Annotated in this window: 54 protein-coding genes and 3 pseudogenes; 28 read left to right on the top strand and 29 right to left on the bottom strand. The window is 54.6% G+C overall.

The genetic code is table 11. The features are described from left to right. Nucleotides 1–359: 359 nt before the first annotated feature. From GJ630_RS20005 to GJ630_RS08560, 10 genes and pseudogenes are all read right to left on the bottom strand, one after another. Nucleotides 360–724: pseudogene (locus GJ630_RS20005) on the bottom strand (hypothetical protein). Nucleotides 725–1,820: 1,096 nt separating this feature from the next. Continuing rightward, nucleotides 1,821–4,026: pseudogene (locus GJ630_RS20520) on the bottom strand (type IV secretion system DNA-binding domain-containing protein). Continuing rightward, complete coding sequence (locus GJ630_RS08595; RefSeq protein ID WP_191449725.1) at nt 4,023–4,778, bottom strand: relaxase/mobilization nuclease domain-containing protein; 756 nt, start codon at nt 4,776–4,778, stop codon at nt 4,023–4,025. The pseudogene GJ630_RS20520 and the gene GJ630_RS08595 overlap by 4 nt, the downstream one beginning before the upstream one ends. Then, nucleotides 4,775–5,254 carry a hypothetical protein gene (locus GJ630_RS08590; protein WP_121578348.1) on the bottom strand — a complete coding sequence of 160 codons (480 nt, stop codon included), beginning with the start codon at nt 5,252–5,254 and terminating at the stop codon, nt 4,775–4,777. Before GJ630_RS08590 ends, GJ630_RS08595 begins: the two co-directional genes overlap by 4 nt. Further along, on the bottom strand, nt 5,254–5,625 hold the full coding sequence (locus tag GJ630_RS08585) for a hypothetical protein (protein ID WP_050007953.1): 372 nt from the start codon (nt 5,623–5,625) through the stop codon (nt 5,254–5,256). Before GJ630_RS08585 ends, GJ630_RS08590 begins: the two co-directional genes overlap by 1 nt. A gap of 5 nt (nt 5,626–5,630) precedes the next feature. Next, a complete protein-coding gene (locus GJ630_RS08580; RefSeq protein ID WP_191449724.1) occupies nt 5,631–8,885 on the bottom strand; it encodes a VirB4 family type IV secretion system protein in 3,255 nt (1,084 codons plus the stop codon). Continuing rightward, complete coding sequence (locus tag GJ630_RS08575; protein ID WP_191449723.1) at nt 8,885–10,558, bottom strand: hypothetical protein; 1,674 nt, start codon at nt 10,556–10,558, stop codon at nt 8,885–8,887. Before GJ630_RS08575 ends, GJ630_RS08580 begins: the two co-directional genes overlap by 1 nt. A gap of 2 nt (nt 10,559–10,560) precedes the next feature. Then, nucleotides 10,561–11,403 carry a hypothetical protein gene (locus GJ630_RS08570; RefSeq protein WP_191449722.1) on the bottom strand — a complete coding sequence of 281 codons (843 nt, stop codon included), beginning with the start codon at nt 11,401–11,403 and terminating at the stop codon, nt 10,561–10,563. Beyond that, entirely contained in the window at nt 11,400–13,460 is a 2,061-nt protein-coding gene (locus GJ630_RS08565) for a hypothetical protein (protein WP_191449721.1), read from the bottom strand. Before GJ630_RS08565 ends, GJ630_RS08570 begins: the two co-directional genes overlap by 4 nt. A gap of 7 nt (nt 13,461–13,467) precedes the next feature. Further along, nucleotides 13,468–13,923, bottom strand: a complete 456-nt coding sequence (locus tag GJ630_RS08560; RefSeq protein ID WP_191449720.1) for a pilin — start codon at nt 13,921–13,923, stop codon at nt 13,468–13,470. Between the two features lie 583 nt (nt 13,924–14,506). Between GJ630_RS08560 and GJ630_RS08555 the strand changes: the two genes are divergently transcribed. Further along, complete coding sequence (locus tag GJ630_RS08555; protein ID WP_197427628.1) at nt 14,507–14,641, top strand: zinc ribbon domain-containing protein; 135 nt, start codon at nt 14,507–14,509, stop codon at nt 14,639–14,641. Between the two features lie 475 nt (nt 14,642–15,116). Here the strand turns inward: GJ630_RS08555 and GJ630_RS08550 are convergent, their stop codons facing one another. After that, entirely contained in the window at nt 15,117–16,346 is a 1,230-nt protein-coding gene (locus tag GJ630_RS08550) for a Cdc6/Cdc18 family protein (protein WP_121578415.1), read from the bottom strand. A gap of 1,737 nt (nt 16,347–18,083) precedes the next feature. Here GJ630_RS08550 and GJ630_RS08545 point away from each other — a divergent pair. Continuing rightward, entirely contained in the window at nt 18,084–18,635 is a 552-nt protein-coding gene (locus GJ630_RS08545; protein ID WP_191449719.1) for a hypothetical protein, read from the top strand. A 943-nt stretch (nt 18,636–19,578) separates the two neighbouring features. Here the strand turns inward: GJ630_RS08545 and GJ630_RS20305 are convergent. The 4 genes from GJ630_RS20305 to GJ630_RS08530 are packed head-to-tail and all read right to left on the bottom strand — an operon-like array spanning nt 19,579 to nt 21,755. After that, nucleotides 19,579–19,707 (bottom strand): hypothetical protein, encoded by a 129-nt coding sequence (locus tag GJ630_RS20305; RefSeq protein ID WP_256369587.1) that lies wholly within the window; start codon nt 19,705–19,707, stop codon nt 19,579–19,581. Then, nucleotides 19,704–20,495 carry a hypothetical protein gene (locus tag GJ630_RS08540; RefSeq protein WP_191449718.1) on the bottom strand — a complete coding sequence of 264 codons (792 nt, stop codon included), beginning with the start codon at nt 20,493–20,495 and terminating at the stop codon, nt 19,704–19,706. The genes GJ630_RS20305 and GJ630_RS08540 overlap by 4 nt, the downstream gene beginning before the upstream one ends. A gap of 58 nt (nt 20,496–20,553) precedes the next feature. Then, complete coding sequence (locus GJ630_RS08535; protein WP_191449717.1) at nt 20,554–20,919, bottom strand: hypothetical protein; 366 nt, start codon at nt 20,917–20,919, stop codon at nt 20,554–20,556. Nucleotides 20,920–20,960: 41 nt separating this feature from the next. Then, nucleotides 20,961–21,755 (bottom strand): HEPN domain-containing protein, encoded by a 795-nt coding sequence (locus GJ630_RS08530; protein ID WP_191449716.1) that lies wholly within the window; start codon nt 21,753–21,755, stop codon nt 20,961–20,963. A gap of 138 nt (nt 21,756–21,893) precedes the next feature. Here GJ630_RS08530 and GJ630_RS08525 point away from each other — a divergent pair, with 138 nt between their 5' ends. Then, the gene (locus tag GJ630_RS08525) at nt 21,894–22,337 is read left to right on the top strand and encodes a hypothetical protein (protein ID WP_191449715.1); all 444 of its coding nucleotides are present in this window, start codon (nt 21,894–21,896) and stop codon (nt 22,335–22,337) included. On the opposite strand, the gene GJ630_RS08520 is transcribed toward GJ630_RS08525, so the two are convergent. Further along, entirely contained in the window at nt 22,334–23,203 is an 870-nt protein-coding gene (locus GJ630_RS08520) for a hypothetical protein (RefSeq protein WP_191449714.1), read from the bottom strand. The two genes, GJ630_RS08525 and GJ630_RS08520, sit on opposite strands and share 4 nt — an antisense overlap. Nucleotides 23,204–23,250: 47 nt before the next feature. Here GJ630_RS08520 and GJ630_RS20515 point away from each other — a divergent pair. Beyond that, a pseudogene (locus tag GJ630_RS20515) lies at nt 23,251–24,449 on the top strand (ATP-binding protein); the annotation flags it as partial. A 181-nt stretch (nt 24,450–24,630) separates the two neighbouring features. On the opposite strand, the gene GJ630_RS20510 reads toward GJ630_RS20515, so the two are convergent. The 5 genes from GJ630_RS20510 to GJ630_RS08490 all read right to left on the bottom strand — a co-directional run bounded on the left by GJ630_RS20510 (nt 24,631) and on the right by GJ630_RS08490 (nt 28,702). Then, nucleotides 24,631–25,077 (bottom strand): TauD/TfdA family dioxygenase, encoded by a 447-nt coding sequence (locus tag GJ630_RS20510; protein WP_191449713.1) that lies wholly within the window; start codon nt 25,075–25,077, stop codon nt 24,631–24,633. After that, entirely contained in the window at nt 25,020–25,493 is a 474-nt protein-coding gene (locus GJ630_RS08505) for a hypothetical protein (RefSeq protein WP_191449712.1), read from the bottom strand. The genes GJ630_RS20510 and GJ630_RS08505 overlap by 58 nt, the downstream gene beginning before the upstream one ends. Next, nucleotides 25,490–26,533, bottom strand: a complete 1,044-nt coding sequence (locus GJ630_RS08500; RefSeq protein ID WP_191449711.1) for a hypothetical protein — start codon at nt 26,531–26,533, stop codon at nt 25,490–25,492. The genes GJ630_RS08505 and GJ630_RS08500 overlap by 4 nt, the downstream gene beginning before the upstream one ends. 160 nt (nt 26,534–26,693) lie before the next feature. Then, the gene (locus tag GJ630_RS08495) at nt 26,694–27,434 is read right to left on the bottom strand and encodes a hypothetical protein (RefSeq protein WP_147435175.1); all 741 of its coding nucleotides are present in this window, start codon (nt 27,432–27,434) and stop codon (nt 26,694–26,696) included. A gap of 311 nt (nt 27,435–27,745) precedes the next feature. Further along, the gene (locus tag GJ630_RS08490; protein ID WP_050038622.1) at nt 27,746–28,702 is read right to left on the bottom strand and encodes a hypothetical protein; all 957 of its coding nucleotides are present in this window, start codon (nt 28,700–28,702) and stop codon (nt 27,746–27,748) included. A gap of 53 nt (nt 28,703–28,755) precedes the next feature. On the opposite strand from GJ630_RS08490, the gene GJ630_RS08485 reads away from it, so the two are divergent. Then, complete coding sequence (locus tag GJ630_RS08485) at nt 28,756–29,658, top strand: hypothetical protein (RefSeq protein ID WP_228841634.1); 903 nt, start codon at nt 28,756–28,758, stop codon at nt 29,656–29,658. 401 nt (nt 29,659–30,059) lie between these two features. After that, entirely contained in the window at nt 30,060–33,869 is a 3,810-nt protein-coding gene (locus GJ630_RS08480) for a helicase-related protein (RefSeq protein ID WP_121537935.1), read from the top strand. A 1-nt stretch (nt 33,870) separates the two neighbouring features. On the opposite strand, the gene GJ630_RS08475 is transcribed toward GJ630_RS08480, so the two are convergent. From GJ630_RS08475 to GJ630_RS19980, 5 genes are all read right to left on the bottom strand, one after another. Then, complete coding sequence (locus GJ630_RS08475; RefSeq protein ID WP_121537933.1) at nt 33,871–34,401, bottom strand: hypothetical protein; 531 nt, start codon at nt 34,399–34,401, stop codon at nt 33,871–33,873. 148 nt (nt 34,402–34,549) lie between these two features. After that, complete coding sequence (locus tag GJ630_RS08470; protein WP_121537931.1) at nt 34,550–34,774, bottom strand: hypothetical protein; 225 nt, start codon at nt 34,772–34,774, stop codon at nt 34,550–34,552. A gap of 7 nt (nt 34,775–34,781) precedes the next feature. Then, a complete protein-coding gene (locus tag GJ630_RS08465; RefSeq protein WP_158598777.1) occupies nt 34,782–34,958 on the bottom strand; it encodes a hypothetical protein in 177 nt (58 codons plus the stop codon). A gap of 273 nt (nt 34,959–35,231) precedes the next feature. After that, nucleotides 35,232–35,813, bottom strand: coding sequence for an endonuclease NucS domain-containing protein (locus GJ630_RS08460; protein ID WP_121537929.1), 582 nt, complete (start codon nt 35,811–35,813; stop codon nt 35,232–35,234). A 21-nt stretch (nt 35,814–35,834) separates the two neighbouring features. Further along, complete coding sequence (locus tag GJ630_RS19980) at nt 35,835–39,446, bottom strand: Eco57I restriction-modification methylase domain-containing protein (protein ID WP_191449710.1); 3,612 nt, start codon at nt 39,444–39,446, stop codon at nt 35,835–35,837. Nucleotides 39,447–39,767: 321 nt separating this feature from the next. On the opposite strand from GJ630_RS19980, the gene GJ630_RS08450 reads away from it, so the two are divergent. The 8 genes from GJ630_RS08450 to GJ630_RS08415 all read left to right on the top strand — a co-directional run bounded on the left by GJ630_RS08450 (nt 39,768) and on the right by GJ630_RS08415 (nt 45,693). After that, nucleotides 39,768–40,073: a DUF6516 family protein gene (locus tag GJ630_RS08450; RefSeq protein ID WP_121537925.1), complete on the top strand. Its 306-nt coding sequence runs from the start codon at nt 39,768–39,770 to the stop codon at nt 40,071–40,073. A 21-nt stretch (nt 40,074–40,094) separates the two neighbouring features. After that, nucleotides 40,095–40,499: a transcriptional regulator gene (locus tag GJ630_RS08445; protein WP_014030648.1), complete on the top strand. Its 405-nt coding sequence runs from the start codon at nt 40,095–40,097 to the stop codon at nt 40,497–40,499. A 281-nt stretch (nt 40,500–40,780) separates the two neighbouring features. After that, nucleotides 40,781–41,815: a hypothetical protein gene (locus GJ630_RS08440; RefSeq protein ID WP_191449709.1), complete on the top strand. Its 1,035-nt coding sequence runs from the start codon at nt 40,781–40,783 to the stop codon at nt 41,813–41,815. 56 nt (nt 41,816–41,871) lie between these two features. Further along, entirely contained in the window at nt 41,872–42,744 is an 873-nt protein-coding gene (locus tag GJ630_RS08435) for a hypothetical protein (protein WP_191449708.1), read from the top strand. A 123-nt stretch (nt 42,745–42,867) separates the two neighbouring features. Then, nucleotides 42,868–43,125 carry a hypothetical protein gene (locus tag GJ630_RS08430; protein WP_014030708.1) on the top strand — a complete coding sequence of 86 codons (258 nt, stop codon included), beginning with the start codon at nt 42,868–42,870 and terminating at the stop codon, nt 43,123–43,125. Nucleotides 43,126–43,255: 130 nt separating this feature from the next. Next, complete coding sequence (locus tag GJ630_RS08425) at nt 43,256–43,804, top strand: hypothetical protein (protein WP_165897075.1); 549 nt, start codon at nt 43,256–43,258, stop codon at nt 43,802–43,804. A gap of 99 nt (nt 43,805–43,903) precedes the next feature. Next, nucleotides 43,904–44,866 (top strand): ArdC-like ssDNA-binding domain-containing protein, encoded by a 963-nt coding sequence (locus GJ630_RS08420; RefSeq protein ID WP_191449707.1) that lies wholly within the window; start codon nt 43,904–43,906, stop codon nt 44,864–44,866. A 74-nt stretch (nt 44,867–44,940) separates the two neighbouring features. Beyond that, nucleotides 44,941–45,693: a hypothetical protein gene (locus tag GJ630_RS08415; protein ID WP_252718759.1), complete on the top strand. Its 753-nt coding sequence runs from the start codon at nt 44,941–44,943 to the stop codon at nt 45,691–45,693. On the opposite strand, the gene GJ630_RS08410 is transcribed toward GJ630_RS08415, so the two are convergent. Then, nucleotides 45,658–46,542, bottom strand: a complete 885-nt coding sequence (locus tag GJ630_RS08410; RefSeq protein ID WP_191449706.1) for an HNH endonuclease signature motif containing protein — start codon at nt 46,540–46,542, stop codon at nt 45,658–45,660. The genes GJ630_RS08415 and GJ630_RS08410 overlap by 36 nt on opposite strands. 100 nt (nt 46,543–46,642) lie before the next feature. Between GJ630_RS08410 and GJ630_RS08405 the strand changes: the two genes are divergently transcribed. The 6 genes from GJ630_RS08405 (at nt 46,643) to GJ630_RS19975 (ending at nt 51,396) form a co-directional block, all read left to right on the top strand. Continuing rightward, nucleotides 46,643–47,584 (top strand): DUF6610 family protein, encoded by a 942-nt coding sequence (locus GJ630_RS08405; protein WP_191449705.1) that lies wholly within the window; start codon nt 46,643–46,645, stop codon nt 47,582–47,584. Nucleotides 47,585–47,942: 358 nt separating this feature from the next. Beyond that, on the top strand, nt 47,943–48,788 hold the full coding sequence (locus tag GJ630_RS08400) for a DUF6884 domain-containing protein (RefSeq protein WP_191449704.1): 846 nt from the start codon (nt 47,943–47,945) through the stop codon (nt 48,786–48,788). Nucleotides 48,789–48,889: 101 nt separating this feature from the next. Further along, on the top strand, nt 48,890–49,570 hold the full coding sequence (locus tag GJ630_RS08395) for a hypothetical protein (protein ID WP_014030698.1): 681 nt from the start codon (nt 48,890–48,892) through the stop codon (nt 49,568–49,570). A gap of 35 nt (nt 49,571–49,605) precedes the next feature. After that, complete coding sequence (locus GJ630_RS08390; RefSeq protein ID WP_191449703.1) at nt 49,606–50,103, top strand: hypothetical protein; 498 nt, start codon at nt 49,606–49,608, stop codon at nt 50,101–50,103. 4 nt (nt 50,104–50,107) lie between these two features. After that, complete coding sequence (locus GJ630_RS08385; protein ID WP_191449702.1) at nt 50,108–50,875, top strand: hypothetical protein; 768 nt, start codon at nt 50,108–50,110, stop codon at nt 50,873–50,875. Beyond that, on the top strand, nt 50,872–51,396 hold the full coding sequence (locus GJ630_RS19975) for a hypothetical protein (protein WP_371727228.1): 525 nt from the start codon (nt 50,872–50,874) through the stop codon (nt 51,394–51,396). The genes GJ630_RS08385 and GJ630_RS19975 overlap by 4 nt, the downstream gene beginning before the upstream one ends. Nucleotides 51,397–51,418: 22 nt before the next feature. Here GJ630_RS19975 and GJ630_RS08375 read toward each other — a convergent pair whose 3' ends face one another. Continuing rightward, nucleotides 51,419–52,498, bottom strand: a complete 1,080-nt coding sequence (locus GJ630_RS08375) for a trypsin-like serine protease (RefSeq protein ID WP_191449700.1) — start codon at nt 52,496–52,498, stop codon at nt 51,419–51,421. Nucleotides 52,499–52,584: 86 nt separating this feature from the next. Here GJ630_RS08375 and GJ630_RS08370 point away from each other — a divergent pair, with 86 nt between their 5' ends. From GJ630_RS08370 to GJ630_RS08335, 8 genes are all read left to right on the top strand, one after another. After that, complete coding sequence (locus tag GJ630_RS08370; protein ID WP_191449699.1) at nt 52,585–53,055, top strand: hypothetical protein; 471 nt, start codon at nt 52,585–52,587, stop codon at nt 53,053–53,055. Nucleotides 53,056–53,864: 809 nt separating this feature from the next. Next, nucleotides 53,865–54,155 carry a hypothetical protein gene (locus tag GJ630_RS08365; RefSeq protein ID WP_191449698.1) on the top strand — a complete coding sequence of 97 codons (291 nt, stop codon included), beginning with the start codon at nt 53,865–53,867 and terminating at the stop codon, nt 54,153–54,155. Beyond that, the gene (locus GJ630_RS08360; RefSeq protein WP_191449697.1) at nt 54,152–54,466 is read left to right on the top strand and encodes a hypothetical protein; all 315 of its coding nucleotides are present in this window, start codon (nt 54,152–54,154) and stop codon (nt 54,464–54,466) included. Before GJ630_RS08365 ends, GJ630_RS08360 begins: the two co-directional genes overlap by 4 nt. Next, nucleotides 54,457–54,663, top strand: a complete 207-nt coding sequence (locus tag GJ630_RS08355; protein ID WP_023842974.1) for a hypothetical protein — start codon at nt 54,457–54,459, stop codon at nt 54,661–54,663. The genes GJ630_RS08360 and GJ630_RS08355 overlap by 10 nt, the downstream gene beginning before the upstream one ends. After that, on the top strand, nt 54,660–54,899 hold the full coding sequence (locus GJ630_RS08350) for a hypothetical protein (protein ID WP_014030692.1): 240 nt from the start codon (nt 54,660–54,662) through the stop codon (nt 54,897–54,899). Before GJ630_RS08355 ends, GJ630_RS08350 begins: the two co-directional genes overlap by 4 nt. Nucleotides 54,900–54,956: 57 nt before the next feature. Then, nucleotides 54,957–55,283, top strand: a complete 327-nt coding sequence (locus tag GJ630_RS08345; RefSeq protein ID WP_191449696.1) for a hypothetical protein — start codon at nt 54,957–54,959, stop codon at nt 55,281–55,283. Between the two features lie 233 nt (nt 55,284–55,516). Continuing rightward, nucleotides 55,517–55,720: a hypothetical protein gene (locus tag GJ630_RS08340; protein WP_121578378.1), complete on the top strand. Its 204-nt coding sequence runs from the start codon at nt 55,517–55,519 to the stop codon at nt 55,718–55,720. Continuing rightward, nucleotides 55,713–55,928, top strand: coding sequence for a hypothetical protein (locus GJ630_RS08335; RefSeq protein WP_191449695.1), 216 nt, complete (start codon nt 55,713–55,715; stop codon nt 55,926–55,928). The genes GJ630_RS08340 and GJ630_RS08335 overlap by 8 nt, the downstream gene beginning before the upstream one ends. A gap of 179 nt (nt 55,929–56,107) precedes the next feature. Here GJ630_RS08335 and GJ630_RS08330 read toward each other — a convergent pair. Further along, a partial coding sequence (locus GJ630_RS08330) for a hypothetical protein (RefSeq protein WP_252718757.1) occupies nt 56,108–56,699 on the bottom strand: 592 nt, incomplete at its 5' end.

Here is a 56,699-nt window from a genome sequence, read left to right as displayed (position 1 = left end):
ACGAACAGTAGCGCTCTCATGCAAAACTGAGTTGTTGAGTGAGAACATCTTCGTCTTAACCAACAGAGGCCGGTGTGTTCCCGGAGCTGTTGGTTACCCGTTTTCTGGGCCCGGTGTACCGGGTAGACACACCTCGATTTTGTGTGGCCGCAGGCGGGTGGCGGCCAGACAGGGCCGCCGAGAGGTGATATTTCAAATGGGAGAAATTCGCTGTCCACGCTGCAAGAAGACGTTCCAGACCAAGTATAACCCCGAGCGGTTTCGCGCTGGGTCATTCTACGACGCAGAGCGCGATGAGGAGTACGATCAAGTCTGCGAGGGCTGTCATCGGGAACTGACAGACAAGTGAACTGAGTCTCTTACTCCGCAATTTTTTCGTCAACTGGATCAGGGATTGTCCCCAGTTCAGTCTTCAGTAGTCGCTCTCGCTCGTCGGTATGCGTATCCTCTTCGATCAGGAAGGCTTCGACGGTTTCCCGATCACTGTGATACTGGATTGCTGTCTCGTATCCGTACCGAGTGTTCACGCCTGGTGCTGACCAGTGTATAATACGCACCAGAAACTCGCGATCTTCCCACGTCTCGATCTCGACTGACGTGGTGCATCAAGCTCCCGCCGGGCGATGTCGATCACTTCGTCGACGACCGGCCCGATCGTTTCCATGCTCGGAATCTGACGCTGGTTGGATGGCTGTTGCTCTGGAGAAAAGTGTGGCTGTGACATGAGAACGGTACGATTCAGACTTGTCCGTCATCGCTCAAAAAGCTCCGGGTTGGGCTGGCTCCCCCAGCTGGCACCTGGGGAAAGAACAGTCTCACCAAGTGCCGGATGTATCGCAGGCGTGGGTCTGCCGGCCGGGGCGCAACTGGGCTGGATGGCTAGTGGACCGTCCCAGCGCGCGACGCCACTGACAGACTCGCGATGCTCGTCTGTCGTGCCCTCGTTCACTCTCGCTCACTCGGACGACGGGGCGCTGCGCTCGGCGCGGTCGCGCGCCTCACGCCGGTCCAATCGTGCCTGCAGTGGCGGGCGCGATCCCCGCCGGGAATCGGACAGTCCCCCGGCTGAATGCCACACTAAATTACGATAGTGAAAGAGTGTGAAAACAAGGCGTGTTGTACTTGTTGGGATTCAGATACAAAGCTCCGGACATGATGGTGTGGTCGCCGGCCGGTGGCTGTCGGGTTGTGCGCCACGAGAAGCCGAAGCGAGCGAGGGTCGAGCGTGGGTCTGCCAGCACTGGCTCAACTCGAGTGTGGTCGTGATCGGCGTGGCCCTGGACGTCGGCGGCCGGCAACGTGCGTGGCACAGTGGACTCACATGACGCTCGGTTGGGCTGGCCTGCCGTGTGCAGTCCCGGTCGGACTCTGGGGGGTGAGGTGAGATATATCTGTTCCCCAATAGGTTTGAGTACAGGTGGCCTGAGCGGATTCGTACCCCTGTTTGTGTCGGGTCTATCGACCCGCTCTCCCACTGTTAGATTGCCTATGCATTTCTCGCAAAAATCGCTCTCAGAACGCCCCGCAAAGCACGGCAAGTTAAAGGACCAATTATTCGGTGAATCACACCCGCCACGTATTGCGATTTTGTACGAATCAGTCACTTAGCTAATAGATTCAGATAGGAGCAAAACCGATTCCGTCTGGCGATTTCACCCAGAATCAGTTAGCTGGAGAGACTTTACTGGATATTTGATAATGGCTCTATTGAGGGGCTACAGCCAAAGGACTCTATCAGTCAACAACCAAAGGGAGATCAAGAGATTATCCGCAAAAGTATAGAATTTCTTAGATGGTATCGTTACTCTGTAGAGAGGCAGTCACATGAACCCAGCCGGGTCGTGCCCCTTCTCTTCTGACTCTGTTTTGTCTTGCTCATCAGTCTCAGTAGCGTCTGATTCTGAGGCCGATTCAGCATCTCCTTTCTCAGCGGCTTCCGTCTCATCAGTGGTGGGGTTCGGTGACTCGTCAGAGGAGAAGTCACCGCTGTTGTCGTCGGACTGCTGGTCGTGATCGCCACCGTCGTACTCACATTCTTCATCTGATAGGTTCGGGTGGTCTGTGTCCGGGGACGTGACGGCAGTGTTTGCTGTTGTCTGGTCGAGTGGGTCGCCCGACTCGTCGTCGCCCAACCCGTCTGTCGCGTCGACGGTCGGCTCGACTTCGGCGTCACGATCCGGGCCACTCTCTTTGGACTCATCGTCGTCGTCCTCACCAAGTGACCCATAGAGCACATCATCAAGTCGGGCCCGAGTGAACGAGAACCAGCTGTCACTCTCTATGTCGGTGTCATCCTCAGAGGGTTCCGGCTCCGAACTGCCCGGCGACTCCGCACCCTGTGCCGGGAGGCTATCGCGAACATCCGCCAGTTCATAAGACTGCCCGTGGACCCACGTCGTCCGAGAGACGGCAACGCACTCACCGGGCTGGAAGTCTCGGAGCAAGCCAGACGTGACCGGCGTCTTGTCCTTCTCTTTGTACGTGTCCCGAGCCTGCGTCCGGGGGGTTCTCGCCGCGCCCTTGGTGACTCATCGATACCATCTCGGAGCGATCATACTGTCGACTCTCGCCGAGTTCGTCGAGGATGAAGTCCGTCGACTCAGTGTCACCCGGCCCGAAGTAAACTCCCTGTGGACAGTTGCCGACAATCCCAGAGATTGTACTGTACGTGTCCTTGAGCTGGCCGATTGTCTGGACGCCGACCAGTGCCCGAGCCTTGCGTTTCCGGCCTCGGGCGGTAAGGTTCGTCACCTGAGTAAGCGCCGGCAGCGCGTCAATCTCGTCGAGGATGTGGACCGTCGGGTTCGAAGCGTTCATTGCGTAACGGATCGACCAGTCCGCGAGCAGTTGATACATCGGCCCGAGCGTTTCCAGTTCCGTTGGGTTCGAGTCAATGATGAGGACCCGGCCTTCCGGGTTCTCGATGTACTCTTGCAGTGAGAACTCCCCGTAGTCACCGAAGTCGCCGGTGAAGACGGGATCAACGTTCTCCTTGATGGTCTGGTAGACGTTCTGTGCGCCTTTGCCCTTGTCAGGGTCGATATGACCTGAGTCCAGCCGGTCGAACTCGTCAAGGGCTTTCTTGAGCGCGATATGGCCCTCGTTGAGGAGTGAGACGATATCGGCATGACAGAGCGCGTGACGGCGATTGTTCTTTTGTGCGCTGAGATGCAGGTACATCAGCATCTCTGCGAAAGTCTGTTTGGCGGGCCGATGGAATGGGTCGTGGCCGTCGGCTTCGCCGAAGATCGCGCCGGCGACCTCGCGGAAGTCCGACTCCGAGTCAGCATCCTTGAACAGATTCCAGACTACGTCGCTGTCTTCATGGCGGATGCGCTGAACCTCAAAGCCCAGCTCCGAATAGAACTCTTGGAAGTCCTCGCCAGTATCGTGAGCGATGACTGCCGTGTTACTGTAGTACGGGAACTGGTAGGCCAGTAGTTTCATCATCGACGTCTTGCCCGACCCAGTCTCGCCCACGACGGCTGTAGAGACATCTTGATCGAGCGTGAACGGCATTTCGGCCTCTTCGTGTTCGTGAGAGACTTCTTCGAGCGGGACAACGGACTCTCCGTCGTCGTGGTCCCACTGGTTCATCGCGAGCATTTCCGGCGAGGTCCGGCGGAGTAGTTCCCCTGAGAACACGATACCGATTGAGATGGCATACAGGATCACCGTGGTCGAGTACGAGACCATCGGCAGTGACAGGCCGGGCACGGTGAAGTCAGCGAACAGTGTCCCCACTGAGATAGCAGCCAGAACGTGTGCGAACGGGAACAACAGCGCTGCGCTGGGTGTCTGGACGAGCACATCGTAGAAGAACGCCGCGCTGATGAGTCCGAAGCCGAGGTAGATGTAGCGCCACGCCCAGAATCGCTTTGGGAGAATCTTGTCGCTGTCGACGATCATCGGCGGGAACAACAGCATGAACCCGGCCCAGACGAACCCGACGACGTTGTCGTACTTGAGGCTATTCGGGACTTCGCCAGAGCGTTGTCCCGGTGGTGCAGAGGAACTAGAACTCACTGCCACCACCCGACTTCGCGTTCGGGTTCCTGCTCGCGTTCAAGATCAACTTCGGGTTCGCGTTCAGTTGCCGCCTGTTCTTCGGCTCTCTCCGCAGCACGTTCTGAGAGTGGCTCAGTTTGGCGCTCATCGCTCGCGTTCTCAGCCGTGGGCTGTCCGGCGTCTTTTTGCTGGCCCTTCTCAGTCGCCCGCTTGAGGGCTTTTTCTGCTTCGGGGTTCAGCGACAGTTCTGCCTCGTGGTACTGCTCCCGAGCTTCTTCATCCACGACCCGGCCAATGTCCTCCGGAGCATCGCGAGGGGCAGCCGTTGGGTCGCGTGTTCGAGCGGGTTCTTCAAATACGACCGCTGCTTGTTCGCGCATCTGTCGGATATCTTCGCGATCCATCTCCAGCTCTGCTGGTTCCCCAGTTGCCGCGACGTGTGCGTGTGGGAACTCCGTATTCTGGTGGACACCGTATACGTAGTCAGTTGTCGGCTGCCGGGCGAACTCGCGGTTCATAAGTTCCCGAGTGTTGGCATTCACCTCTTCTGGTGAGTATTCTCCAGTGGGGTCAGGAGAGACGATCAGATGCCGCTGAAATCCGAATTCTCGACTCTTGTCGACGAACCGATTCACCTCTGGGTCGGACAGTTCTCGCCCGGCCGGATTCCGTAGGTCAACTGTCGCGCCGGCGTCCTGGTCCCGGTCGCGCCGGATGTAATCAACGAGATTCCCTGCTCCATTCCGCTGATAATCCGTTGGCAGTATCATGCACCGTCACCCCCAGCATTAGTCGCCACCGAGGACTCACGACCCTGCTCTCCTGAGTCGGTATCACTCCCGTTTGTTGCCTCTGTAGCTGGCTCCCGTCCAATGCGGTCGGTCGCAAACTTCATCGCTAATCTGAGGTGTGCATCATCGTGGTCCTCCTGCAGTAGTTTCCAGATAGCTATGGTGTATGCTGTCCGGACTTTCTGGACCGTCTTCAGTTCCTCCAGCGTCTCGGATTTGAACTCGTCCAGCTCAGCCGTGATGTCACTCCGGATATTCTCCATAACGAGTTCGAGTTGCGTATCAGTCCCGTACCGCTCAAACTGGGTTTCACCAGTTTCGCGGTCGATATACTCTTCAACGAGACTGTGGCCGATATCGGAGATCGTCTTGCCTTCTATTTCAGCCCGCTCTTTGATCCATTCCTTGTTTTCACTGGTCGTGTATATCTGAAGAACTTCATCTCGCTCTGTCATCAGTCATCACCTCCGCCAACTTTCGCTACCTGCTCCTGCAGTTTCTCTGGCGCTTCCTCCATTGCGGCAGCCCGGGTATCAGCATCATACTTACTCGAAATCAACTCCCACAGTGCTACAGTATGGCACAGTTCTTGATCTGTGTCGATATCCGTTGCAGCGCTCACTTCGCCAGTGACGCTATCAGCAAGGTCTTGCAGTTCATCTGCAACCCCTAGTTCGTTAGCACGTTGCTCCTGCAGTTCACGAGATATACGCTGTTCTGCCGCTTTAAGCAGGAACTGAGTTACCGTTTCGTCGTTCTTCTCAGCTTGCGTTACAATCTGTTTCTTCTTCTCTGCGCTCATCGAGAATGTGATACTTTCATCCATGTGAATCACTCCGTAGTGTCAAACTCCACATCAGTCTCTGCCTCGATACCACCGTCAGCGACAACTGCTTCTGGCTGTGCCTGGTCAAGGGCCACAGACACCGCGTCCACCAACTCGTCTTCGCTGAGTCCGTTGAGGACGTGTTCAGCTTTCTCCGGGGACAATCCACGATTCGCTAGCTCTTGCTCGACCGCTTTCGAGCGAACGAACTCTTCGAAGTCAGCAGCGCGGGAGTCAGCCTCGTGAGCAACAACGTCGAGCGTATCTTCCGCGTCAGCGTCGAGGTCAATGATCTGCTTCTCTTCCCACGACGTCTTGATCGTTAGCGGGTAGTCTCCGTGTTCGTCGACGCGAACCAGCGCTTGTGAGTAGCCCTGTCCGTCGCCCAATGACTCCTTGCCGGCTTCGGCGTGCTGGATGTAGGATTGCTGTTCGTCCGTTAGTCCGGCGCTTGTTGCCGTCTCGTCGCCCAGTTCCGGCTCGCGGTGATGCACCTTGATCGGGCACATTCCCGCGATTTCCTCGGCTGCGCCCTTGTCCTCGAACTCAGAGAGCGTCTGGGACAGCATCACTAGCCGGAGTCCGGCGTGGCGCTGGTGCCGCGCAATCTGGTTCAGCGACTCCAAGTTCGCGTCGTCGTTGAACAGGTAGTGAGCTTCGTCGATGATGATCTCGACCTTCTGCTGCATATTCTTGGCCTGCTGGTACAGCGTGCTCAGCAGCAGTTGCATGATGAACGACTGCTTGCCGAGGCCACTGCCCGAGCCTTCGACCTGCTGGAGGTCCAGATAGACGGCCTTGCTGCTGTCGTCGATCAGCCGCAGGTCCGACTCTTTCGAGAGGTTGCCGAAGGTACTCCCCGGCCGGAACGGATGCAGTGCAATCGAGAGTTCGTTTGCGTACTGCTGGATTTTCTGCTGGGAGGACTCCGTTGTCGCTCCGGGGAACATTCCCGGTTCTTCTTGGAGGCGGTCAACGACTTCGAGGAAGTCGCTCAGGTCCGGCGAGTTCTCCGGCGTGTGCGTCGACGGGTCGGCTGGGTCGATATCCGATTCAGTGAATATCGTGTCGATCAGGAACGTGATGAGGCCGCTGTGCATCTCCAGATCGACATCCCGGGATTGCAGGAAGTTCTCGATGACCCCGTACACTTCGTCTTTCTTCGCTGAGACCGGCTGCATATCCGGGGATTGTTCGAGGACATGAGGCGGTGTCGGATGCATCTCGCACGGGTTCAACGGCGTCTCACCGCTGATTGTGATCGTCTTTGCATCCAGCATCTTCGCGCTGCCGTGCATATCCCCGACCGGGTCGATGTAGATCTGCTTGACGTCCGACCGTTTTTTCAGCATCCGCATCGCCCGAGCCTGCGTGCCGTGGGTCTTCCCGCCGCCGGGCATCCCAGTTACCAGCTCCGAGTGGCCGGTTTCCAGTTCCCACGGGTCGATCAACAGCGAGGAGTCGTTGTGGCCGTGCAGTCCGTACTCGATGCCGCCCTCCATCCGCAGGTAGTTCGACGAGAACGGGAACAGCGACCCGAGTGCTTCCCCGGTCATTGAGGAGAGTCGGTTTTGTCCGAGTTCGTTGGCCCCGATCGGCGAGACGGTCACCAGTCCTGCTTCCTGCCGGCGGGTCGTTCGCTTGACCCCGCAGTTCGATGGTGAGTCTCGCAGGAGCGTTTCGAGCCGGTTCGTTTGCTTCCGGAGGTCTTCTTCGGTCTCAGCCGTCAGCCGGATGAACGCCCCGACACGGAACAGCGACGTGTGGTTCCGCCGGACCATCTGCCGGATGTACTTTGCCTGGTTGACCTCCTGTTCGATATCCTCCGCTTCCAGCTCTCCTTTGTCGTTCTGTAGCATCTTCAGCGAGGAAATCCACTCTTTCATGACCGACACTGCTGTATCAGCGTCGTATGGGTCGATGTGGATTGAGACGTCGACGGCAAGGTCCGTATCCAGCAGCAGTTGCTCTAGCATCCCACTCGTCGGATGCTCGGGATACGTCTCGATCCAGAAGCACCGGGTGTACGTCTCTTGGTCGATGAGGGCGTGGTCGGCTTCCCATTCGATATCCGTCGGCGCGACCAGTGACCGATGGTTCTCACCGGGCCTATGCAACTGGGAGACGAAGTCGGTCTCGTCGACCTCGTAGTCGGTCCCACCGACGTCGTCGGTGTCCATCCCCTCCGCAGCGTCATGGGCTGCGGCACCCTCGCCGTGCTTGATGAGTTCCCGTGCCGAGTACGTCACCGGAGAGACGGAGGCCGCCTCTTCGTACTCGCGTTCCGACCGCGTTTCACAGGCCCAGTAGTCCTCAGTCAAGTGCGCCAGTTCGTGGGGGCTGACCGACCGGCTGCGACACCGGAACATATTGTTGACTGCTCTGTCGACGGTTTCGAGCCGGTCGTGGAGCTTCTTGGCCTTGAACTCCTCTCGCTCGGCGTCAGTGAGCGTGTCACTGTCGAACCGAGTGAACAGCCGCCCAATAACCGGTATCCCGGTCAAGTAATCCGCGATGGAGTCGCTGTTCATCTGGAGGTCGTGAATATCCTCGTCAGTGACCCAAACGACGATGTAGTACTTGCGCTGGAGTTCAGTCTCAGTCTCAACGTTGCCGCTGTCGTCGGTGTAGCGGTTGACGAACTCCATGAGGACGCCCCGGAAGATCGAATGACTCTCTGCGTCGGGGTCGTCGAGTCGGTCGATATGCGCTTGGATGTGGGACTCGTTGTCGACTTCGGCCGTCGTGACGTGGAGTTTCGCCCGGCCAGTCAGGGATTCAGACAGGCGTGTGAGCGATGTGACGGCTTTGTCCCATTTCTCGTCATCTTGTAGCGACATATTGGCGGGCTCGACTTCGACCGCGCCGACGTACGCTCCGTCGACGCGCTCAATGCCGTGGGGCATGACCCGCTCTAATCGCGTGACCTGCCGAGTATCCTGATTGCCCTGGCCGTGAGTGTACTGACGCTTTTTGACGAGCCAGAACAGTTTGACTCGCAGCCACTCGGTCAGCCGGTAGTGGTCCGGGCGGACTTTGTGCAGGATGTAGAGGAAGACTTCCACAACTGCTGTGAGAGCCAACGTTGGGAAGAACAGCGCCGCTGGCACGAACGGCATCCCCATCGCGACGAGGAAGCCAAAGGGCGGGATGAGGAACAGGATGAGTTCCCCCAGCGTGTAGTCGCCCCAGAAGTTGGTCGAATCTCCGAGAGATTCGTGGATGATGTTCGTGTTGTACTCTTCTTCTGAGTCAGCCATTAGTCGTCATCCTCCTTGTGAGGCAAGCCGTCGCGGTACACATCCGGCCCTAATATATCGTCATCAGTCGCAAACACATCTTTGAGCGAGTCATACGACTCGGACTCATCGGACTCCGTGGTCTCAGTATCGTTCTCGTCGAAGTCATCGTCGGAGAACGGCGGATCAACCTCAGATTCGTAGACTCTGGTATCGCCAGAGTTGATCTGCGTCTGGCGCTCCATCTTGGTTTGCTGCTCCATCTTCGTCTGGCGTTCACTAATCGGAGTGTCGTCACTCTCGGAGTCGCCAGACGAGCCGGGCGAGCTGGACGAACCACCGTTGGTGAACCTGCTGTTGAGGGGACTTCCACTGGACCTGCTCCCGCCGCCAGAGGGCGGTGAGCCACCAGAGCCACCAGACCCGCTACTGCCACTGCCGCCGCCAGAAGGCGGAGCGGAACCGCCTGAGCCACCGGAGCCATTGTTGCCGCCGCCTCCGGAGCCGGTGGGACTACTGCCGCCACCGGTGCCAGTGGGGCCGCCGCTAGAACCCCTCTTCATGCCAGCGGGGTTAGCAGCCATCTGGCGGTGGACCATTTGGGCACCCGTAGCAGCACTGCCGACACGTCCTTTTGCAGCGCCTGAGGCAGCTCGAATCGTGCCACCCGTCGCCATTGCTGCGCCGGGGCCACCGACCGCGCCAGCGCCGGCTGTCGCCGCTGCACCACCAGCCGCCGCACCGATCTTGAGTGGCTTTTTGCCGCCGGCGAGTGCCTGTTCGCTGACTTGGATTGCCACGCGGCTACTGCGCTGGATGAGGACCTTCTGAGATTTTGCCGCCAAGTACAGCGTCACGAGGCTGATAAACAGCGACAGCTCAGAAGCCAGTCCCCAGTTTGTCGCCTCGAAGCTCATGCGGATCAGGATCGCAGGCGGGATACCCGCAGCGAGAACGCCGGGATACGCGCCGGCGACCTGTTTCGCCAGTCCAGAGAAGCGGTTCAGCGGCCAGACTTCCACTGCCCAGAACGTCGCGACCAGTGGCATCGACAGCGTCAGCAGGAAAACCAGCAGCCACCGAGTGATGAAAATGAACGCCGCCTTGAGGTAGACGTACAGTCCAACGATCATCAGAACGACGAAGATCCCAAGGCTGAGATCCGCAATCTGCTGGGCTGAGCTGATTAGTGCGGCTGCCTCCTTGGGGGTGTGTGATCCTTTGTACAGTGTTCGGCCAATCGCATCGAAGAACTGCGTCCCCAGCGAGGCTACCGGGAGCCAGAAGAACAGCGAAAGGAAGGCAACACCGAGTCGGCGTAGAAGCTTCTTCCGGATAACCGGGTTCATCGACCCGTATCTAAGCCCGATCATCGCCAGAACAGAAAACTGGATGCCGAGCGCTAACCCAACAATCCCATCGAAGTATATATTCGAGATTAACGCGTCCCACGGAGCATTACTCGCAGACTCAAATGCGATGTCCACAGGGGCTGCTGAATTCGGCCCTTCCGGAGAAGGTGTGCCTACCATCGGGTCAATAAGCCACTCAAAGAACCCCTCAAAATACCCAATTATGTCTGTTCTGAGTTGATCAAGGAAGCCACTGATACCAGCTGTAATTGCCGACGAGAGCTCTCCAACCACCCTCTCGACAACCTCCTTCACGATTTCCCCAGCAATTCCCGACTGCATTGCTACGTCTCCGTCTCCGTCTTCGTCGGGGTTGTGGTGACTTCCTCTGGCTCACCAACTAGCGACTTTTTGCACCCATCAGTATTGTTATATTTGATGGTCTGAGAAACTGTAACTGTATCACTCCAAAGGAAGTTAACTGCCAGACGGTGGTTGATCTCAGCTATCTCGCCAGCTTCATCAGCTCTTGCACATATTCCTGGGCCATCCTTGAGGAGAAAATCAAATTTAACGGCAGTAGATTCACCGGGCTCCACTGGTACAAAGCGCTCACTTCTCGTTTCACCATCTAGAAGCGTCTGAGATGCTGCGTCTGTGCGTTTCCCCACGTTCCGCACAACCATCGCCAAGCTACCATCGACGAAGTCTGGATGTTCAGCCCCAGGGAGAACCTCCTCAAACTCAAACGTGGTGCCCAGTTCGAGTGGGAGTTTAGTTTCGACGTCGTCACCACGGAGATAGAGCGTGTGCTGGCCCCGAGGTAGCGGTTCGTACGAGTCCTCGCCCTCTGTTAGCGAAAGGCGTGTCCGGGTTTCACCGGGGCTGAAATAGTCGCTGACGAACTCCCGACCGGACTCTGTGATGATGCTGACCGATGAGGGCTCGATCTCATCGGTCACAGCCACTTCCAGAGCCAATTGGCGGCCGTTCTCGACAATCTCAATCGATGTCTCTTCGATGTAGTCGGACTGCTCTTCTGGCGGGCCGCCGCCTCCGTCGCCTCCGTCACTGCTATCAGACAGCCCGCCACTGCAGCCTGCAAGCGCGGCAAGGCTCCCGCTAAGGAGTCCAAGCACTGTTCTGCGGTCGATACTACTGTTTCGTGGTATAGTCTTGTGTGTCATGGATTATACCAACCAACAAATTTGCCTCTCGTCCAGACGTCGTAGCCATACAGCGCCAGCACAGCCGGCAACACCGTCAGGAGCGTCACTACAGCGAGGTCGATGAACTCCGCAAGGTCCGGGAGATTCACTTCGTAGGCGACCCGCTCTTGGGTGTCTCGCACCGGGACAGCACGCCCTTGCTCCCACCAGATTTGGGTCGGACTGTACTGGATGATCGCAGAGGAGACCTCACCCTGGTCAACGGTGACCGTAATCTCATCATCGCCAGACAGTGACCGTTCGACCCGGGACTGTCCCGTTGCGACGGTAACGTTCCCTGCCGCAATCGGGAAGCCAGCCGTCGGTTCGACCCGGACCAGCACGTCCGTCGAGTTGTCGGTCGAGTTGACGACCTCGGAGGTGATATTGACCTCGCGGATTAGCGTCGGGTTCGTCGAGTCCGCTGGCTGTTCGATGCTGTTCCCACGGACGAGTCCGTTGATTTCGAAGTTCTCTGTCCGGAGTTGTTCCGCACTCCGTATCGTGAACCGATCTGCCGTCGTGAACGTCTCCGAACGGTTGATCCGAATCTCCGGCGGGAGCGTCGTCCTGTTGGTTGCGTTCGCCGTCGTGTTCACAGTCGCATTTGTCGGATACGTCGCTTCCAGTGAGGGCACGAACCGCCAGCCGTCGGCACTCTCGTTTTGGACGCGGTTGACCGTGACTGCCGGACCTTCCGTGGTTCGGACAGCGTGGGTTTCGAGTGGTCGTACTGGGGTCGTCGTGTTCTCCGACCAGTTCGCCCAGCCCGGCGGTGAGCGAGTATAGAACCGCCACTTGCTCTGGACTTCGTATCCCCCGTCGAACTGGACGCTTTGCCAGCTGCCGGGGATTACAGTCCCGATCCGATAGTCGTCGGTCGTGGCCCCTCTGCCGTTGGGGACGACGCCGGGTTCGACGACCATCTCCCGCTCCGATAAATTCTCTACTTGGACCGTCCGCGAGTCCGTGACCGTCAGTTCGTACTCGTCAATCTCGTCATCGCCTATGTCCGAGATATTCGTCGAGATCGTCGTGACCAACTGGAGTTCCGTGGTCCCGTTGATCTCCGTGTAGTTGAGCGTGGGCTGGGCGGCAGTGCTGTTGTCCATCGCAGTACCGTTGGCATACAGCGTCGTGTTCGTCGACGTGTTCAGGACGCGGAAGTCGTCCTCGAAGAACTCCGAGATGACTACCCGGTAGTCGTGAATGGCACGCACGGTTCCGTTCGGGCGGACCAGACGCTCCGTACCCGACTTTTCGTGGACGACCGTCGATGGCTCGATGCTGAAGACCGCGACGTAGGCGTCACGAATCCAGATGCCAGAGCGAGTGTCCGTGACGTTCACTGGGTAGGAGGCGTTCTCGATGCCAGTCCGGAACGAGTCGTGTTCGGGCCGGTTCCACAGTATTGTGTTCGATGGCTCGCGAGAAACCATATCTCCCGTGCATGAGGGCAGGACGGCCAGCGTGCCGTTCTCAGCCTCGGCCCGGTCAGCCCGTGTGAGGTTCGGATGATCGGGATCGCCAGACCACAGCGCACGGAAGAAGGTGTGGTTGTGGTTGTAGGACCGGTTCGGGGGCACAACGCCTGCTGTCGCGTTGTCCCCGACAGAGGCATTGGCCGGCGGGTTCGAGGCGTTCTCGTAGCACGAGACTTTCGCGCTGAGGTTCTGCCTTGCTCCAACTTCGACGGACCTGTTTGCTTCTGTCTGGTTCGCCGCTGGTCCCTGGTCGGCAGACTCGTTGCCTTCGGTTCCATTGGTTGCTGTCTCGTTGCCTGCTGGGTCTTGGACGCTGGATTCGTTGTTTTCGGTGCGATTCGTCTGTGTCCCCTCACTGCTGGAGCCATTCGGCGCGGTGGCGTTTTGCTGGAGTACCCCCACGCCACCGTGACTCGCGTCAGTGAGGGAGTGTGCTGTCCCCCGCTCAATCTGGGCTGGGTTGCTGCCAGCGGACGCCGGCCCCGCAGCTGCGGCTGTCGAGAGCAGTGAGCAAAGGGCCGCGATCATCAGCAGTGAGCGGAGTGATGGCATCGTATCTTCAGAATGGCGTCACGCAGTCCGAGAAGCCGAAACCGACGTTGTCCCCGAACTTCGTGATGAGTTCTGGAGCCACGATTGCCAGCACGACGACACCGAGGCCGACCAGCGAGAGGATAAGGTCCCGGCGAGCCTCGTTTTGCTGGTTCGGGTTGCCAGAGGCTCGCATATACGACAGGCCACTGCGACCGACGAACACCATCGTCGCTGGCAGGCCAAGACCAGCCAGTGCGCCAAAGACGACGTTGACGCCGTCCTCGACAGCAGTGTTACAGTAGATGTTCCCGACGTCGGTCTGGCCCATCGCCGAGCCAGCAAACAGCGTGAGGACCAGCAGCAGTTGGGTCGCCTGTCGCACGCCGGGCGTGAGCCAGGCGTCAGCAAACCGCCGCTTCGCGTGAGTGTAGAGTGTTGGTTGTGTGTTCGATGCGTTCGATGCGTTGGTTTGAGTTGACATAGATGTCTCTGATTTTGCGGTCTTGCTTGCCCGCCGATTCCCCACCGGTAATCCGCTACCGATCTTGTGTTGAGTTTCTTACACAGTTGGTGAATCCTATTCTGAATTCGCCAGCAAGTATTGACAGTGGGACTATCAAAAAACTTGTGAACAAGATGAAGGGTTCTAGATTGTGATAGGTAGTCTTACTCGGCAATGCCTTAATTTTCGGGCCGCATGAATGCTAATGCTAATATGGATATTTATTAGTACATCAACTAGTAACTTCGTTAACTAGACTATCAGCCGCAAAGTTTCCAAACCGTATATCAGAAATTACGGCAGTTGGGGAGGTATATTGACAGTCCTAACTGGTGTTATATTTAATATAATTGGATACAAGAAGGGCATAGAAGCTGACCAATAGAACATGATTAGGCTAGTTTCATAGAAGGGCAAAATCAGGGCATGAGGCGAGCCAGACTGAAATCAGACCATTACGTCGTCCGTGTCGTGGACCACTCCCAAGTCGTTAATGTCGCCGCACACACCCCCATGTCGTCAACTCTGCGATGCTGAGTGAGCGGGAATAAAACTGAACAGAGTGGATGAATCAACACCTCCACGCCATGCATTCGCTCGGTTGCAGGGACGCATCAAGAATGAAGCCAGAGCCGCCGGTATCCCCGTCGCGTACGTCTACCCGGGGTACACAAGTCAGACCTGCCTGGACTGCTAACACGTCGGCTCCCGAAACGGCGACGAGTTCCGATGTACGAACGACGAGTGTTGGGTAACGGAGTACTACGCAGACATTACGCTGCGGTCAGCATCTCTGACCGTTTAGACCGGTGGGGTGAGAGCCTGCCGCTAAAATTGGTGGGCAATGATATTATACAGGATGGGGACGTCTGTGACAGCGCCACGACTCGCTCTGAGCAGAGCCTACCACAGCAAATGACGCTCGGCGAGTTCGAGTCAAAACCCACTCCAGTGATTAGCTGGTATCCCCACGCAGGAAACCACCCCGTTCCGTTGCAGAGGGTGTCACACTCATTCGCTCGTATCCGAATTGAGGACCACCCCGGGTGTCGAGTGTAAATGGACATTAAATCGCGTATCATACCATTCAGACCCATGTTTAGATATTCTTGGGAGATATCAGTCCGAAAGTTCGAGTGAGACACCCCGACTGTCGAGTGTAAAATCGTGAATTACTGATCGGGCGAAAATCGTTGATCAGATTCAATGGCACTTTGTACGACCTTAGGCTCCTCCAGTAGGTAGTAAAAATTAGTCATGCCTTTTCCACGGCCACGTCCAACCCGATCCGTGACGCCGAGGATATCTAGAAACGCCTGTTCATTCAGCCGATCAGACATCCGCCTTTGTGAGAGAGGGTTAATATCTAGTGATTCCGTGAGCTGCTCGTACCGTTCATAGATTTTACGAGTAGGGAACTCTTCCTGATTGCTCCCCTCTGCAATCAATGAAAGGGCGTACACTGCTGCTTTCGATTGTGTAGGCTGATCTTGGAGAAGCTTAGAGAATCGATCGATATCCGCTTTCTCACGTGCATTTCGGACATGGTTTTCTTGCACAACATCACTGTTATCGTCTTTTGCAAGTTCGCCTGCATTTCGAAGGATATCCAGTGCTTTTCGAGCGTCACCGTGCTCTTGTGCAGCGAACGCAGACGCCAGAGGAATCACATCATCGGTGAGGACACCTTCACGAAATGCATCCTGGCGATGACGCATAATTTCGCGGAGCTGGTTTGCGTCGTAGGGAGGGAAGATGAACTCACGCTCTTGCAGACTGCTGAGGACTCGCTCATCGAGAGAATCTTTAAACGAGATTTTGTTGCTGATCGCGAGGATACCAACCTTACACGAGTCGATCTTCCCGGCTTCACCAGCTCGGGAGAGTTGCATTAGCACGTTGTTTTCTTGGAGTTTGTCAACCTCGTCAAGAATGATGATAACGACATCATGGAGAGTATCAAGTATCTCCCAAAGACGATCATAGTATGCATTCGTCGATAATCCCGAAGGTGGTACAGAGATATCTGTTTCATCTGGTCGGTTGAATGTCCGACCGAGTTTGATTACCACCTGTGTCTCTGTTGTTGCTTGAGTACAATCGATATATGCGCGATCAAGTTTCGTACCCTCATCGTGAGCGAAGTCTTCAGCACTTTGAGTAACGTGTTTGGCAACGAGACTCTTGCCAGTTCCCGTCTTTCCGTAAATTAACGTGTTTCTGGGCTTTCCACCCCGGATTGCAGGATGAATGCTATTGGCTAGGTTAGATATTTCATCTTCACGACCAATGATCCGCTCCTCGTCCGGGATGTGTTCGATATCGAGAAGCTCTTTATTCGCGAAGATTGGATCCTCACTTTCCCAAATTGAGTCGAGGGAACTCTGTTTCTCGTTACTCATATGAATATATGACCCCAGAGGAGCCACCTCATGTTACACACGACAGTCGGTGTAGTATATAAAACTATGCCTCCATCACACACCATTTGTCGAGTGTAAACGATTGATTCTACCGTTAGTAGAGCCTATACGGCATCAATAGTATAGTGTATTTCCAAGAAAAAGAAAATAGTACACCCCTCCGGGTGTCGAGTGTAACACTGGCAGTCGCTGTGTCTTTAGATGTTTAGTGAAGTACGTTTTTGAAGACACACACCCCGGGTGTCGAGTGTAAACTGTCCATGCTGACTGTCTAAGACCATCTTACCGTTAGACAGAGTAGAGAGAAATACGGTTAACACGAGTATACATACTGTCCGCGGACAGATCGATGACTCAGTAGGGGTTGCTATGCAACTCATGTATTGTCCAGAGATAGCTATGTATTGGAGTATTAGAGTTGCTTATAAACGATATTGCTGGTGCTTCTATATCCGACTTAGACCCGGTTATACCACATTATATGGTCCATTTATTGCTGATACAATAAAATATATAAATAGTATGTAGCTAGTAGTAGTAAGAAAAGCTGAAAAAAGATCTTAGGGCTCTCTACCACTCGAAAACAGCAGCTAACAATAATAGGTGTACTACAGTGTTCTGATCGGGTACCCACCATCCTGTTGATTTACACTCGACACCCGGGGTGTGTGTCCCCGTATGCTCTGAAGCTAGTACGGACTACAGGGATAATCATGATCAAATCTCTTTGGCAGGCTCTGTTCTCTTGGCTCCGGGAGCGAATTAATATCGTACGGTCTCTGATTCAAATCCGGGAGGCGGCATATTTCTCCGATTCGTCCCGTATTGACCGTATAGCGGCGGATTTCGGCGGTATTGCCCCCGAGATTCTCGGTGAGATTTGAACCGGGAACCGGGCGCACCCTTCGCCGTCGGGCGTTCCATTACATTGTACGTGCCGTGGCCCTTTCAGTCCTTCCCTCATTTTGGAATGAATACGCGGGTTAGCGCCCGTGAACAGTGCGATTCGAGGGTATTCAGAAAAAGTGTGAATACTGTTAACCAACACACGACCGAGTTCCCGAGTGTCGTTGGTTAACCGCGGGCGAGCCAGATACGACGAACGTGACCGGCCTGCGACGGCCTGTGAGGTACTTGACGGCCTTCGAGGCCAGTCGTTTTCGGGGCCTATCCTAACATAGTCCACCGTCACGTCCGATTGGGACGGTCACAAGAAGGTATAGTCGAAACCCCCAACAGAATGTTTATGAATTTGTCATATGAGTCGGATAGACGGCTTTCTCTGATACCCCTAATATGAATCACCGGACGAGAACAGCCGGTATAGACGCTCCTTACGCTAATACCCCTATCACTATCTCCCATTCACGCTGATAGCCATAATGTCAATAATCCGGGGTTTTAATTTCTCGCGTCACCAAGGGGTAGTCGTGACTTGAGGAAACAACATACTCGACTGAATGAATAGGACGACGCCGCCGGGCCAGACTTGGAAGGGACAGCCCCGGTATCGGCGTCGAACGGACGAGAGCCGGATTCCCCGAACTCTCTATCTGGTTCTACCGGATAGGCGATGAAAACCGTTGGGGGCGCTCTCACCCGAGAATGTAGACAGACAATGCACCAGAGAATGGCCGTTAGGCCCATGAGACGTACAGCACAACAACGAGCGCGGTACGCAAACCCCGGACACGACCCAACCGAGGTGGCAGACGAATGAGTAGCAACAGCGTCGGCGTGCACACTCTTGTCGAGGCTGTGGGCGAAGACCCACGCCTCAAGCCGTTCGAGAAGGAAACTCAAATCGGCTGGACGAAAGACGGCTTCCCGACAGTCGCCGCGACCCAGTTCGACCAGCACGTCGCTCATGTCTTCTCTGAAGAGGCAGGAATTTCACGACGACTGATTCAGCACCCACATTTCACGGTGACTGGTATCCGAGTCAACGATTCGGTCGGAGAGGGTAGGAGTATTGAGCCAGACAACTTCTGCGGTGGCAAAGTCACCGCAGTTGGTGGCTACATCCCAATTGTGGCGGTCATCTTGGGAACGTCTGTGCGGTCAACGTCTGGCCATGCTAACGTCGTCCCCTACACCGGGGCAGAGTCGAACGGTTCGGAATTGTCGCCCGACAGGTTTTCCGATAACCCATCGGTGGCGGTGGGCCAAGCGCAAACCTCGGACGGCTCTGCCGAAGTAGGCCAACCCGCAACCACCAGTCACAACGACTCGAACTCGGTCAGTACGACTGACCCATTAGACTGGTAGGCGTCTCGACTCTCTCCTATCTCGTATCTCTATGCTGTTCGTCTAACACTATACAACTACAGCAACGCTCTATCCCTTTCCGTAGGTTTTCCCTTTCTATCTTTCTGTAGTGGTCGTAGTTGTTCGTCCTACCCTCTCTATAGAACGAAGAATATCGTTCGTTGTACCCTTCGTATAGTATAGGAACAGTGGACAAACTCTGTCGTTCTATCCCATTGCTGTCCTACGTAGTGTAGGAGTTCGTTCCGGCATACCGAACTACATCTATAATATTATAGACAATACAGACAACGACCAACCACCGACACAAGGGACGAATCAACCCCGTAGTTTCCCCTCGAAGACCGCGACTGCCACCAACTACGTACGAGGGTCAGCCCGAGGTAGCACAAGCGCCGCTGTAGGTCAGACACGTTGACTGGCACTATCCTAACGAACATTCACCCACCGTCGAGAGGGAAACATCGTGTCTGTCGAGCCGACCGCGAGAACATTGAGCCAGTCAACCTCCCCCGAAAAGGTAAAATCGGGTTGGCACTCTGACCCCACACCCCCCGATTTGAATCGACCCCCGAAAACAGGGCGGAACCGATTCGTCACAACCGCCGCTGATGGTCAGACACGTTCGTCAGCACAACCCCTGTGGTGGGTGGCGTCCCGGCAGGGGGACAGGTCGTCTCACTCGGTGACTGGTAGTGGGGGTTCTGTGGCTGTACCTCCGTGGCAACTCACGGCGTCGTGAGATATGGGGGACGCCCGTAGGGGCGGGTGGACAGGTCAGTCGGGGGCCAGGCAGGGGGACAAGGGCTGTCGGAGTTGGTTGGGGTGGGCCACCCGGACGGGGGTCAGGGAGTTCGAGATATGTGAGTGGTCGCGCTCTCTGCCTCAATGTCCGTTTCAGCAAGGGTAGAATCGCCCGATTTTCACAGCGCCATGACGCCATTTAGCGGTCACCGCTGGCCCCATAGCGGGTCGTGACGGTCGCCTTCGACAGCATGGGGAACGCGTCGGCGTCGGACTTCAAGAGCGGGAGCGCAGAAGTGAGGGGCGAAAGCGGGCCGGTGACAGTCATAGAGTACCCGTTCTGGTGAACTCGTCCAACAGTGGCTTTCTTATATTTTTAGTAGCCCTGTCGTTGCTCCGAACGCTTCGGTTCCCAACGTCATTCATCTGGTCGGCTTGAAGCAACGCACTCTTGTTGAAACTGTATTCGCAGGTAATCTCATTAGGCCGTGTCTGAAAGAGTTCCTTCCCTTCTTCCGGTTCAATATCAAACCAGCGTCCGGGAACCGTTACGGGTTCACTCTTCTCTTCACCAAATTCCGTCTCATATACCACATCAATCCAAAAACAGAACTCATACGCTTCTTGTCGCAGTGACTCACCAACTCCCGACTGAAAATTCCCGTAGCCTTGACCATTTGGGTCAGGGAATGGTGGTTCTCCTCGAAACTCGACTTTTCTTTCAGTACCCATAATGTCGCGTTCTCTCAATTTCTCTCCTTCTTCGTACCGATGTATGTTGTGTTCGACTGTGACCACCACGACGCTATCCCGATTTCGAGAATCAGAAACCATGTTCACGTCGTCTTCCGTGGGGAACTCGACCGTTGTACGAAGACGTAGATTCTTGGCTAAACCCTCACCGAAATTTGAGAGGTAAAGCGTAATCTCGTCTCCGTTCATTTCCCAATCCGAGACTTCAAGCGAGGGTGTCTGTTCTATTTTCAACAGTTCGTACTGCTGGTAATAGAGCCACACAAGTAGACCGCTCAAAATAAGCGACCCGAGCGCTCCGAGAACTTGACCCCATTTCAGTAACCAGTTGAAGAATAGAGCATATGGCGAAAGGAGTGACATGAGCGAAGCAATCGGTGCCACCGACAAGAATCCCAAGGTCGGGATAGGGACTACACGGTCACACGGAGTTGAGTTCGTCCAATCGGCCATACGACACCTCGTCGGCGTTCTCGTCGGTCAGCCCATATCGAGCGAGGTATTTCCTGACGGTCGTGGGGGAACAGTCGAACCCGTCACGGGCCGCTATTTCGTCCGCTGAAAGGCCTTTCTCGGCGTGCAAGCGGCGTAAGGTGTCTTCATGTCGCCACGGTCGAAGGACGCCGAGACGTTCCATGTGGACGGTCACGCGGCTCTTCGAGACTCCGAGTTCGTAGGCGATGGTTCGGGGGGACAGCCCGCTTTCGTGGTATGCCCAACGCAGAAACTCACGGTCGCGCCACGGCTCGGTTTCAGGGACGCGCTCGTCAGGGAGCCGGAAGGTCATAGGCGAGACTACGTGATTCGATAGATTAGAGGCTTCGACCCCTACGACTCGTTCGACAGCCTATCGCGGTGTTCCTTGATTATGGATAGAAACTCTTCGGCTTCATCCTCGCTAAACTCAAACTCTCTTTCGTCTACGTCACCCCGAGGGTCAACGTAACTGGCGGAGAATCGGTATTTCCCCTTCAATTGGTTGAATACGTCATACAGGTCGGGGTTCCCCTGTCCCATCTGAACGAGGTCGGAGTATCGTGCCTGTACATCACTATGTCCTTCAGCAGACCACCCCAAGAAAATCACGTCAATCTTCATCATGCGTTCTGCCGCATGGAACGCATTTTCTACGAATCCACGCCACAGTTCGTTCTCTTCCGCATATTCTGCCAGTTCGATGAACTGGTCGGCGGCGTTGATTAGTGGGTCAGCATACGACCGATTTCGTCTAAAATCAAAATTGAACACCCATCCGAACCCATCCATCTTTGCGACCGTTATATGTCCATAATCTTCTTCTTCGTCTTCCAATATTACTTCTTCAAACCCCTCTATTTGGTCAGCAGTCATCTCTTCTCCCTTCTCGATTGACTCGCCTTCTTTGAGCAATGCGACCATCTTCACTTCTGCGTCATCGTTCACATGAACTTCTACGTCTGTTTCGTCTTTGTCTAAATCACCAAATTGGGAGCCAGCAAACGGACTTTTCAAGAAAACCTGTCCTTTCCTGAAGTCCGACCGGCCCAACCCTTTCGCCTCAAGCGCGTCATCAAAATATAGGTCAAACATCTGTTCAAAGAAATTCTCCGTCATTTCGTCCGTGAACTCAATTTCATTAGCCATAGACCGTAGTTCATGTCTTGAACTGAAAGTTATGGCGACGACCTCAAACCGTTCTATGAGAGATGTGAAATAATGTAACCGCAGTTCAGTTTCACCACACGGCTGACTCCTATACTTCACCCACCGGATGGACAAGATATGGCAGACCCTTCAGCGGCTCTCGGCCCACTCTCGAAGTTAGTTGACGGAGCGTCAGATTACTACGAGTTTTGGAAGGATTACAAGGGCGAAGAAATCCTGATTCGGACGCATTCGGTCAACGTTGGCGGCCTTGAATCGGGTGACAGAGGGAAGGTACGACAGAACAGCCACATCATTCGAGGGACGGTTGCTGATGTTACGTCATTCCCGCCGGGATTCCTGCTCGAAGATGTAGAAGAGTACGTTGAATTGAGTGATATACACCTAATGTTCGGTGCCGGGTCGAAGAAACCACAGGGGGCGGCAGAGGGCGTGATGGGCAAACAAACGCTCCGAGAGATAGACGAGAAGTACGTCTCCTTTAGTGCGATAGACGAGTTAGAAACCGCAGAAGCCGCTGACTCGGCAACAGAGCCTTTCAGAGAAGACGAAGAAGATTAGAGCATATCGTCGGTCGTCTCTGCTGACCGAAGCGCTCCGAGAATAGTATATCGAAGACCTTGCGGGTACTTCGTTTCGTATGGAACGGGGTCGTCCAACTCATACAGACTCTCCGGTTCAAAACGAATCACCATCTTGTCATCTGCGATTTTCGCACCATCAGCGTACTCTTCGATGGGGCGAGATAATTCAGCCTCTTCGGGCGGAACAACGTCCTTGACCGTAGCGAAGTATTTCACTTGACGCACGTCGCCGGTCACGTACATCGCTACGTACTCGAACTCGCTCCCGACGCGAACGAAACCCCACGCGTTGTTCTCTTTCAAGAAGGGTAGACCGGATTCCTTCGTCGGGAACACTGCGACCTTCGCGTCGTCGTCACCATCCATCTCGGCGCGTCTAATCCGACCGGCGATGTGATTGTCCGATGGTTCGATACCACCACCGCCACCACCTATCGGGTCGTCCGTACCCCCACCGCCGTCGGTGTCAATTTCCGAGTCTATGTCTTCCACGAGCCGGTCAATCATCTCCTTGGCCTGTGTTTCCGCAAGCGACGAGATAGCGTCTGAAATCTCGTTAGCCAGCGTATTCGAGAGTTCAACCGCCAAATCGTCCTTGTCCGCTTCGAGGGTTTGGCGGGCTTCACGGAGTTCGTTGATTCGACCGAGTATCTTCCCCGATTCGCCCGACTCGATAGCGTCTTTCTCGTAGGCTTTCAAAACGGCGAGACGGTTGGGCAGGTCTCCGAGGTCTACATCACCGACCTGCTGAACATTCACGTTTGAAGCGTCAACTCGGCGCTGAAAGAAGCGATACTGCTTCCCGTTCGTCAGAACGCCGTAGTTGACGTTCTTGTTCATCATATAGGACGAGAGTTGTTCGTCGTGGTCGGCAGTCAGGGCTGTGTCCGCACCCGAAACACCGGGGCGACGAACACGTCAAACTCGCCGTCGCGCTACAGCTCTTCGGCGGCTGGGCACACGAGTACCCCGACGGAAGCCGCGACCGTGGCGACTGGCACATGCTCCTCCTCGGAGACCCCGGCTGTGGCAAGTCCACTTTCCTCCGCTACGTCGACCAGATCGCACCGCGGTCGACCTACGCCTCTGGAAAGGGTGCGACGGCGGCAGGCATGACCGCGGCGGCTGTCGCTGACGACTTCGGAGATACCGAGTGGGGGCTGGAAGCCGGCGCGCTGGTGCTGGCCGACGGCGGGATCGCCTGCGTCGACGAGATCGACAAGATGCAGTCCGACGCGGTGTCCTCGATGCACGACGCCCTTGAGAGTCAGCAGGTCCACGTCAACAAGGCCGGGATCAACGCCACGCTGAACGCTCGAACCTCGCTACTGGCGGCAGGGAATCCGAAGAACGGACGCTTCGAGCGCTACCGTCCGAAGGGCGAGCAGATCGACATGGGGCCGACGCTCCTCTCTCGGTTCGATCTGATGTTCATGGTGTCTGACCAGCCGATCGGGAAGACGACGCAGAAGTGGTCGAGCACATGGTCCAGAGTCGACAGGCTGCAGGCCGTCATACTCGCGGGGAGGAACTGAGCGACGAGGAACAGCAACGGGTTGAACCGGCGATCGAGCGGTCGGTGATGCGGGCCTACGTTGCTCACGCCAAGCAGACCTGTCGGCCTATCATCGAAGACAACGAAGTCGCGGAACGGCTCAAGCAATTCTTCGTCGAGTTCCGAGCGAGTGCTGGTGAGCAAGATGACGACTCACCGATTCCGCTGACGTTCCGGAAGGTCGAGGCGATTCAGCGGCTTGCCGAGTCCAGTGCTCGGGTTCGTCTTTCGGATACCGTGGAGATCGAGGACGTGGAGCGAGCGATCAAGCTCGTGACGAAGTCCATGAAGCAGGTTGGATACGATCCTGAAGAGGGTGAGTTTGATGCAGATATTATCGAAACAGGACAGTCGAAGAGTCAGCGAGAACGTCGCGAAACAATTCTTTCCTACGTAGAGGAGTTAGAGGGGGCAACGATTGAGGAGATTGTTGAGAGAGTAAAGTTCGATCAAAAGCTCCTGAAGCACGATATTAAAAAGCTGAAAGAGACTGGAAGGATTTATTCTATGGATGGTGAGTTTAGAAGAACGTAGCAAGCAGTGAGAAAGGGTCACATTTGAGTTTCTTCATAGAGCCATCGTATCAAACACGACTAATGAGTGGTCTTAGATCTGTATGTTCAAAGTTTGCAAAGGGTCCCTGATCGAGCAGCCATGTATGGAGTCTCAGAACATCTGTTTTGATAGACGGTATACTCCGAAAAAGAGACAAGCATCACAGAGTTTGTTTAAAAAGTGCCCGATACAATTGACGCGGGTTTCCTTTCGTATCTTCATATCCGTTGCGTCCGTGAGAGATCTTATGATTAGCAACGACTAGTAGGTCTCCGGAAGAGAGCTTGAATTCTGAATAGAAATCACTGTCAGTAGTTAGCTTGCCCTTCATCCAATTGAGTGCCTCTTGCAGGTTCTCAACCTCGTCTACATTCCACTTTGAAGTGTTATCTAGTGAAAATCTAGTCACAAGTCCAAACTGGTTGATATCAAAAGCAGGTCCAGTTTTTGATTCCCCTGACCGATCAATGTCGATCCTAGTCAATGCTTTGTTTGAACACAATGCATTTGCGAGCTCAGGGCGCTCTCTCACTAGTTGACTAAATGCACCTATTGAATTAAAAACCCGGCTTTCACCCCCAGTCTTTGACTGAGATTGGCACAACATAAACGTCGTCGCACTGTGCCAATTGGTTCTAATGTGCCATCCACGTGGACAGACTGCTCTCCATTTGATAGAAATCCCTCATGATCTGTTTCTGATTCATCATCATGAGATATCTCATTTATTCCAAATGAATTGTGAAGCCCCTCATCCTCGGAATACTGCGTAGGGACAAATCCGGAATCAAATCCAAAACCTTCCGCAATCTGCTCAATTATGCCAACAGGCTGGGAGAGATCATCCAGCTGTAACAGGGCGAGACCGCATTTTTCATATGATCTTTTCGCGGCCTGACAGACTTCATTGGAAATTCCTTTCCCACGATTAGCATTAATTCGTTCTGAGAGAGATGCATCATATTTGGATCCACATAACGGTCCAATGTCCGCGTTCAAGACATCCTCTGCGGTTATTGTCATGATTCGCTGATTTCTAATGCTTGTAGCGCATTAGCTCTTGATGCCACAGATAGAGCACGCACTGAGATTTCATCGTCTTTGTCGATGAAAGCGTCAATCCGGTCAGAAGTTATTGCGAGAACACCAATACGGCCTGGCAAGGGAATCGCAAGAACGCTATCATAGTATTCTCCTAGATCTTGTTCGTGTATATGCCTCGGCTGACTATCTTCAAGCGCCTGCCAAACGATTGATGGGTTCCCGCGAGCTTTTACCCAACTACTGCCTCGGGGACGGTTACTGGGAGCTGGATATTTGGTAAAGCTTGTTAAAACTTCTACCATTTCATCATTGGATACTTCCATTTCTGTTCGTAGGTAGAGTTTCGCAGTGAAACTTCCTCCTGCGAAAATATACGGGCACAAATCAACAATCTCTTTTGTTGCCCTATTTAGCCTATCTGCAGACTTATCGCTAATCTCTAGGTTATTTAACGATATATTTGTTTCGCGGGAATTCCCGAATATTTGGCTATCATCTAAGCATCTGCGAATTGTTTCTTTATCTTCCTCTGACAAGGAGTCAAATGTCGGAAGACAATCAGACAGATCCTCGATTATATTCCTTTCATCCTTATCCTTGAAATCATCGTCATATATTAAATCAAACAGTGCTAATTGACCAGCAAGTCTCTCACAAAGGTTGATTAGTCGTATGCGGGTCACTTCCTCATTTAGCGATTTTAGTTCACTTGGAACTATTCTAACTGTTAAGCCGACAAAGATGAGAAGCATCAAATAAAAAGTCCAGATCAAGATCTTCATTTGAATACCCACAAAGTCAAATGATAGGACAAAACCGAGAAGACCACCCAACGCCAACAAGACGATCTCAGCTACTTTGAATACAGCTTGGAGTTGATCAAAGCGCCGGCCGCCAACTTTTTGTTTAGTGTCTAATAGGAGTGTTTGGTATCTCTGTAAGACAGTGGAGTCAAATTCGTGAGCAACGTCATCTGATTCGGATGCTCCAGAGAGTATCTCTTGAACCTTATCGCCCATTGGCGACCCAATCGAAGTCTGACTACATTTATATTGGGCTTTGGTAATGCTAAGCTCAATTCTGACGAGTGAGCCTGATTTTACAATAATACTATTCAACAAAAATGGCTGAGTTGTTGAAGAAGAGAGTCAGCACGCAACAAATTCGGTAATAGCGTATTCAGGAAGTATCGGGGCTTACTTCCTGAAATCGGACCGAATATTGTTCCGGCAGATCGTCTAATCTGACGCGAATCTTGAGGACCGTAATACCAGGTTCAGAAGCTTTCTGCTGCATCAACTCAGTCTGATTACGCTCAAATGAACTGCTCCCGGTTTTAATTTCGCACCAGTACTTTCGAAGTAACTCACCAGGATACCCCTTTTCAACCTCTAACACGCAATCCGGTAACCAACTCTTGTATCGGGGACGGCCACGACCGTCGTGGTACTGAGAGTGAGCGGCGTTCTGTACCATGCTGATGTGGAGTTCTTCCTCTGGCTGATCGAGGTCTTGTTCAATGAAGTTCTTGAGCGCAGGTGGACTATTACCTGGATTTTTGATCAGCGCTTCCCCGATAGCTCCGTACTGGTTAGCTCCGACTCCGAATACCCATGTGTCCGCCTCGGAGTCTACTGGGGTCTGGACATTTCTCTCTGGTTGGGGAATGAGGTAGACATCCGCCGCAGTGGTATCCTGCTGAGCTACTTTCTGCAGTGCAACGCGTACTTCGCCCTTTTTATTGAGCTGAGCAACGTGCGTTTCTGCTTCCTGCCGAGATGGATAGTCGAGAAATTTCCCTTCTGCTTCAGCGAGTTCGGCAACAGCACCATTTGCATCGGTTGCGGAGGATTTGACTTCAACGACAAATGGCTCCTCAGTGGAACCTGAACAGTGAGAATTCGTCCCGTCGCGGTTCATGTATCTAAGCCACTTGCTATCACGTTATAACCCTTAAGACGACGGAGTTGACCAAGAAATGCGACACGGAACCCAGTATATCGGGCTATAGCTGACTCATTCGTTCTAAACTGTGGTTATTATGATTGACTTGTCATCGAGAACCATCTTTGCACATCAAGCGTAATGAGAACCACCACTCGTATGACTGCTGGCTAACGCCGGACAAGTACAAGATGTTGAAGCAGAATGCACAGAGTTACGAGGATTCCTTCATCATATAGCTCGGTACCTCCTGTCAGTAAACCGCCCTTGCCAAAGCAGTCCAGCAATTAAAATGGCCCGCGATCAGCAAACACACTTCTTGCTTTGAGCTGCCTTCTAATGCCGAGATCGATCTTCTGATTCCGTTCTTCGCGGCTCATTCCTTCAGCACAAGCAGCGGCCATATTGCCGGCAGCCTGTCGATACAGCTTGAATATCTGACTGTAGTTTCCCAGTGTGAGTGAATATGACGTTACCCTGTAGTCCTTCAGAGAATCATCGATCTGCACACTTGCCTTATTGTTCGCCCGCTGGAAGCTGCGGCCCGCAGAGTCGAAAGACGAATGTTCGAAAGCGTCGATACCACTGTTAAGCGAAAAAATCACTTTCAGGAACAGCTCTTGCATATCAGCGTGTTTCTTATATACGGTTCTCTGTCTGCTCAGCCGCGAACTGACTCTATCACGATCAGGTAAGAGTTTTTGTGTCGAGGGCGGCTGCTCACTGGGAGTGTGTGTCGCTACCGTTTTGCTAAATTTAGAAATGGATGACTCCACATTAGGAAGGTGTCTCTCTTGGTTTGATTGACCGTTGAAGTACTCACCATTCAAAGTAGCAATCTCACGACTTTCAATTTTCCCACTAAGAGACTCCCCCTCGTCCAAAGTTTGCTGCAGTTCTTGATAGTAGTCTAAAGCCTGGTTGATATTGCCAGCACCAACCGAAGGTGTCGAAGATGGAGTTTTTCCAGTCGGGTCTATCTCCTTCTCAGAGAGTGAGCTATTTACCGACTCTATCGTTGTAGCTATTGACGACTGCAGCATAGAGTTTTTCTGGGGATCTCTAAGATCAGTTGAGTCAATAGTCTGGGCCAAATTCTGTAGTTCAGACTCTTCACTGGAGAAATCGGGAGGCTCCTCATCGATCGTACTCACGAGGGTGCCGAGGACGATAGTCCCACCTAACAATCGGAAAAGGTTACGACGAGAAAGAAGTATTTCGTCGGTATCTTCGTCACCAGACATTGCATTTATTTTCACCGACAAGTATTAAATACATTTCCACTATCTAGCAGACTGTGGGCGAATTGGATACTGACCGTGTTAATTTAGCGGCAAGCCATCTCGATGGCGGACTGTACCGCCATGCGAGAGTAGAAACGCGAAAACCAGCGCTTGATTTGGCCGGTGCCCTGTCTGAGGTACACGATAGCAGCTTGGAGTTAAGCCTCGCAGAAGGTGATCGTATATTAATTCGAGCAGAGCAAGAGATCGATACCACAACACTACGCCGGCTTCGGAAGCTCACTGAGGTACTTGAGGACGACCTTGGGATTAATCTCGGGCATGGGAAGTTTGCCCGGATGGCGAGTACTGCGGCGACAGCCAGTTCGGTTGTAGCTGTGGCGATTGCTGGGTGGAATCTAGTGGAAGCTGCGGATACCTTGCGGGACGCTTCGAAGCGGGCAGAGTCACTACAAGCGGTGAAAGAGGACCGGTTCGGTACTTTCTACAGAGCAATCGGTCTATTCGTCGTAGAGTGTTTCTTGTTCACTACCCCACTCAATTACAAGACCGCTTGGAAAGGAACGCGGTATCTCAACAATCACTACCTCTATCGGTTGCGATCTACGTCGAAACTTCTCTATCGACTCACACTGAGCGAAGTACATTATGCGATTCGAGGATTCACCAAAGAAGCACTTCGTAACGCAGATCAGTTCGCTTCGTACCTTGCACAGGTAACCATCAAGAGTGTAAAGATCTTGCAGGAATATTCTGACGACGGAGTAGATGACCTCATTGAGACTGTACGACAAGAGGTAGAGGAGTTTCATGCGTTCGTCGAAAATAGCTATCAGCTTATTGTACCCGAAATTGAACTGCAATCCGTCGTTCAAGAAGTGGTCAAAGAACTTTCTACATTCATCGACCTTTCAGAACTATCCTCGAAGCAAATCATGAGCGGGATTGATATATAATAGGGAGCGATCAAGTAATTGTTCTACTCACTTTTTCACGAGCTAGCTGAAATTTCATCGAAGTTTCTGTTCCCCTCTATAGACAGCTTTGACTACAGCGATAATCACGACCAACAGTTGTTCCAGTTTGTGTTTCCCAACAAGCGAGTAGCGTGTCATAAAATGTGTCCCACGCCCTCTGCTTGGCGATTGTACAGCCCTCAATTCGCGCTGAAGCTCGTAACTTTGCCACTCATTAATTCTGTTCAGGACTGGTTGCATGAATTACATCTGTTGAGAACTATTGCATGACAGGTTCCAACAAAATGGAAGTTGGGGCTAGTCTTTCGGGACAATTCTTATCCTGAGTGGTGAGATGGGGAAAGTATGAATATGCCATAATCAGTGTAGTTTTATATCTGATGTTACCCTCGCTTGACGCGCTTGTAGATAACTCGAACAACACTCTCGAAGACGTTTACAAGACCGTCGTCCCTGAATGCGAAGAAATTCGCATTGCAACCGGCTACTTCTATTTATCTGGCTTTAACCTCTTCAAAGAAGATCTCGAGAACCTCCGCGACCCGGAGGAACTCGAACACGCCCCTTTTCGCATCCTAATGGGGCGAAAGACCGACCAACGTACCGTAGACGAAGTCAGTGAAGGCCAAACGCTACGTGAGCAGTTCGAGCAGGAGGTTAAGGAAGATGTTGAGGAACTGAACAACGCACAGATTGAACGTCTTGACCGACTGCGCGATTTCATTGCAGAGGGACTCGTTGATGTTAGGGTTCGAAATCCCGATTCAGGGTATTTTCATGCGAAAGGCGCCTGCTTTCGCGGTGCGACGGACAACCCGAGTCTACGGAATGGTGACCGCGATCAGCGAGGTGCGGTCACTATCGTTGGATCCTCGAATTTCTCACAGTCAGGGCACCGTCACAACGTTGAACTGAACCTGACCAGTCAGAACGGAAGTGACGCAGAAGCGTTTGAAGAATGGTACGACAACCAATGGGCCAACGGCGAGAAGTTCTCTGAGGAAATCATCAACATCATCGAGGAGACCGATCGCTACAAGCAGTGGAAGGAACAGCAGGACGAGGACGATGATGAAGTCGAAGATGAGGCAGATATTGGAACATATCTCGAACCGTTCGAGATGTATAAACTGCTGGCGTATGATGAGCTGAACGGCAACGTCAGTGTTCGTGATAGCCCTCTGTACTATTTCCAGACACTCGGCTACGAGAGTGCAAAGACGAAGCTGTCACAATATGATGGCTGCATAATCTCCGATTCGGTCGGTCTAGGCAAGTCGTTCATTGGAAGCGAACTCCTCTACGACTACCGAGAACAAGGTGACCGTTGTCTCCTCATCGTCCCAGCCAACCTAACCGACCAGTGGCGTGATCTCCTCCAAAACGCGACAGACGAAGACGGAGACCCGTTCTTCGGCCTCGAGGTTGATGGAAAACACTTGCAGGTCATGAGCATCAGCAAATTCCAGAACCTCACATACGAGGAGGTGAACGCTCTGGACGACCAATTTGATGTGGTGCTCATCGACGAGGCGCACCGATTCCGAAATCACGGGAAGTGGAATCCAAATCCGGTTGACGACGACGATTACACGGGGACTCGTCGACATGCGAACGCTCGCCTCCTCCGGAACAACACGATGATCATGCTGACTGCGACGCCAATCAATAACTCAGCTACCGATCTCAAGAACCTCATTGGGTTGTTCACCGACGAAAACGAACTGATGAACAAGGCATCCTTGAAATTCAGCGCCTTCGACGAGTACATCGACCTCGCAGCGGAGCGTAAGCGAATTGCTGCCGGTAAAGACAAAGCCTCTGAGAAGGAGCAGCGCCAGATGACAGAGCAGCTCAAGCGTCACTCGGACGAGATCTCCGAGATACTAAACGAGGTGATGGTGCTCCGGACTCGAAAGCACGTCAAAGAGACGCTAACCGATCAAGACGACTTCGATATGAGTTTCAAGCCTCCCGAACTCAACAAGGAGCAGTATTCCCTCCCCCCCGCCTACCAGCCCATTTATCGTATGCTCCCGGACGTGATGGATGCGCTCCACCTCCCACATATCACCATCAAGAATCCACAGGCAGGGGGAACACTGAAAGCACTCTACAAACTAAACCTGCTGAAACGTCTCGAGTCCTCCACATATGCCTTTGTCCAGTCAGTTCAGACGCTACACGAGAGTGAGCGGTCACTTCTTGGATTCCTTGATGGACTCCCCGAGGACGAAGATATTGATGTACTGCGTACAGTGGGTGATGATGCAGCAGAAACGACATTAGAGGATTTCGTTGAGGGAGCGGACGCAGCTGAAGATCTTGAGCAAACGCTCGAAGAGTTCGGATTCGACAGTGGTGCCCTTCAAGCAGATGGGGGCGATTCGGACGACGAACTAGCCGATGCCACGGTTGGAGAGGTGAAAACGTACATCCGCGAAGACCTGACGCTCCTTGCCTACTTCCTCTCCCGGTTCATCGGTCGTGTAGCTCGAGACTCCGGTTCTATCGCGGACATGGAAGTTGAACTGGAACAGTGGCTCGCTGACCACGGTGCAGCAGTTCTTCCAGACGTACCGGAAGATGACCCGAGTCCTATCCTCTACCCTCAGCACGACTTAAGCGAAGCCGACACTGCTACGCTGGACTTCTACGAAGCCGTATTCGCGCTCCGCGAGTTCCGTGATCCCAAGATTGACCGGCTGGCCGGAGTTCTGAACGGGTACGACCAGAAAGTACTCATCTTCACTCAGTACCGCGCGACCGCAGACTACGTCCACCGGACACTCGTCGACAACGAGTCGTCACCCATGACGATGGAGAACAGTGCGGTCGTAAAGGGTGGAGACGAGAACAAACAAGACATCATCAAACGGTTCGCCCCAGAGGCGTCAGGGTACCAGCAGACACTGGCCGAAAGTGACGAGACAGAGTTGCAGTACGTGGTCGCGACAGACACTCTTAGTGAAGGGGTTAACCTTCAGGACATTTCAGTGGTCGTAAATTACGACTTGCCTTGGAATCCAATGCGTATCGTCCAGCGGGTTGGTCGTATTGACCGAATTGGTTCGACGGCGGACAAGTACGTACATAATTTCTACCCTGACGGCGATATAGAGGCTGCAATCAAACTCCTAGAGCGCTTGCAGGCAAAAATCAACGACATCGCACTCATCGTCGGCAAGGAGAATAACATCCTCGATCCAAACGAAGATGCGGTGCTGGAGAGGGCGGGAGTCGAGACGGAGAAGACTATCGGGGAATTGGAGATTGAGGAGATTGAGTCGTCGATTCGAGAGTCCCGTGATGTGACCGACTATAACGATCTGGACGACACCTCCAAGAATCCACTGCTACGGAACGCTGGAAGTGACGAGAACGCGGCATTCGAGCGTGTGCTCCTCAAGGAGGAGCTGAACGAAGACTATGGACTATCTTCGGAGGACTTCGAGTTCGCAGAGGACTATTTCGAGGAACCCACCAATGAACGAGAGTTCCTCTACACGAACGCTATTGGCCACGATACCGGCCCGCGTCCAGGTGTGTTTGGTCTAGTCCATCTCTGGTTCGAGAACGATGAGACCGGAGAACCCGAAGATGCACCGCTTGGGCGTGTACGGCGAGCATTGTACTACAAACCGTTCAGTGGTGACCTGAAAGAGCGACCCGTTGGTTCACTCGCCATCGCACCGGAAACGCAGGGTGAACAACTTTCCGGGAACACCGACAGGGTAATCGCGAACAGGGAGTCGATCGAGGAGCATCTCTCCGAGCGGTTAGAGGAGATCCGTGAAGGGCAGGTCGAGGAAGTGTTTAGCGGTGGTGGTCAGTCGGCCACACAGGAGATGTTACTCGACATGATGCAGATGCGAATCCTCCCACAATACGGTGACCAGTCCGCACCTGTCGACGAGCATGACACGGTCGGGGAGTGGGCGAATGACTTGTTCGATCGGCTGGATCGAGTGAAGCTCAAACACACAGATGAAGACCGAGTGTTGCGAGAGGCCTTCCGGGAACACCCGGACTACACCTCGCTCGGTGACTGGCCAGTCGAGGAGTTCCTCGTCGAACTAGAGGCATTCCTCGAGGACAATATCGAAGCATCTGCGGAGTATCAGACCACTCTTGTGGGTGAGAGCGCCGTCCAGGCTCGGCTCATCTGCTGGGGCGTCATCGGTCAGTAGTTCACACCGTTGGTTCTTGATATCCGATTACTGCGATATCCTCAACGTGCAACACGCTCCTAATGAACTTCATACACCGCATGGCTTCGTTATAGAGATCGTTGTTCCTCTCACCCCAATTCACCGGAACAATTAGACATCCAAATTCGATTTTTTTGCGGTTGCTTCGTTGTGTCTTTCCACCCTTGATGAACTTTAGTATGTCATCGCTCACGCGTTTCTGTTGGCTCTTCTCAATCTCAATAGCAATCCGATCTCCTGGGTGATACAGATCTACGCTATGGTTGAATTTCGGTGCCCATAATTTGCACTTCGGATTCAGTCCTCTATCTGAATCCTGTTCGAAATGGTAGTCTGGGAGTGCCTGCGCCACATGACTGTCAAGATCGTTTTGACTCTTCTCGAATACACGGTTTGGTGCAGCCTTGACGGCTGAGAGAATTCGTTCAAAATCGTCCTCAGGGAACATCCTCGATTTCTTCCGTTCCCGAATGTCCTTATTCAGAAACCCCTCTTTCACGACTTCTACCATGATTTACTTCATTGATTGGTATGGTTAAGATTGTGGTTATTCTGGGTAGTTCACTGCGACATATCGCTCCGAGGCAGAGACGTGCTTACTATGCGAGTGCAGCCGATATTCCCGTAACGTTTCAGGATTTCGACGGAGACACAGCGTTCTATTCGAGGACTGGTCGCAGGTCACGCCACCTCAAATCTACCTGAGTACCTGAGGCCACCCGCACACGGTAGAGGTAGGAGTCCCGCTCGTCACCAGTGGATGCGCCCGCATCGTCCCGAAGTATCTCGATAACCTCTCCGCGCTCGCCGTGGTATTGGAAGTCCGGGTCATCTCGATTGGGGATGTCGATTTGGACACAGTCACCCGGTTCAACGCTCTTCATTACAGACTCACCAGTCAATATCGCCGACCTTCGATCGTCGGAGTTCGGACAGGCTCATTTCATGTTTGGGGTGCAGCCAGTACGGGTATCCATTGACGTTGAACTCATGACCGGTCGCTTGCTCAAGTACCTCCTGAGCCAAAGCGGTGAATGAGTACTCTGCACCGTTTTCCAGCCACTCCACGTTGTCACTCCGTCCCGTCTTCCCCGTTATCCGGCCTCGCCAGAAGTCGTCCTCCGGGTTGTACTCGCGCTCAGCATCGTCTGGTAGGCTTTCCTCGTCGAACAGGACGATATCCCCCTCTTTGACGAGTCCTGCCTCGAGCAGAACTGTGGTCCCCTTTCAGCGCGACTCGACGACCGACTCTGCTGACGTTCCTTCTGCCGGCGCTTGGCCATGTACTCCTCGGCCTCTGGGATGGGGAGCACTTGTCGGGCACTCACGAACACCTCCTCGTCACGTTGGTGGACGTCCAGTTCGATGCAGGTGATATCCATCCCGTACTCGCGTTCGAGCACATACGACTGGGGTTGTGATCTCCGGGCCGAAGCTGCCTGCGGCGAGCAAAATCCGTGGTCGGTCATCTAGGACGAAGTCCGCGTAGCCATCTTCTGTGGTGGCGACGTCCTCGCCAAGGAATTCACTGAATTGCTCGCCGACGGCTTCAGGCGTGAGTTGATCGTCTTCGTCGCGGCGATTGTTCCAGAACGCTCGGTAATCCTGTTGGAGTTCCTCTGCACTAATCGTTGAGCAGTAGCTTGCGTACTTGATAGCCTGGAGATCGGTCGTCTTGTCTGCGCTATCCCGCTTTAGTTCGATTATGACGAGCTTCCCATCGGGGTCAAGCGCCAACACGTCGGGGCGTTCAGCTGTGCGGTCAAACTTAGCGTACTGGGACGCGACCACGAGTAGGTCTTCGCCGAGTATTGATGGTGTCTCGATGATCCACTCCTCGATGTCTGCCTCGGTTAGATCGAGAGCGTCGAAGCTGGTGGGTTCGAGTGCAGTGACACCCTTGCTGTTGACGTGGTAGACCATCCTATTCCTCTGAGTTTGTGACTACTCGAAGGGCCCTTCTTCTGCCAGAACGTCGAATTTCTCGAACACTCTGTCGAAGTACTCGTCCGTCATGATGCGGGGGTTCGAGACTCGGTGGAAGTCGTCCAAGACGAACTTTACGTCACGGCGTTCCAGCCCATAGGCGTGGAATGCAGCAGCATCAATCTCGGCCTGTAGTTCGCTGCGTTCCTCCTCGTCTGTTGCGGGATCTATACCACCAAGCCGGTCGCGCATCTCTGCAAACTCCTCGCCGTAGCAGTTCAGACGGGCCGCCCGTTCACTGATATAGTGGAACCAGTCGTCGCCATCCGTGAGGTGCGGCACCTGTGATTCCTTAAATTTGTAAGTGACGACGTGAGTGTCCACCTTCGTCCGGAGTAAGTAGTCGAACGGTAGCGAGTTGATCAGGCCAACCCCGACAAACAGCTCTTCATCCGTAAACACTCTCTGGTAGAAGTCATGAAGATATTCGTTGCTGAGTCCCTCTTCGTACGGTTCTATCTTGTAATTCCGGATAGTTCGGAGTGTATTGTGACAGACCACTCCCTTCGGGATGACCGCCGAGATCAGCGTCCGCTCGTTCGTCGCATTCGTAATGTCGCGGAGCACGATACGGTACTCCGTGCAGTCAAGAAGAACATCCGCATCAGTTAGCGGCTCACCTCGGTGTTCCTCCAGCAATTCATTTACGAAACCCTTCTGTGAGCCAGTCCCGTCAAATGTCTCGTAGATCGCCGACTTGAGGTCACGGAGGGTCTTCTCACGCATTCGCTGCTTTGCGCTCCGCTTGGGGTCAGTATCCTCCTCAACACTCCAAAACTCGGGAGGAGCGATATCATCAATGAACTCCGGCGAATAACTGAACTGATAGATGTTCTTTCCTCCGTAGACCGGATATTCGCCTTCTTCCTCATCGACAAAGCGGTCGGAATCGCTCGTTCGCCGTAGCCCCTGATATGGCTCCATGTACCACCCAGAGGCATCTCTATCACCAAGTGGTGGGTTGTCGATAATCTTCTGTAGAACTTTCAACTTCTGCTTAGACTCGATATAGGGGAAGATGCCTGCCTCTGGTGAATATCGTTCTAAAACAGAACGTGGTACGCTGACGGAGTCAGACTCGAATGACTCCAGAATGTCTAGATTCCCTTCAGAGTATTTTCCTGCGACCGACTCGGTAGTGCCTCCATTCTTGAATGAGACGATACCGAACTTGTACTGTTGATGAATCTGGTCGAAGATTGAATGATTCTCAAAGATGTTCAGGACATCCACCCGCGTGTTGTCAAGCAGGTGGTTTCGCAAGTCTTTGCAAGATGCTCCGTTGAAAATAGCACCAGGCAGGATCTGTGCGACGTAGGACTCGTCTCCGGCGAGATCGAACACACGCTCGAAGAACAGCGCCGAGAGGTCGTTGGGGTTGGGCTTGATTCGACCATCAATCTCGGGACGCTGGAGGTTATATTCGGGACTGTTTTTGAAGTACTCCGAACGTTTCTCCATCTCGTCCTGATACGCTTCCCAGCCCGCCGCAATACTCTCGTCTGAGAGGAGTTCCTCCTGTTTCTGATCTTTCTCATCCGGGGGCCTGGTGCGGAATGTCTCGTCATACTTCGAGAAGTAATCGTCTCGGAGCGGCTTCAGCCGATCCCACGGCGGATTCCCGATGACTACATCGAATCCTCCGTCACGATAGACCGGTGCGAACTCCAACACCCAGTGGAAGGGGCTGAACTGTTCAACTTCTCCCGAGTCTATGTCTTCCAGACCTGCCGCGTGGAATTGATCCAAGACCTTTTCATTCAGTTCCAGACTGTGCTCGCTGATCCGCGATTCTGCCAGTTTACGGGCGTTTTGTGCCTCAGCACCGCTGGTCGCGTTCTGATGCCGTTCAATGGCCTCAATGACATCGTCGTAGAGTTCCTGAACCCCACTGCCAGTCCCACCGCCCCAATTCGTCAGCGATGCATCCCCATCGTCGGTGACCTCAATTAATTCCGTGAAGCCGATGAGAGAGTTCCCCTGTCGAATGTTGAAGTCGATGTTCGGAAGCGGCTCCACTTCACTTGGTTCGTCCTCAATGTCAGCAACCATCGAGAGCCATAAACGGAGCTTACAGATTTCTACCGCCCCGTCGTCGATGTCCACTCCATAGAGGTTGTTGAGGATAATTGAGCGCTTCGCGTACAGAGAAGCACCTCCGTGTCCCTCTCCAATCGTCTCCAGTTCCTCGACAGTGCGCTCCTCCAGTTCCCACGTTTTCCCCTCATCATCCATCTGCTGGAAGAACTCGATGCACTGCATATAGATATCCAGCAAAACTTCCTGAGCGGCAAGTAGGAAGGCCCCACTTCCAACCGCCGGATCGAGGACTCGAGTTTGCTTCAGGAAGTCATGATAAAGCGTCTCTACGTGCCGCGTCTCGACGTTTTCGGTCGGAAGCTGCGTCGTAACCGCACCACCATCGGCTAGTGCCTCCACACCGCTCTCAGTATCTGAAGCGTGGAATCCGAACACATCATCTATTTCTTCGTAGTTAGCACCAACTTCCTCATTGAGCTGGTCAAGGAGGTATGGATGAATCGTCCGCCGAGACATAAACCCGGTAATCTCCTCAGGAGTGTAGTACGCCCCCATCTCCTTCTGGTTGACCGTCTGCTCGAAAATGTGGCCGAGGATGGCTGGAGAGAGATTCTTCGGATCGACGATGTCGAGCCGCTCGTCGACGTTCCAGTTCCAATCCGAGAGGAAGTCAAGGATGTCACCGAACAGGTCGTTGGTGCGCTCGCTCGTATCCCCGAGGCGAGCGTCCTCGAACTCCTCCTCGATAGGGTTCTTCGAGAACAGCCCGCCGTTCAGGTACGGAAGTGCACCGAACTCGGTGCTCTTCTTGTTCTCGGCGAGGTAGTCGAAGAATAGCGGTTCGTAGAATTCCTCGTAGACGTTCTCGCCCTCGTCTACGCGTTGTTTGTGGTGGTCGTGGAGGTAGTTCGGGTCGCGGTCGAGCAGGCGTTTCTCTTGGATGAAGTAGAGGAAGATCATCCGGTCAAGTGTGACCTGCACGTAGCGCTGCTTGGCGTCCCCGCGGTTGTCGGGGATGCCGGCGACTTCCTGCACGAGATCGGTTCGAAGAGTCTCGAACTGCTGGTAGAACTCTTTGACGACTTGCTTAGTGTCGTAGAGGTCGTCGTAGATCGCTGCCGCCGAGCCGAACTCAAGACTATTGAGTTTCTGGAGGATGGTGTTCTTCTCACCAGTCTCGCTGGTCATCTGCTCCTTTGTGAACGAGAGCTTCTGGTGCTTGATACGCCCGTGTTGTTGTCCATCGAGCGCCCGAATCCGGGTGAGGAAGGTGAACTCCTCGTAGTCGTTGGTTGCGACGAGGTTAGTTCGTCGTCGTCGGTCGTCGGGTTTGAAGTCGGAGGCCGATTCTCCTGGCCCAGCTTCGACGAGGACGATGAACTCGCGGTCAGTGAGCTGGAGGACGAGCTCGTTGTCGTCCCCGAGGTTGTTACGGACTTTCAAACCCCGTTTTTCGAAGGTAGAAGCGACATCAGATAGTGAATCCCAGCCAGCGATGTCCTTCGCTGTAATCTGCTGGAGTGTATCCATGGGATTATCTTTTACTAGGACCTCATAAAACTACACACGATTGGAGAGTATAAGTAAAATCAGAGTCATTAGTGGGCAGCCGGGTTCTGTGTCGAGGAAGCCTTGTAGTCGTTTGTGTGGTTGTCTCAACTGTATCTTGTAAACACTCAGGCCAGAAAGTAAGAAAAGCAGAAAGGAAGTGCTTTCTGCGGCTCCTCGAAAAGATTGGACGTTTATATACCTGACCGGCGGCACACAAAGTCTCGATTGTGGTCTTTTGACCCTGTTATGGAGGTGTCTCCATAGGCTTATATCTATGGAGGTAATAACATAGGATAGCGGATGGCGTCCTACACTACCATCGAAGACTGGCGGGATGTCAAAGACGGCTACGTCGTTGCTGTGACCATCCGACAGACGGACGATGAACAGTACCCGTGTGGTTGGGATTACAGCCTCCATCTTGGGGAAGTCGGCGGAAACACGATCCTCCGATACGACAATGCCCACGAACGGACGAAAGGGCACGAGTGCCACATTCACGACGATGTTGAATACATCGAGTTTCCGGGGATGCTGACGCTTTACGACCGCTTCAAGGAGGAGGCTACCGAACTATCGCCCGTTTCGTGGAACTGGTCACCGTAGGACGCCGCCGGGAGGAACACAATGCCCACACTCAAAGTCACCGTCGGAAATAGCGATCATCTCGACCAGCGCACGCGTAGTCGACTCAAGGCCGCTCAGGAGGGTGAAGACCTTGACGACGCCCAACCGACACTGAATTTCGACTCGTACGCCGAACTCAGTCGTCTCCTCAGTCCGAAGAATCTGGAGCTGTTGGAGGCGATCTCCGAACATGAACCGGCGAGCATCCGCGAGGCTGCTGAACTGGTTGACCGAGACTACAAGCAGGTACACCGGAACCTCTCTGAACTTGCAGATATCGACGTTATCGAATTTCAGGGCGGTGGACCGGGCGAAGCAAAGAAGCCGATGTTGGCCTACGACGGTCTCGAAATCGACATTCCATTCACAGGGTCGAACGGGAACACTGGTACTGTTGCACCGTAGTTTATCGCTGAAGTTCCACTTCGGATAGAGTTCGGCCTCGGTGAACACTTGCTTGTGGCCTCCTCACCGGATGGGTTCAGGTAGGAGTGTATGGAGGGAAAGCCCCCTGTACATTCCAAGAAAAGATGTCTATCCTCTTGCTGAAAACGAAGGCGACCATACATCAAAACCGCAACGGAGGTTACGAACACTTCTACGACACGTTGGAGTATCAGCTGGATTTCCCTCTGTATTGACCGTGAGCCAGTCCAAAATTTTGTGTTCCTCTGTCGGGTGAGAGGATGACTGACCTTTCACTCGGTACGTTCGGAGACGGAGACAGCGCCGACAACGACCTCGATCCAGATGCCGCAAGCATCGCCCGATGCGCGACGACGTGTCGCGCTCCTGACCGCGACGACAGCAGTTGGGCCGCCCCGGACGAGGACTGGGGGCTGACAACGCAGCGGCCAGCGTCGTCGATCAACACGTCGACTGGTCGAGCAAGCAAACAGCAAACGCGCTGGGTCGTCGACGGGGACGTCGGAGCATATGTTGAGCAGTACGCAACTGATGTCCTGCAAATCCCAAACACGTACAGCGACTTCAGTTCAGTCGACACTCGAGTCACATTCGTCGATGGGCTTGCTGACAGCTACGGGTACGGCATTGACGCCCAAGCACTCGAAAAGGCATTGCGAGTCCTCACTGGTGGCGGGCGGTACACTGCGTCGAGATACACGGCAATCCCGTGTGGGAAACAGCCGTGGATTCTGACCGGTCCAGAAGGGACGCTCTTGTGCAGCTGTATGCCCGTCGAACGGCCGGAGAACCCATACACGAGGGAGCTTCGGACGCCAGAGACAACCCTGCAGATCGAGGAGCAGAACCAAACAGTCCGCACGGGAGCCGCTGAGTTTGCCCACCTGCTGTCCGACGCTCTCGGTGTCGATATCGAGAAGGTAGAGCACGCAACAGTACGCGGGAAAACCCAGCACTCGTTTGTCGGGGCGGAAGATGAATTTAAAATCGCGGCGAGAGACTTAGCACAACTGCATGGGTTGACGAATGACCCATCCGTCATCCAGGGGACAGTCAGCCGTGGAGTCCAGCCCCCCAGTGGTGGCGATCCAATCTCGGTTGAGTGGGACGGGCCGGAGCATCCGGTTGGATATCTCGACGAGGGAGATGTAGTCGCCGGCTACGAGTTTACGTGGGAACAACCCGAAGAGTCGCTGGAAGACATTGCAGTCGTTCGCGAGTATCGAATAACTCAGAACTACTCGCGCTGGACGGTTGACTACCATACCCACCGCCTTGCGTCAGTCGTCCCCTGACCGACGCCGCCAACGGCATATTTTGTGTGCCCTCCGGCAAGTGGAGGGTAATCCAGATGTCACAGTCCACAGCGACCAGTAGCACCGAAGCAGCAACTACAGACGCCGAAACGAGCGTGCCAGAGACGGCGACAGACAGTGACGCAGAACTCGACACTGCGGACCTCCTGTCGCTCGATGCCCCGCAGCACCTCCGGATCAGCGGCGAGGTCCAGTTGTTTGAGCGGATCTTCGCGGCGGCTGGCACGGTCACAGACAAGACACGGATAGGAATTACAGAGTCGAGAATCGCCATCCGGGCGGCTGACCTGCAGGGACACGCGATGGTCGACTTGCGTGTTTCTGGGAGTTCGTTCACCTCTTTCGATGCAGGGAGGGGGACACTAGGAGTGGACGTCCATCGGGTCCGGGATGCACTCTCGGTCGGCGATGCAGGCGACCTTGCACAGTTCGCACTCGATGCAGCGAATAGCACACTGGAAATCAACATCGACGGGATAACGCGCACCATCGAGCTTGAGGCGGTTGCATCGCTCCGCTACCCTGTCGAGATGCCGGATATCGACATCCCGGCAACCGTCCATCTGAGTCCAGATGACATCTCACTCGGTCTTGAGGCAGCGGATATGCTTGCCAACCGGTTTGACCTCTCTGTTGACTCCGATGCCGGAGAAGTGCGGTTTGCCGCAGACGGCGACACTGACAGCATGACCTACCGATGGGAAGACACCGATCTCATCGCCTTCGAGCCTGCGGATGTCGAAGTGAAACTGGACTCATCGCTGGTCAAATCGGCGAATGCTGGCCTGCCAGACGGCACGAATCGGGTTCTCCATATCGGAGACTCAGTCCCGCTCGTGCTGAAATCGGAGTTCCCCGACGCCGATGGAGCGATGCAATTCGTGATCGCGCCGAAGCTCCCGAACTGACTCGGCTCCCCGTGGTTTTGCGGAAACGGTGGTGTGTCTTAACCAACACCGACCGCCATACTTCTCGACTGTTGGTTAGCGCTAATTTTGTGTCTCCCCGGCTGGGTGAGGGGATTTTCCTCTATGGACCAGACCGTTCCAGACTACGAACGCTTCGAGCGCGAACAGATCGCACAGGACCGTGACCGACGGCGTCTCGATACCGTCGAGATTGACGAGCCACGAGGCCGTGAGGTGGTCACCAGTCTGCTTGACGAGGGCGTCGTTGAGCCAATTCCAGAACACGAAGTCTTGCAGCACGTTCCGTCCGGACAGTGTTTCGACTCCGACGTGGCGCTGGTGTACTTCCACAAGGGGTGGGAGGCTAGAAGCGAGGAGTAGCCAACTCGAAGGCTAACCAACACAGTGCCCCACATTCTACTCGGTGTTGGTTAGCGGCAACGTCTCTTCTCTGATGCGGCGTATGGGCGCGTCCCGAGAGTTGATACCCCATCGGAATTTCCCCAAGCGTATGGACCGCACTGACTGGCCGACACCCGGCCCGAACGAGCCTGTCCCGGCATGGGACGAGTACCGACAGCTGCGCGAGGCTGTCCACGACTATCTGGATCACGAGCCAGAGGACCCAACGTGGGCGGACATTTGGAAAGCACTCGGCGCGATCATGGGCGAGTACCAGCGCGATGCGTTTGCCCAAGCCTTCGACCTCGATGCGCCTACCGAGACAGCCTGCATACGGCGTCTTATCACGGGCGACGACGAGTGCCCTCACTCGCCGCTTGACGCCGACAGCGACCCAAAGGGGCCGCCTCACAGCCCGCCAGCAGACGACCACTCGACACTCTGGCTTGACGATGGCGAGCCGGCGTTATACTCGATGCACGTCTATCCGGGGAATATCGAGCGATTGGATTCGCAAGAGCCGCCACACAATCTCTGGTTCGACGTCTTCGAGTTCGCTGCCGAGTGGGGACTAGAAGTCTCTGTCCTCCCGAAATCGTGGTACAACCTTGGCTCGGCTGTCCACGTCGTCTTCTATCCCCCGGAGCGGTACAGATAGCCAGCACACTCTGCTCTCGCTCAGTCAGCCAGTCGATTTTCTGTCTCCCCAGTGGAGGTGCGGGGGGCGTGCCCGAGAGCGCGTCCCGAAGATAGACCAATGTCAACGATACAGTCAGACGCTCCAGAGCAGTCGTCCAGCCAGCAGACCACTTGCACCTTCGACGATTCGGACTCCCGGGACGAGGAGATGCGCGACCAACTCGATGCGTGGGTCGAGGACCTCGCCGACCTCACGAACGAGGCGCAAGCCAGCGAGCAGTTCCAGCAGTGGCTCGATGTGCAGAGCAAGTTCCATGATTACTCGGCCCGGAATACGCTGCTAATCAAGCTCCAGTGTCCCGAAGCAACCCGAGTTGCGGGATACAATACGTGGCAAGACGAGTTCGACCGCTACGTCCAGCAAGGCGAGGACGCGATCTGGATCTGGGCTCCGATCATCACGAAGAAGTGCCCCGAATGCGGCAACTCGCCGTCGTATCACGAGAACACTGATTGCGAGTACGATGAGACAGAGCCCGAACAATGGCGTCGAGGGCTGGTCGGGTTCCGGCCAACGTCGGTGTTCGATATCTCTCAGACTGAGGGCGAGCCACTTCCCGAACTGGAGACAGAAGCTCACGGCGACCCGGATGGACTTGTCGAGGACCTCTTGGACGCGACCGACGAGATCGGCGTCGACGCAAGAATCGTCGCTTCGGAGGAGTGGGAGCATGGGTCTGCACGGGGTGTCTGCGAGCGTCGGAACGTCATGACCACGAATCCGATGGTCGAAGCGGTCGACCGAGACAATCGGGCCGCCCTCGCGAGTACACTGATTCACGAGTTCGCCCATGCGGATCTTCACTTCAATGTCGAGGATGAGGCGGAGCGGTCGAAACGCGAGGTCGAAGCCGAGGCAGTTGCCTATGTCGTCAGTCGTCACTTCGGGCTGGACCCCGACAACTCGGCGTTCTACCTCGCGGCGTGGGACGGCGACGCACCAGAGACGCTTCGGGACCGGTTGGACCGTATCTCGTCGACTGCGGCGGATCTGATCGACGCCGTCGAAGGTGCCAGCTGAGAGGGAGCGGTATCTTTCCAGACGTGCTTGAGAGGAGTGTTTTGTGACTCCCCTGGTGGGCGAGGGAGTCGAATATGCGTTCCACAGCAGCGTCGGGTAGCAGTCCTGTCGGACAGTTTCTGAGTGTCTTAGCAGAGTTGCGTGACCAGATCGGAGGGCCGTACTACCTCGGAGACGTGACCGGGCGGTTGGAGTGGCCCGACAGAGGAGTGTACTTTTTCTTCTCGCCAGCAAGCGACCTCAGACAGATGCCCTCCACAAAGTGGCGACTCTCCCGAATCGGCACCGTCGGCGTCAGTACCGGCTCGTCGAACACGCTCTGGAACCGGCTCCGGCAACATCGTGGGAACGTTCGAGGGAAGTACGCCGGCGGTGGCAACCATCGTGGTTCGATTTTTCGCTTGCACGTCGGACGGGCGCTGATCGAGAAACACGGCTGGCACGACGAATATCGCCACTGGGGCGAACCGAATCCCGATGAGGAAACAACGACTGTTCGCGAGCAGGAGCACGAACTCGAACAGCGCGTATCGGAGTACATCCGGGATTTGCCGTTTCTGTGGGTTGACGTTCCGGGCGACCCCGGACCCGAGTGTGACAGAGCCGAGATTGAGTCACATACCATCGCGATGGTGTCGAGGTATCGTCGATCCGCAGGGCCATCGGACCTCGATTGGCTTGGATATCATTCACCGAAATCCGAGGTGTATCAGTCTGGACTGTGGAACGTGCGACACGTCTCCGACTCGTTCGATCCGTCGGTCGTGGACCAGTTGTCGGCGTATATCCCGTCAACGGAAGCGCTGGACCACCAGTCGCGGATCTGAGGGCAGGTTCCGCAGCGAGAACTCAGTACGCTCGGTTATGAGTCCGTAGGCAATCCCAGTCAGTGGCGCAACCACGGGAACCCACGCAAACGGAGTCATGAACAGTTCTGTCGAGATGGACTCCCAGAGGGCAGCGTACATCAAAACAACGTAGACGGACGCAATGGCTGTTGACAGTCGCCATCGGACTCCCGCTACGAGCCCGGCCAGCGGGAGGCCGTAGAACGCTACATTACCCGCAATTGGGGACAGGAAGTAGGTGATGCCAAGCGCACAGAGATATCCCAGAAACATCGCTGTGCCTCCTACCGACGCGACGAATAGCCGTCGCCATCCAGCACGCTCGTCGGTGTCGTCCTGGACGGACTGCTCGTCGCTTTCCTCGGTCGTCGTGGTGACTGCAAGAGGACTCCTCGACTGTGTCTCGACGTGGCTGGATTCCAGCCGGGAGACACCACGAGACTGCCCGTTGCCCTCCGTTTCGCCCTCGACTTCCTCAGTGATCGGGACTTCGCTCTGCAACGCAAGGACCCTGTGAGTGTCCTCTTCTGGACTGCTTGCTGGCTCTTGTTTCGCTGACTCTGGCAGGTTCAGGCGTCCCGTCTGCTTGACCTCTCTTTCGCAGAACGAGCACACTGTCAGGAGGTTCGTGGTCTTGTTTGTCCCGCCGTTCTCGGCGGGGATTCGTCGCACGACTTCCAAATCTTCCGCAGGGAACCGCGTCTCGCAGTTGGTGCAAGTGTTGTTATCCAACTGCTTCCGGAAGACGATCCGGTACGCCCAGTCTGGTGGGTAGTCGCCCCGGTAGTTGTCAGGGTCGTCGTACTGCGATTCGATACCTTCCTTCATTCTGCTCGACACTTCTTCCCGTCTCCGTATTTAAGCCGCGGGGTCGTTTTGTGCCGCGCCTGCCAGCTGGGCGCGCCGGTCGGTGCGCTCGGTGTTTTCCATGTCTTCTGAGGCTCGACACTCTTGGTCAGCGGCGGCTGTCGGCGATGCACAGCAGGCTGAGTACATCGGGTTCCTTCACCGGGAACCGTTCGTAATCGATGCTTACCGGCTTGGATTTGCCGTCGGCGTTCGCGAGGATTACTCGTATCAGTCCTCGCTGCGGAACGTCGACGTCCCGATTGAGATTCTGGACAACGACTTCCGGAATCCAGACTTGGACCGGTACATCGAACGCTTCGAGCGATGCGAGCCATCGGTCGGAATGCTCGGCGATGCATACGACCGGCAAGAAGCGCGACGGTACAACCAAGCCGCACGGGAGCTGAAACGGAAGTTTCCGGGGACAGAGGTTATCATCGTCCCGAAGTGCCGCGACGCAATCGACGTGATCGACGAGGATATGGTCTTGGGCTATCCGATGGGTTACTCCGACCAGACAGCCGACGAGTACACGGATATTGTGGACTGGCGGGGACGGCGAGTGCATCTGCTGGGGGCAAGTCCCACGAAGCAGTATCCAGTGATCGAAGAGCTAACACAGCCGCGGGTCACTGGAGAGGAGCCAGCCGATATCGTTGGCGTTGACTGGAACGGCGTTCACTTGGCGGCGCTTCACGGCGAGTATTTCTCACCACACGGCTACGGGAGTGCGGACCAGCTCTCGATCCGGGAGACGGTTCGAGAGAGCTTGCGACATATCCGGTCATACTGGAAATCGCGGGGGGTGTGGCCGACCGTGGAGACAGACCGGAGCCCGCTAACAGCGGAACCGATGGACCCCGTCTGGGCTGCTGATGGTTCGAGAGCGACTGTGAATGGCCTTGAGGATGCGATTGTCGTTGAGTACGAGAACGGACAGACGCTCGCGTACCGGAGCCAACACGAGCGAGACAGAGTGGAATACCGGGCAGGACTCACTCCCGCTGAAGTTCACGGCTAGAGCCGACCGGACAGCCTCAGAGAGTTTTGTGACTCCCCATGAGATGAGGGAGTTCCAGTTATGAGCGCGAAACCGTCACAGGAGACGGCACCACAGTACAGTTGTCCGAATTGCGGTTGCACGAAGGCACGAGACTACGGAAACGACGGTACAAGAGAGTGTTCGGGATGCGGACGCGACGCGACACCAGACCGGAAGAACTACCGTGCAATTTTGGATCCAAGCAAAATTATACCTGAGTCAGTTGACGCACCTGTTCACCATCCAGAGAAACACCTGTCCGAAGCGTTGCCAGACGGCCACAACTACTGACTCTGACTGTAGTTTTGTGACTCCTTTTTGCGTGAGGGAGATACAGATGACGACCACACAGACTGAGCGGACTCGTGGCCGCTTCGTACTCATCGGATGCGGCGACGCGAAAACCGACCAGCCAGTTGCAGCTCGCGATCTCTATACATCCTCGTACTTCTCGGTCAAACGATCGTATGCCGAGGCAGCTGTCCAGTGGGCTCGAACTGCTGACCGACGAGCGAACACCTGGGCGGTTCTCTCTGCAGAACACGGGATCTTGATGCCCCGGCAGACGGTCGCCCCGTACGATACGACCATCGAGGACCTGCGCGACGACCCCATCGAGGGAGAAGCCAATTATCGGCTGCCGTCAGGCGACTGTGTTGAGAGCCGACTAGATCGGTGGGCGCTCCGTGTCCATTCATCTCTCGGTGATTGGCTCCGGCGACCCTATGCTGCCGATCAACAGGAGTCGCCCTGTCGGGAGTTGGTCGTTCTGGCCGGCAGCGACTACGTCGACGCGCTGCGTGAGCGCGACATCTTCGACGGCCGGCCAACTGCGATTCGGACTGGGCGAGAGACGTACACTGCTCTTCCCCCGAAAGCAACAGTTCGCTTCCCCTTCCAGGAGCGGAACTTCGACGGGATGTTCGACCAGATGAGCTGGCTTTCAGACCGCGTCGAAGAACTCTCGTCAGCAGCGGCTCCAGCCCGACGATCAGAACTCTCGGCCTTTGACGGGGGCTTCGAGCGTGACTCTGCTACGTGGCAAACAGGCCACAGTGGCGTCGACGTCGAGGGGACTGAGCAGGCAGGGCTGGATGCATTCGAGAACGTCCCCGAACGGTTCCTTGCCACGAGACAAACGAGTCTTGCGACCGACGGCGGGGAAGGAGAACAGGGTGGATAGCACGCAAACCCACGATACCGACTGTGTTAACCAACACTCATCGCTTCTGTTGGTTAACGCGCTATGTCGGGCAATTTTTTGTTCCTCTGGCGGGTGAGAGGATGACGGAAACTGATCCGACTCAGACGCAGGACGGACAGCCAGACCAGCAAGCCGGCTTCGACTTCAGCAAGCCCGGACAGGAGCACGAGATCGAAGTGTCGTATTCGTGGGGGTATGTCGACACCATCTACATGGATGACGACGGTGAACTCGTCCGCTCACAGGATACCGACGGTTACTACCGCAACGACGAATCGTTCGAGTGTACCTGCGGGGAGACATTCGGTTGCGAGAGCAAAGCAAAATCACATATCCGAAGCGAGGGGTTCCGAGGCCCGCCGGTGCCGGTAGACGGCCATCCAGAAGCATTGCGCTGGGACAACGAGCCGATGACCGACTTCGGGGGGAATGTGGAATTCATTCCAGACGTAACGAACACCGCCGCGAAAGTTGTCGACGGGGCTGACTACCTGATCGCAACGGCCCGGACAACACTGACGCCACCAGCGGACCACGAGTTCGACAGCTGGGACCCACTCCAATCCGGCCGCCTGTCGAACCACAACGGCGACTCACTGTTCTCGGCGCGGATCTTGTCGAAGGCTATCGCGACGCTTTCGACCGGACATCAGTACGTTCCGGACCGCTACACCATCTATTTCCGAGGGCACACAGCACTGTACTTGGAGGGGCCGAGGGGCGGCATCATCATTGCTGAACGACTCCCCGGCCTCGACTGAGACGGCGGTTTTCTGTTCCTCTGGCGGGTGCGAGGATGACAGAACCAACCTCCAAAGCCCGTGATGGATCAGCCACGAACAGCAGCGAATCGCCCGTCGACGAGCAACCAATTCCAGTCGCCAAGCCTCCCTCGCCGTTTGTCTGGCAAGATGAAGTGGTCCCCGCGCTCGATGGAGCGATCACCGTTCGCCCGGAATCTGCCCGGTATCCGATAGCCGCACAGGTTGTCGAGGGTGCTGAGTATCTTGTGGCAACAGCCCGAGAAACGTTCACTCCACCAGCCGACTACCAGTTCCAGTCGTGGGACGTACTCCAGTCTGGTCGCCTTGCCTTCCGGTCAGGCGACCCGCAGTTCCCGCCAGCCGACGTGAGCCGTGCAATCGCAACGCTTGCGAAGCATCCTGCGTACCAGCCTGAGCGGTTCACGATCTTCTACCGAGGGTGCGAACCAGTGTATATCGAAGGTCCAGACGCCGGCATTGTGATACCCCGTGGTGACACGATAGCAGTTTTGTGGTCCTCTGGCGGGTGAAAGGATGTCCACACACTCAGCATCGACGCGAACACAGTCGTTCCAGCATCGCCCGCCAGCAGACACAGGGGAGTGTTCCTGTCCGATTCACGCCAACGGTGACCCGTTTACCGCACCTCTCGGGATTCGATTTGCCGATCATGTCGCCGTCCAGCCAATCGACAGAGAGACCGCAGCCGCCGTCTACGAGGCGCATCACTCCTACATGGGTTCGCTGCCGTCGGTCAACCTCACCCACCACGGGCTGTACTTTCAGGACACGTTGGTCGGGGCCATCACGTACCGCTACCCGCTCATCTCGAAGAAGCGAATCCGGTACGGCGTCGACGGCCAGCTCTGTCCTGAACCAGTCGAGATCGACAGTCTTCCAGCAGAGATACGAACGACTGCCCGGCGGGTGCTTCCGTCGACGGACACACCAGTCGTTGACAGTGAGGTGATTTCTGGGGACTCGCTCGTTGAGGCCGCGCGTATCTGCATGGGCGTTCGGATGCCGAACCTCGCGTCGGCAGCGCTAGCCCGCTCACAAGAGCGATTCTTGCAGAGTGACGACCGTAACACCCGGTTTCTCTTGACGTGGGTGCGCTCGGACTATGATGGCGCGATGGTTCGGGCACTGAAAGACAAGGGCTGGACCTGTACGGGCTACCGTGAACCGGGACAGGCAAGCAACCGCGAGGACAAGCCGATTCGTGAACAGTATAAATGGCGCTTTCTCTGTCCTGTCGAAACTGCTCGCGAGCAGTCAACACTTGCACGGTGGTCTCAGTGACCGGCGTCCAGCCCGAGGCAACGGCTGAGTGCTGTCGGTTCTGCGGAGACAGGACAGCCGATATCTCCGGCGAGGCGTACACGTATGTTCGGTGGCCTGACGAGGTCGACCGAGAAGACGGCGTGTTCCGATTCACGATTTGCCGGGCGTGTGCGCTTCAGGACCGCGACAACGTCGAACAGGTCGCTTCGATTTTCCACGAGGCAGATCGAGACCATCTCCTTACCTGCGATGTCTGTGGCGCTGTTGGCTGCTGGTCTGCCAGTACTCGTCGTCCAGCAGCAGAGACGTATCGGCTCGCGAGCGTTATTTCCTGGTCGGTGAGTATCAACGGCTTCGACGGGGCAACGCACTCTTGTAGTGAATGTAGCCCTATCCTGCCGGTCGACTGTGTGAAACGTCCCAACCGGACATACGACGATGAAGTGCCGCGTCTCGTCGAGCCTCCGTTTGACTCAGTTGGGAAGACAGCAGGCGATGCTCCCGCAGACAGTAAACAAACCTACCGTTGTTTATTCTGATTGTGAATTGGATATAATAAATTTAGAATGACATATCATATTGGTCGTTGAGAATGTAGCCTGGTACACCAAAGCAATCTGAATTTGCCTTCGCATTAATTAGATTACATATGTAGTTAGTAGAATCGCTGTAATTGCTTTGCCTGTAGACTAAGCCGCCTGAGTCGCCACCTTCAACTGAGATATCCGTTCTAACTAAATCCTCTATAGTGCAATCGTTGTCGGTTATCAGAGTTGCGTGATGCTCCTTTATTTCACCTTGTCCAGTACAGCTGCTCCGACCTCGCATATGAACAGTATGTTGATCGCCGCTAGCGTAGTTGTCCACAGCGTTTTCGGTCATGTATCCATATATTTTTCCTGTTGAATCCACAACATTTTTTGTTGGATCAATATCACCACTAATGTTAATTAGCGCGGCGTCATGTGTCTCTGTTTCAAACGCAACGTCACCAACAGTGGTTTCGAATTGACTACTGGGTTGGTAAACCATTGTATCAGACGTGGAACCGCCACACGCCTCACCTGTGTCAGACACGACGTGTCTTGCAGTGAGTATCTTTTTCGATCCTTTACGCTCTACAACAGTACACAAACTCCCAGTCTCCTCCACACCGTCTCTCTTAGGGTAATTAGTATCGCCTCCGATCTCAATACCTCCTTTCGCTTTCGAATAGGAACCCGTGTAACAAGATGCTGTTTGGACCCGCTCCCGCTCTTCTTTTTTTATCGGGATATCCGATGCCTTGTCTGGGAGGTCAACGCCAAGAGTTCTCGGTTGTTTATCCGGATCAATATGGAAAACAATTCCTTGCTTTTTCCGGTTTCCAATTTTTGTATCAGTCGGATAGATTGCGACACCATGGATTTCATCATTATCCAAGTTACGCTTCTTAACTCGTGAAACAACCTTCCGAATAGTGTCAACGTGGTTTTTCCAACGTTTATGCACCTTGCGCTTTTCGAGGATCTCGTCTCCTTTACGTGCAGTGACAATCTCCGTCTTAGGCTCGCTTGTTTGTGAAGATAGGTTATAAAATCCTATACCAGCGATTCCACTGAGATACTTGCGACGACTAGTTGGAGGGCTGCTTTCTACCACACATCTAATGTCATATCCAATACATAAAAGTATTTCCATTCGTATGCTTAAAGAGTTTAATACAGCAATTCTAGACCTGTATTGTAATGCAGAAGAACTATATTTATCCCGAATTATCAATATCTGTGAGGAGAATTGCAATTCTTAGTCTGGTTGTTTTACTTGCAATAACAGGATGCGTTGATATGTTAAGTGTGCCTGACCAGCCAACTACTGATGAAGACATATCGACTGATATGCAGACTACGAATTCCTCAGATAGCGAACCTATGGGGTTCCTACACATAACCGCCCCAGAAACGGTCCCTAAGAGTGAAGAGGTTGCTAATCATGAACAAGTTGAGTCACAGATCATTTCCGAAGGGCTACGCAAGATCGGGAATTCAACCGAATATAGGCAAAATCTCACGGAAAAACAGTATAACCGAACGCGTCAGGCACTTTCTAAACATGAGTATCATTCCTCCAGCGAACCAAATTTTACCTCAGGATGGTTTATTGAATATAATGGCAAAACATATAATATTAATATAGTTATATATGGAGAACTTGTCTGAACCGGACCAGGGTCTCATAAAACGATTCACACACCTCAGTAGCTTCCGGAAAGCCAGTATCTGAGAGAGGGAGGTTGTTACTGCTGTCCAGAAACGGTTAGAGAAGTCCTCTCAGTCAATATCAGAAAACCATGCTAACTGGTCTGTAACACGCTTTGAAGCGGATGGCTATGACACAACCCTTTCAGCGTATTGCTATCCCGTGAGACCGTCTTTGACCCCACCTCGCCAAGGACTTGAGCAGTATACCAATAACAGGGACGTAGACGCTTCGCTTGATACAGTACAGCTCCATGATGCGGTTGCTCGGATAAATCACGAACTCTGGTTAGCGTGCAGTGAAGACGGTCTAATCAACCAAACTAGGAAAGCCCGTGTCCGGGAACGAAAGGCACGGAGGAAAGAAGCAAGGACTGACGATACACTGCAGGGGACGCTGAAATACCTCAGTTTGCGAATATCGCAGATAACTACCGGCAATGGCGTTCAACTGCTTCCAATAGGAGTACTGATGTCAGCGTTGCTTCTCGGCTCCGCGAGTATTTATTGCTGGGCCGGAGAATGAATGTTCCACAGAGTCTGTATTACAGTATAGTTACGTTCACTACCTCACCACCATCGCCACCAAAGCCAAGAGTAATGAAGTTGGTTGCAGGAATTGAGACGTTCCTCGGCACTACGGCTATCGTCTTCTTGGGGTATGTATTGGGCACCCGTGAACAGGTCTGATACTCACTGTTCTCTCTATCTACAGCTGCTGCGCACTCTCATTTTGTGTTCCTCTGGCGGGTGAGAGGATGTCTCGAAATATGTCCTGCCGTCGTTCGGAAGACCTGTCGAAGCTAACCATCCCGAAGTTCGTCGAGTCCATCGCGACGACTCTTCGAGGGCAGCCTGACAGCGCCGATGTTGAAGCGGTCGTCCTCCGTGCGGTAGCCCGGCAATCGGACAGTATCGACCTCCCGGACGTACTCGAACTTCGCTCGCTTCTGGACGTCGACAGTGAGCAGGTAGACACGTTAGAGGAACGGGTCACGAGTATCATCAGCGCTATCGAAGCCGAACTCGCCGGTTGGGACCGCCGGGAGGTCACTGTATGAACGCAGCAGGAACGGCCACGTTGGGCGATTTCGGCGCTGGTGGCCCGCGCTCGGATGCGCTGATTGACACACAGAGCGCGGCACAGGAGGCCGCTGCGGGCGAATGGGAATTTCTCGCCGCTGGCAACGACACGATCGGCTGGCACATCCCCGACACCGGAGCCACAGTCCTGCTCAAACACAGTGACGCTGGCTGGACGCTCGAACGGGCGACCAAACTGGTCGGGACGCGGCGGTCACTCGATGCTGGGCTGGAGCTTGCCAGCTCGTACATGGCAGACAGACCGGAGGGAGCCTCGACATGGCGATGATTGAGCGTGAGCAGTGGCGTCGCGAGGAACGCCACCGAGTTGCGGCAGCACTGGCACGCGCCCGGTTCTGGCAGTCGGTTGCGCCACACAAAATCGGCTTCTGGGAGGCCGTCGACGAGACGCTGCTGGCTCACTACCCGGGCTGTCGGTACAAACGCAGGACGACACTCGATGACTTCCGAGAGGAGGATTCATGAGCGACACTCCTGACCCAATCCTCGACAAACTCCCTCCCGAGCGGTTGCTGGACGCCGACCATCTCCAGCCAATCGTCGCCGGCATCAACTGTATGCACTCAATGGAGACGGTCCAGCAGTATCTCGCATACGAAAACAAGCACCAGAACCGGACGCCGATCCAGTCTCGCCTCCGAGAGCGGGCACGCGAGATCCGTCGCGATGAATCGGATGCCGAGGAGCAAGCCATCGTGTGATTTCTGTGCCCCAGCGGGGTGAGGGGCGTCCCACAGAGGGCGCTCTGCCTACCGACTATGTGTGAAAACAAGACAGACGAGACGGCTGTACAGCAGTGCGACGACCTCGATATCGACCCTGATGCCGTGGATATCGGTGATGGACTGAAAACAGCCGAAGATGCGCCTGAAGTTGTTGTCGGCGGCGTTGACGCTAAAAAGGAGCGCGTGAAGGTGTATTCCCCGTCCGGTGAGCTGACGGTCAATCGCTGGGTGAGCATGGACCTGTTCAGCGTCCACTCCCCGAACGAGGACATCCAGACCGACGCCGACCGTGAAGCGTGGCTGAACGAGACACTGCCGAGGAAGGCCACGCATATCGACGGGAACGTGATCGCGGAATAATCGAGGAGCCGTATCACCCTCTCTTTCGCTCACACTCACGCTCACGGTTCCCGAGCGCAAGCGCTCGGGGGACACGCTCCACCTTAGACCGGCAGGCCGGTCCGGCGGTCCCGCTTCTGGAGGCAGGTAAGGCTCATCGCGATGAATCGGGTGGCAGGGAACGAGCCGCCGTGTATTTTCTGCGCCCCAACGGGCTGAGGGGCGTCCCACAGAGGGCGCGCCGCAAACCGATCATGAGTAAGAACAAGACGGACAAGACGGCTGCACAGCAGTACGACAACTACCCCGATCCCGACGCTATCGTTCACTTTGGCGATGTCTCGGAGGAACTGGTCGATTTAGTCGAGGAAACGCTGGAGACGTCTGAGTTCCTGTCGACCTCTCGCGACGACCTTCCCGAAACGACGCTGCTCGTTGAAGCGGTCGAAAATGAGTGACGACCACCTGTTCATCGTCGTTGAGGGCGTCGGGCCAGCAGATTTTCCCGAAAACGAGGCGAGTTCCAACAAGCAAGACGAGGCCGTTGCTCTCGCGAACGATATCCACGACCTGATTCGTGAGGAGTACGGCAAAGACGAGATCGAGGGCGTCATCCCGGTTGTCAATCCCGACGCACACGAGCAGATGCAGGCGACCGAACTCTGACAGGCGGCGAAACGGCAGTTTCTTTAGCCATGATGCTGGCTGCAACGCCTGCTCAGTAAGCGTGCCTACTACTCGCTCAAATGCGTAACAATAATTGAATATTTGGGAGAAACTGTCCAGAAGAGGACACGCCAGTAATTTAGTAAGATTTGAAACAAAACGTTCTGGCTACTGGCAATTCAGGAGTTCTGTTTTTCTTTCGCCCACTCAAGTGCGGGCTCAAACTCTTTGAATCCCTTCGTAAGTACATTATCAGCTTCATTTTTCTGGCTGATCGAGAGTCGTGCAATCCCATCAGCAACATAAGCTGTGAAGTCGACATCCGACTGTTCAGCTACATCGGTCCAATTGTCTTCGACATGGTCCAACACCTTGGAATCCATCTCTTCTACGCCACCGATGGTGACGACAACGCTCTCCATTTCTGGGTCACTGGCTGTCTCAACGTAGTGCTGCTCTGCCTTTTCCATATCGCCTGCTTCGATAGCTGCGGGCAGATCCTCAATCTTCCAGATTCCAACACCGTCGTCTTCTTCGTAATCAACGTATTCGGATACTGAAGTTGCCATCAAATTAACAATCTCTGGCATCGCATAAGAATCAATCCCACAGGTTCTCAAGAACGATACTGAGAGTACAGTCCCTCCTGAGCCCGTTTTAATATCCGTGGTCACCATATGTACAAACCTCCTGCATTGTGTCTCATTTTTCGGAGATGTTACAATAGACGGTTTGGCATTTTCGACCATTCCTACAGCCTGTTGTTTCCCG

The organism is Haloarcula sp. CBA1122, assembly GCF_009741785.1.
Lineage (GTDB): Archaea > Halobacteriota > Halobacteria > Halobacteriales > Haloarculaceae > Haloarcula > Haloarcula hispanica.
The sequence above is the reverse complement of the archived record's forward strand: the minus strand, read 5'-3'. Positions and strand labels throughout refer to the sequence as shown.

Excerpts from the sequence above, each read along its gene's own strand:
- GJ630_RS08595 (WP_191449725.1), bottom strand. The coding sequence starts at position 4,778 with ATGATACTGCCAACGGATTATCAGCGGAATGGAGCAGGGAATCTCGTT.
- GJ630_RS08590 (WP_121578348.1), bottom strand. The coding sequence starts at position 5,254 with ATGACAGAGCGAGATGAAGTTCTTCAGATATACACGACCAGTGAAAAC.
- GJ630_RS08585 (WP_050007953.1), bottom strand. The coding sequence starts at position 5,625 with ATGGATGAAAGTATCACATTCTCGATGAGCGCAGAGAAGAAGAAACAG.
- GJ630_RS08580 (WP_191449724.1), bottom strand. The coding sequence starts at position 8,885 with ATGGCTGACTCAGAAGAAGAGTACAACACGAACATCATCCACGAATCT.
- GJ630_RS08575 (WP_191449723.1), bottom strand. The coding sequence starts at position 10,558 with ATGCAGTCGGGAATTGCTGGGGAAATCGTGAAGGAGGTTGTCGAGAGG.
- GJ630_RS08570 (WP_191449722.1), bottom strand. The coding sequence starts at position 11,403 with ATGACACACAAGACTATACCACGAAACAGTAGTATCGACCGCAGAACA.
- GJ630_RS08565 (WP_191449721.1), bottom strand. The coding sequence starts at position 13,460 with ATGCCATCACTCCGCTCACTGCTGATGATCGCGGCCCTTTGCTCACTG.
- GJ630_RS08560 (WP_191449720.1), bottom strand. The coding sequence starts at position 13,923 with ATGTCAACTCAAACCAACGCATCGAACGCATCGAACACACAACCAACA.
- GJ630_RS08550 (WP_121578415.1), bottom strand. The coding sequence starts at position 16,346 with ATGAGTAACGAGAAACAGAGTTCCCTCGACTCAATTTGGGAAAGTGAG.
- GJ630_RS08545 (WP_191449719.1), top strand. The coding sequence starts at position 18,084 with ATGAGTAGCAACAGCGTCGGCGTGCACACTCTTGTCGAGGCTGTGGGC.
- GJ630_RS20305 (WP_256369587.1), bottom strand. The coding sequence starts at position 19,707 with ATGACTGTCACCGGCCCGCTTTCGCCCCTCACTTCTGCGCTCCCGCTC.
- GJ630_RS08540 (WP_191449718.1), bottom strand. The coding sequence starts at position 20,495 with ATGTCACTCCTTTCGCCATATGCTCTATTCTTCAACTGGTTACTGAAA.
- GJ630_RS08535 (WP_191449717.1), bottom strand. The coding sequence starts at position 20,919 with ATGACCTTCCGGCTCCCTGACGAGCGCGTCCCTGAAACCGAGCCGTGG.
- GJ630_RS08530 (WP_191449716.1), bottom strand. The coding sequence starts at position 21,755 with ATGGCTAATGAAATTGAGTTCACGGACGAAATGACGGAGAATTTCTTT.
- GJ630_RS08525 (WP_191449715.1), top strand. The coding sequence starts at position 21,894 with ATGGCAGACCCTTCAGCGGCTCTCGGCCCACTCTCGAAGTTAGTTGAC.
- GJ630_RS08520 (WP_191449714.1), bottom strand. The coding sequence starts at position 23,203 with ATGATGAACAAGAACGTCAACTACGGCGTTCTGACGAACGGGAAGCAG.
- GJ630_RS20510 (WP_191449713.1), bottom strand. The coding sequence starts at position 25,077 with ATGTTGTGCCAATCTCAGTCAAAGACTGGGGGTGAAAGCCGGGTTTTT.
- GJ630_RS08505 (WP_191449712.1), bottom strand. The coding sequence starts at position 25,493 with ATGACAATAACCGCAGAGGATGTCTTGAACGCGGACATTGGACCGTTA.
- GJ630_RS08500 (WP_191449711.1), bottom strand. The coding sequence starts at position 26,533 with ATGGGCGATAAGGTTCAAGAGATACTCTCTGGAGCATCCGAATCAGAT.
- GJ630_RS08495 (WP_147435175.1), bottom strand. The coding sequence starts at position 27,434 with ATGAACCGCGACGGGACGAATTCTCACTGTTCAGGTTCCACTGAGGAG.
- GJ630_RS08490 (WP_050038622.1), bottom strand. The coding sequence starts at position 28,702 with ATGTCTGGTGACGAAGATACCGACGAAATACTTCTTTCTCGTCGTAAC.
- GJ630_RS08480 (WP_121537935.1), top strand. The coding sequence starts at position 30,060 with ATGTTACCCTCGCTTGACGCGCTTGTAGATAACTCGAACAACACTCTC.
- GJ630_RS08475 (WP_121537933.1), bottom strand. The coding sequence starts at position 34,401 with ATGGTAGAAGTCGTGAAAGAGGGGTTTCTGAATAAGGACATTCGGGAA.
- GJ630_RS08470 (WP_121537931.1), bottom strand. The coding sequence starts at position 34,774 with ATGAAGAGCGTTGAACCGGGTGACTGTGTCCAAATCGACATCCCCAAT.
- GJ630_RS08460 (WP_121537929.1), bottom strand. The coding sequence starts at position 35,813 with ATGGTCTACCACGTCAACAGCAAGGGTGTCACTGCACTCGAACCCACC.
- GJ630_RS19980 (WP_191449710.1), bottom strand. The coding sequence starts at position 39,446 with ATGGATACACTCCAGCAGATTACAGCGAAGGACATCGCTGGCTGGGAT.
- GJ630_RS08450 (WP_121537925.1), top strand. The coding sequence starts at position 39,768 with ATGGCGTCCTACACTACCATCGAAGACTGGCGGGATGTCAAAGACGGC.
- GJ630_RS08445 (WP_014030648.1), top strand. The coding sequence starts at position 40,095 with ATGCCCACACTCAAAGTCACCGTCGGAAATAGCGATCATCTCGACCAG.
- GJ630_RS08440 (WP_191449709.1), top strand. The coding sequence starts at position 40,781 with ATGACTGACCTTTCACTCGGTACGTTCGGAGACGGAGACAGCGCCGAC.
- GJ630_RS08435 (WP_191449708.1), top strand. The coding sequence starts at position 41,872 with ATGTCACAGTCCACAGCGACCAGTAGCACCGAAGCAGCAACTACAGAC.
- GJ630_RS08430 (WP_014030708.1), top strand. The coding sequence starts at position 42,868 with ATGGACCAGACCGTTCCAGACTACGAACGCTTCGAGCGCGAACAGATC.
- GJ630_RS08425 (WP_165897075.1), top strand. The coding sequence starts at position 43,256 with ATGGACCGCACTGACTGGCCGACACCCGGCCCGAACGAGCCTGTCCCG.
- GJ630_RS08420 (WP_191449707.1), top strand. The coding sequence starts at position 43,904 with ATGTCAACGATACAGTCAGACGCTCCAGAGCAGTCGTCCAGCCAGCAG.
- GJ630_RS08415 (WP_252718759.1), top strand. The coding sequence starts at position 44,941 with ATGCGTTCCACAGCAGCGTCGGGTAGCAGTCCTGTCGGACAGTTTCTG.
- GJ630_RS08410 (WP_191449706.1), bottom strand. The coding sequence starts at position 46,542 with ATGAAGGAAGGTATCGAATCGCAGTACGACGACCCTGACAACTACCGG.
- GJ630_RS08405 (WP_191449705.1), top strand. The coding sequence starts at position 46,643 with ATGTCTTCTGAGGCTCGACACTCTTGGTCAGCGGCGGCTGTCGGCGAT.
- GJ630_RS08400 (WP_191449704.1), top strand. The coding sequence starts at position 47,943 with ATGACGACCACACAGACTGAGCGGACTCGTGGCCGCTTCGTACTCATC.
- GJ630_RS08395 (WP_014030698.1), top strand. The coding sequence starts at position 48,890 with ATGACGGAAACTGATCCGACTCAGACGCAGGACGGACAGCCAGACCAG.
- GJ630_RS08390 (WP_191449703.1), top strand. The coding sequence starts at position 49,606 with ATGACAGAACCAACCTCCAAAGCCCGTGATGGATCAGCCACGAACAGC.
- GJ630_RS08385 (WP_191449702.1), top strand. The coding sequence starts at position 50,108 with ATGTCCACACACTCAGCATCGACGCGAACACAGTCGTTCCAGCATCGC.
- GJ630_RS08370 (WP_191449699.1), top strand. The coding sequence starts at position 52,585 with ATGCAGAAGAACTATATTTATCCCGAATTATCAATATCTGTGAGGAGA.
- GJ630_RS08365 (WP_191449698.1), top strand. The coding sequence starts at position 53,865 with ATGTCCTGCCGTCGTTCGGAAGACCTGTCGAAGCTAACCATCCCGAAG.
- GJ630_RS08360 (WP_191449697.1), top strand. The coding sequence starts at position 54,152 with ATGAACGCAGCAGGAACGGCCACGTTGGGCGATTTCGGCGCTGGTGGC.
- GJ630_RS08355 (WP_023842974.1), top strand. The coding sequence starts at position 54,457 with ATGGCGATGATTGAGCGTGAGCAGTGGCGTCGCGAGGAACGCCACCGA.
- GJ630_RS08350 (WP_014030692.1), top strand. The coding sequence starts at position 54,660 with ATGAGCGACACTCCTGACCCAATCCTCGACAAACTCCCTCCCGAGCGG.
- GJ630_RS08345 (WP_191449696.1), top strand. The coding sequence starts at position 54,957 with ATGTGTGAAAACAAGACAGACGAGACGGCTGTACAGCAGTGCGACGAC.
- GJ630_RS08340 (WP_121578378.1), top strand. The coding sequence starts at position 55,517 with ATGAGTAAGAACAAGACGGACAAGACGGCTGCACAGCAGTACGACAAC.
- GJ630_RS08335 (WP_191449695.1), top strand. The coding sequence starts at position 55,713 with ATGAGTGACGACCACCTGTTCATCGTCGTTGAGGGCGTCGGGCCAGCA.